Genomic DNA, 56436 nt, shown 5'->3' with positions numbered 1-56436 from the left:
GGGCGAGATGACCGCGCCGAGTCGCCGACTGCGCTGCGCCTGTTTCAGACTATCACGCTGAGTCCGGCGTTTTCACCGGAAATGCACTCTGAGCAGATAGCGCTACTTGGTTTTGCCTGTGATGAAGGCGTTAAACGTAATCAGGGGCGTACGGGAGCCGCCGGAGCGCCAGATGCGCTACGTAAAGCGCTGGCGAATTTAGCCAGTCACGACGGGCATCAGCGGCTGGTGGATCTGGGGAATATTGTGGCGCAGGCCCCCGATCTTGAGGGGGCGCAGCAAGCGCTACGCAAGGCGGTACAGCGCTGTCAGCAGGCGAAAATGCGTACCCTGGTACTGGGGGGAGGACACGAAACCGCGTTTGCCCATGGCGCTGGCGTGCTGGATGCGTTCCCGCAGGCAAAAGTGGGCATCATCAATCTCGACGCGCATCTCGATTTGCGTCATGCCGAACAGGCCACATCTGGTACGCCGTTTCGCCAGCTGGCGCACCTTTGCGATGAACAGCAACGCGGATTTCACTATGCCTGTATCGGCGTCAGTCGGGCGGCAAATACCCAGGCGCTGTGGGATGAAGCGCAGCGGCTTGGTGTCACCGTGGTGGAAGATTTGCACTGTGATTCGGCACAGGCCCAACTGGCGCAGTTTGCCTCTGGCGCGGATGTCATCTATCTGACTATCGACCTTGACGTACTGCCGGTTTGGGAAATGCCCGCGGTGTCAGCGCCCGCCGCGCTGGGCGTACCGTTGGCGACGCTGTTGGGGCTGATTGAACCCCTTTGTCGTAGCGGTAAACTGCAGGCGGTAGATATGGTTGAATTTAATCCACGCTTTGACGATGATGGCAGAGCGGCACGCGTTGCGGCGCGATTAGGCTGGCAAATCGCGCACTGGTGGCGCTGACATGCCTGAGGGCGTTACGCTTATCAGGTTCGGGTAATGTCTGTAAACTATACCCATTCACATTTCAGCTTAAGGAAGGCACACGCATGCTCCCATCCCGTTCTGCTCCAGCTCCTTTTTACGAAAAGGTAAAGCAGGAGATCAGCGAAAAGATTGCCAGCGGTATCTGGCAAGCTCACGATCGTATCCCGTCTGAGGCAGAGCTGGTGGCACAGTATGGTTTTAGCCGCATGACCATCAATCGGGCGCTGCGTGAGTTAACGGATGAGGGGTTGCTGGTGCGTTTGCAGGGGGTGGGGACGTTTGTCGCCGAGCCAAAAGGCCAGTCTGCGCTGTTTGAAATTCGCAGTATTGCGGATGAAATCAACGCGCGTCAGCATCAGCACCGCTGTGAGGTTCTGACGCTGGAAAGAACCCAGGCAAATGCGCAGCAGGCTTTAGTGTTAAACGTTAAAGAAGGCACCCCCATTTTTCACTCCATCATGGTGCACTACGAGAACGATTTGCCGGTACAAATTGAAGATCGCTGTGTGAATGCGGAGATTGTGCCGGAGTATCTGGCGCAGGATTACAGCCAGACCACGCCTCACGCTTACCTGTCGCTGATCGCCCCCTTAACGGAAGGTGAGCACATTGTCGAAGCGGTACGCGCCAGTGCGGAAGAGTGCGCGCTGCTGAAAATCAAAGAACACGATCCCTGCTTGCTGATCCGCCGCAAAACCTGGTCCGCATCATCCATTGTCTCTCATGCCCGTTTGCTGTTTCCGGGTTCCCGCTATCGCCTGCAAGGACGGTTTATGTCCTGATGTCGGGATACCAAAACCGTGATTGCTGACGCAATATAATAAAAATGTATCTTAATTGTTAAAATCACCCTTGCGGCAACTTGTATAGACAAGTATATGTTACTTATCTATCCGACGTTCGCGAGGAGTTTTCTGTCATGTCCCATAGCAAATATCGTCAGCAGGATATTCGTGCCCCGCGTGGCACTACCTTAACGGCCAAATGCTGGCTGACCGAAGCGCCGCTGCGCATGTTAATGAACAACCTGGATCCCGACGTGGCGGAAAATCCGCATGAGCTGGTGGTATACGGCGGGATTGGTCGCGCTGCACGTGACTGGGCGTGTTACGACGCCATCGTCAATGCGCTGACGCAACTGGAGAGCGATGAGACCCTGCTGGTCCAGTCGGGTAAACCGGTCGGTGTGTTCAAAACCCATGACAATGCCCCGCGCGTACTGATTGCTAACTCCAACCTGGTTCCGCACTGGGCAACCTGGGAACACTTTAACGAGCTGGATGCCAAAGGGCTGGCGATGTACGGTCAGATGACCGCCGGGAGTTGGATCTACATCGGCAGCCAGGGCATCGTGCAGGGGACGTATGAAACCTTCGTTGAGGCCGGACGTCAGCATTATCAGGGTAACCTGAGCGGACGCTGGGTGTTAACCGCCGGGCTGGGCGGCATGGGCGGGGCGCAGCCGTTAGCCGCGACGCTGGCGGGCGCATGCTCGCTGAATATTGAATGTCAGCAAAGCCGCATTGATTTCCGTCTGCGTACCCGTTACGTGGACGAGCAGGCGACATCGCTGGACGATGCGCTGGCGCGTATCGATAAGTACATCCGCGAAGGGAAAGCGGTTTCCATTGCGCTGTGCGCGAATGCCGCCGACGTTGTGCCGGAGCTGGTGAAGCGTGGTGTGCGCCCGGATATGGTGACCGACCAGACCAGCGCCCACGATCCGCTGCATGGTTATCTGCCGTCCGGCTGGAGCTGGGAAGAGTATCAGGCGAAAGCGGTGTCCGATCCGCAGGGCACGGTGCAGGCGGCGAAACGCTCAATGGCAACGCATGTCGAAGCGATGCTGGCGTTTAGCAAAATGGGCGTACCGACGTTTGATTACGGCAATAACATTCGCCAGATGGCCAAAGAGATGGGCGTGGAAAACGCCTTTGATTTCCCCGGTTTTGTGCCAGCGTATATTCGACCGCTGTTCTGCCGTGGCATTGGCCCGTTCCGCTGGGTGGCGCTTTCCGGCGATCCGCAGGATATTTATAAAACCGATGCCAAAGTGAAAGAGATCGTGGCTGACGATAAACACCTGCATCACTGGCTGGATATGGCGCGTGAGCGGATTAACTTCCAGGGCTTACCGGCGCGTATCTGCTGGGTCGGCCTGGAATGGCGGCAGAAGCTGGGGCTGGCGTTTAATGAAATGGTGCGCAGCGGCGAAGTGTCCGCGCCAATTGTTATTGGTCGTGACCATCTGGACTCCGGCTCCGTTGCCAGCCCGAACCGCGAAACCGAAGCCATGCGCGACGGGTCTGACGCCGTATCCGACTGGCCGCTGCTGAATGCGCTGCTGAACACCGCCAGCGGCGCGACGTGGGTGTCATTGCACCACGGCGGCGGAGTGGGAATGGGTTTCTCCCAGCATGCCGGGATGGTCATTGTTTGTGATGGCACCGATGAAGCCGCTGCGCGTATTGCCCGGGTATTGCATAACGATCCGGCTACCGGTGTAATGCGCCACGCTGACGCCGGATATGATATTGCGGTGGAATGCGCCGTTGAAGAAGGGCTGAATTTGCCGATGGTCGCTGCGACGCAGGGGAAACGCTGAGATGAATACCATGACATTAACGCCGGGCCAACTGACTTTTGCACAACTTCGTGACATCTGGCAGCAGCCGGTCCAGCTAAGCCTTGATGCCAACGCGATTGACGCCATTAATGCAAGCGTCGCCTGCGTCAATAACATTGTTGCTGAAGGCCGTACGGCATACGGCATTAATACCGGTTTTGGCCTACTGGCGCAGACCCGTATCGCCACAGAAGATTTGCAGAATTTACAGCGCTCGTTGGTGCTTTCTCATGCGGCTGGCGTCGGCGAGGCGCTGGACGACGCGATGGTGCGTCTGATTATGGTGCTGAAAATCAACAGCCTGGCGCGCGGTTTTTCCGGTATTCGCCTGAGCGTGATTGAAGCGCTGATTGCGCTGGTGAATGCCGGGGTGTATCCGCTGATCCCGGCGAAAGGTTCAGTGGGGGCATCGGGTGACCTGGCGCCGTTGGCGCATATGTCTCTGACGCTGCTGGGTGAAGGGAAGGCGCGCTGGCAGGGGGAATGGCTCCCGGCGACCGAAGCGCTGAAAAAGGCCGGGCTGGAGCCTATAACGCTGGAGGCGAAAGAAGGGCTGGCGTTGCTTAACGGGACTCAGGCTTCGACGGCTTTTGCGCTGCGTGGGCTAATTGAAGCTCAGGAACTGTTTGCGTCGGCGACGGTGTGCGGGGCGCTGACCACCGAAGCCGTGCTAGGCTCCCGTCGTCCGTTTGATGCGCGGATTCATGCCGCGCGAGGACAACGCGGACAGATTGACGCCGCGGCGCTGTACCGCCATGTGTTGACGGATTCCAGCGCGCTTTCGCAGTCGCATCATAACTGTGAAAAAGTACAGGATCCGTATTCTCTGCGCTGTCAGCCGCAGGTGATGGGGGCATGTCTGACGCAAATGCGCCAGGTGATGGATGTTCTGCTGGTGGAAGCTAACGCGGTTTCCGACAACCCGCTGGTGTTTGCCGAAGAAGGCGATGTGATTTCCGGCGGCAACTTCCATGCTGAACCCGTGGCGATGGCGGCGGATAACCTGGCGCTGGCGATTGCGGAAATCGGGGCATTATCGGAGCGACGCATTGCGTTAATGATGGATAAACACATGTCGCAACTGCCGCCTTTCCTGGTGAAAAATGGCGGAGTTAACTCCGGCTTTATGATTGCGCAAGTCACGGCTGCCGCGCTGGCGAGCGAGAACAAAGCGCTGGCGCATCCGCACAGTGTAGACAGCTTACCGACCTCCGCCAACCAGGAGGATCATGTGTCTATGGCGCCGGCGGCGGGTCGCAGGCTGTGGGAGATGGCGGCGAATACGCGCGGCGTGATTGCCGTCGAGTGGCTGGCGGCGTGTCAGGGAATCGATCTACGTGAAGGGTTAACCTCAAGTCCATTGCTGGAGCAGGCGCGCCAGGCGCTACGCGAGCAGGTTGCCCACTATACGCAGGATCGCTTTTTCGCCCCGGAAATTGAGTCCGCGACCGAACTGTTAGCGCAAGGAACGTTGTTGAAATTGCTGCCCGAATTTCTGTAGAAAATTGCCTGATGGCGACGCTAACGCGTCTTATCAGGCCTACGATCTGCTTTGTAGGCCGGATGAGGCGAAGCCGATATCCGGCCCAACAGAGATTAACTAAACATTGCGGTAATCGAGGCGCTGGCGAGCGAGTGGAAGTGAACATTAAATCCAACCATCGCGCCGCTGGCGTCCTCATCGACATCAATACGCTCTACATCCAGCGCGTGAACCGTAAAGATATAGCGATGAGTTTCCCCCTTCGGCGGCGCTGCGCCGCCATAACCGGCTTTACCAAAATCCGTACGGGTCTGAATCACCCCGTCCGGCAGTGCAACCAGCCCGGAGCCGAAGCCTTGCGTGAGAACGCGGGTATCCGCAGGCAGATTAACGACTACCCAGTGCCACCAGCCGGAGCCGGTGGGCGCATCAGGATCGTAACAGGTCACGACAAAGCTCTTAGTCCCGGCGGGCACATCATCCCATGCCAGATGCGGGGAAATATTATCCCCGTCATATCCCATGCCGTTAAAGACGTGACGATGCCCAAGCTTCTCCCCATCGCGCAGATCGTTACTGATTAGTTTCATACTGACTCCTCTCGTTAGCCAAAAAGTGTAGCCAGAAACCGTAGAGCTTACCGCTGTTTAATCGCTAAAAAATGTTGCATGGCGCACAGCCTCATTGACGGCTTGCGTAAGGCGGCGCAACTGCTCGGGCTGGATAATGTACGGCGGCATCAGATAGATCAGCTTACCAAACGGTCGTACCCACACGCCCTGTTCGACAAAGAACTTCTGTAGTGCCGCCATATTTACCGGCTGGGTGGTTTCTATCACGCCGATTGCGCCGAGCACGCGCACGTCGGCGACCCGGCTGGAGTCTGCCGCCGGGGCGAGTTCTGCACGCAACTGCGCTTCAATGGCTGCGACCTGCGAGCGCCACTCGCCGGTGTTAAGTAGCGACAGGCTGGCGGAGGCGACGGCACAAGCCAGCGGATTGCCCATAAAGGTCGGACCGTGCATGAAGCAGCCCGCTTCGCCGTTGCTGATGGTTTCTGCGACCAGACGGGTGGTCAGGGTCGCGGAAAGGGTCATCGTTCCGCCGGTTAATGCTTTGCCGAGGCACAAAATATCCGGCGTAATATCGGCGTGTTCACAGGCAAACAGCTTGCCGGTGCGGCCAAATCCGGTGGCAATCTCATCGGCAATCAGCAGGATGCCTTCCCGGTCGCACATCTTACGGATACGCTTTAACCACTCAGGATGGTACATGCGCATACCGCCAGCGCCTTGCACAATTGGCTCGAGGATCACCGCCGCAATTTCGTGACGATGCGCGGCCATCAGGCGGGCAAAAGGCACCATGTCCAGTTCGTCCCACTCGCCGCCCATGCGGCTTTGCGGCGCAGGCGCAAACAGGTTTTCCGGCAGATACCCTTTCCACAGACTGTGCATTGAGTTGTCGGGATCGCAGACCGACATCGCGCCGAAGGTATCGCCGTGATAGCCGTTACGAAATGTCAGGAAACGCTGACGAGATTCCCCTTTGGCCTGCCAGTATTGCAGCGCCATTTTCATCGCCACTTCCACCGCGACCGAACCTGAATCCGCGAGAAAAACGCACTCTAGCGCTTCTGGCGTCATGTCCACCAGTTGGCGACACAGCGTAATGGCCGGGGCATGGGTAATGCCGCCAAACATCACGTGCGACATGGCGTCAATCTGCGTTTTCATTGCGGCGTTCAACTGCGGATGATTGTAACCGTGGATCGCCGCCCACCAGGATGACATCCCGTCAATGAGCCGCTCGCCGCTGGCTAAAATCAGTTCACAACCTTCGGCCCGCGCCACCGGATACACCGGCAATGGGGAGGTCATGGAAGTGTAAGGGTGCCAGATATGGCGTTGGTCAAACGCAAGATCATCCGTTGTCATAATCGACTTGTAAACCAAATTAAAAAGATTTAGGTTTACGAGTCTACACCAAACTGACAACGAAACGTATACCAATATGGCTCATTCTTCCCGCTGGACAATGTCGCAAGTCACCGAATTATTTGAAAAACCACTGCTTGATCTCCTGTTTGAAGCGCAACAGATTCATCGTCAGCACTTCGATCCGCGGCAGGTACAGGTCAGTACGCTGTTGTCGATTAAGACTGGCGCCTGCCCGGAAGACTGCAAATACTGCCCGCAAAGTTCTCGCTATAAAACGGGTCTGGAAACTGAACGCTTGATGGAAGTGGAACAGGTACTGGACTCGGCGCGTAAGGCGAAGCAGGCCGGTTCAACGCGGTTTTGCATGGGGGCGGCGTGGAAGAACCCGCACGAGCGCGATATGCCTTACCTGGAACAGATGGTTCAGGGCGTGAAAGCATTGGGGCTGGAAGCCTGCATGACGCTGGGAACGCTCAACGAAACCCAGGCTCAGCGCCTGGCCAACGCGGGACTGGATTACTACAACCATAACCTCGACACCTCGCCGGAGTTTTACGGCAATATCATCACTACCCGGTCTTATCAGGAACGTCTGGATACGCTGGATAAAGTGCGTGAAGCCGGGATTAAAGTCTGCTCAGGCGGTATTGTCGGATTAGGCGAAACGGTCACCGATCGCGCCGGTCTGCTGCTGCAATTAGCCAATCTGCCGACACCGCCGGAAAGCGTGCCGATCAACATGCTGGTGAAGGTGAAGGGCACGCCGCTTGCCGATAACGACGACGTCGACGCGTTTGATTTCATCCGTACCATCGCCGTGGCGCGCATCATGATGCCAACCTCTTACGTGCGTCTTTCCGCCGGGCGCGAGCAGATGAACGAGCAAACCCAGGCGATGTGCTTTATGGCCGGCGCTAACTCGATTTTCTACGGCTGCAAACTGCTGACCACGCCGAACCCGAACGAAGATAAAGATTTGCTGTTATTCCGCAAGCTGGGTCTCAACCCGCAGCAAACGGCGGTGCTGGCGGGGGATAACGAACAGCAACAACGTCTCGAGCAGGCGCTGCGTACCCCGGATACCGATGATTACTACAACGCGGCAACCGTATGACCTGGCAGCAAAAAATTGGCGATGCGCTCACGGCGCGTCGTTGCGCTGATGCGTGGCGGCAGCGCTATGCGGTGACCCAGGGCGCCGGTCGCTGGCTGCAGGCCGACGGCCGCCAGTATCTGAATTTCTCCAGCAACGACTACCTTGGCCTGAGCCACCATCCGCAGATTATCTGCGCCTGGCAGCAGGGAGCTGAACGTTTTGGCGTCGGCAGCGGCGGCTCGGGTCATGTCAGCGGGTATTCCGTGGCTCACCAGGCGCTGGAAGAAGAGCTGGCGCAGTGGCTGGGCTATTCGCGGGCGCTGTTATTTATCTCCGGTTTTGCCGCTAATCAGGCGGTGATAGCCGCATTGATGGAAAAAGACGATCGTATTGTCGCCGACAGGCTTAGCCATGCCTCGCTGTTGGAGGCCGCCAGCCTTAGCCCGGCTGTTCTACGTCGCTTTACCCATAACGATCCGCATCATCTGGAGCGTCTGCTGACTGCCCCCTGTCCGGGGCAGCAGCTCGTGGTCACTGAAGGCGTATTCAGCATGGATGGCGACAGCGCGCCGCTCGCTGAAATCCACGCGGTGGCGGAACGACACGGTGCGTGGCTACTGGTGGATGATGCGCACGGCGTTGGCGTAACCGGTGCAGAAGGACGCGGTTCCTGCTGGCGACAGCAGGTCAAACCCGAACTGTTAGTGGTGACGTTTGGCAAAGGATTTGGCGTCAGCGGCGCGGCAATCCTGTGTTCTGACAGCGTGGCCGACTATCTGTTGCAGTTTGCCCGTCATCTGATCTACAGCACCAGTATGCCTCCGGCGCAGGCTCAGGCTCTGCGCGCCGCGCTGGCGGTGATCCGCAGCCGCGAAGGTGATGAACGCCGGGAAAAGTTAGCGATGCTGATCCAGCGTTTTCGCGCCGGGGTGAATACGCCGGGTTTAACGCTGGCGAATTCAACCAGTGCTATTCAGCCGCTGATTGTTGGCGATAACCATAAAGCTTTGCAACTGGCGGACACACTACGGCAACAGGGATGTTGGGTGACGGCAATTCGCCCGCCGACGGTGCCCGCCGGTACGGCCAGATTACGGCTGACGCTGACCCAGGCGCATGAGGTGCAGGATATCGATCGTCTACTGGAGGTGTTGCATGGCGCAGGTCAATAAACGGGCGATTGCCGCCGCGTTTGGCCGCGCGGCCACCCACTATGAGCAACACGCAGAGCTACAGCGTCAAAGTGCCGATGCGTTACTGGCGTTACTGGATGGCGGCACGTTCTCGCAGGTATTGGATGCGGGCTGTGGGCCTGGACGTATGAGTCGCTACTGGCGTGAGCAGGGGAGCGAGGTTTGCGCGCTGGATCTGTCGTCGCAAATGCTGACTGAAGCGCAGCGTCACGATGTCGCCCACCATTATCTGCTGGCAGATATCGAGGCCATCCCGCAGGCAAGCGCGAGCTTTGACCTGGCCTGGAGTAATCTGGCCGTACAGTGGTGTGACAACCTGCGCGGCGCGTTAAGTGAGCTTTACCGGGTGGTGCGTCCTGGCGGGACGGTGGCGTTTAGTACCCTGGCGCAGGGGTCGATGCCGGAACTTCGTCAGGCCTGGCAGGCGGTTGACGATCGGGAGCACGCCAACCGTTTTTTGCCCGTGGCGCAACTGGAAAACGCCCTGTATGGCTGGGATGTTGAATACCAGTCTCATGCCGTCACGCTGTGGTTTGATGATGCGCTGAGCGCCATGCGTTCGCTAAAAGGCATTGGCGCGACGCATTTGCATGATGGGCGCGAGCAACGTGTGCTGACGCGCGCTCAGCTGCGCCAGCTACAGTTAGCCTGGCCCTGTCAGCAGGGGAAATATCCGCTGACCTACCATCTTTTTTTAGGAGTAATTCAACGTGGCTAAAACGTATTTTGTCACCGGGACAGATACCGAAGTCGGTAAAACTGTCGCCAGCTGCGCGCTGCTCCAGGCGGCGGGACAACTGGGGTTGCGCGCCGTTGGCTATAAGCCCGTGGCGTCGGGCAGCGAAATGACGGCTGATGGCCTGCGAAACAGCGATGCGTTGGCATTACAACGCAATAGCGTTGTGGCGGCCGACTATGCGGCGATTAATCCCTACTGCTTCGCTGAACCTACATCGCCGCATATCATCAGCGCCGACGAAGGTCGCCCCATTCTGGCTTCCGTGATGTCTGCAGGGTTACGCACGCTTGAAGCGCAGGCTGACTGGGTACTGGTGGAGGGGGCTGGTGGATGGTTTACGCCGCTTTCGCCAACGCTGAGTTTTTCCGACTGGGTCAAAACAGAACAGTTGCCGGTGATTCTGGTGGTTGGCGTTAAGCTCGGCTGCATCAATCACGCTATTCTGACCGCCCAGGCGGTGCAGCAGGCCGGACTGACGCTTGCCGGATGGGTAGCCAATGATGTGACGCCGCCCGGCAAACGTCATGCTGAATACATGGCGACGCTAAAGCGCGTGATCCCGGCACCTGGGCTGGGGGAAATTCCCTGGCTGGCAGAAGATCCTGAGCAGACATCGACCGGACGTTATCTCGATCTCAGCATTTTGTCTTTGACGGCATCAGATGGTTGAATCGAGACGGGAAATAACGCTGGTCGCTATTGCAGTACGCGGACAAGAAAATGGTGAAAATGCGAGCAAGATCTCGGCTCTCCCTGGCCGCCTCGTTAGCTGATAAATATCAAAAAATAGCGATAATTTTTTTTTAGCCCAGCGGAAAAGAGAGTCAGGGTGTTTTTGCCAGGCTACAGTCCACACGGGCTGGAAGCAGTTATCCACTATTCCTGTGGATAACCTTGTGTATTAGGGTTAGAAAACACAATGTAAGCGAGAGAAGACGCGGCCTGCGACTAAATTGATGCGAAAGACGGCTTGAGATAATAATCTTTAAATTACAGATAGTTAGATAAAAGCAATGGCTGTCGCAGAAGTGTCATGTGTTGCCATAAAACTTTCATCGGCTGGCTTGACAAATGTTAAAAAAGGCATTGGTTTGGGGATAACACATTTTTGCTGGTGTTTTATCTTGTCTGGGGGCAAATTTTGGCCTGCAGTCACGGCTATTTTGCGGGTGTAACAGAAATATTCTGGCGCGTTACTGTTTTTTCATCCAGTATATTTTACTGGCAAAATATACGACTGCGAGTAAAATTACACACCTGCCCGCCCATTGCTTCAGGTAGCTGCTCATGAGTAAACCGTTCAAACTAAATTCCGCTTTTAAACCCTCTGGCGATCAGCCTGAGGCGATACGTCGCCTGGAAGAAGGTCTGGAGGACGGTCTGGCGCATCAGACGCTGCTGGGGGTGACGGGTTCGGGGAAAACATTCACCATCGCGAATGTGATTGCGGACCTACAGCGTCCTACCATGGTGCTGGCGCCTAACAAGACGCTTGCCGCGCAGCTATATGGCGAGATGAAAGAGTTCTTTCCGGAAAACGCGGTGGAATATTTTGTCTCCTACTACGACTATTATCAGCCGGAAGCTTACGTACCGAGTTCTGATACCTTCATCGAGAAGGATGCCTCGGTCAACGAACACATTGAGCAGATGCGTCTGTCGGCGACCAAAGCGCTACTGGAACGTCGGGATGTCGTTGTGGTGGCGTCGGTTTCCGCCATTTATGGTTTGGGCGACCCGGACCTGTATCTGAAAATGATGCTGCATCTGACGGTGGGGATGATCATTGACCAGCGCGCGATCCTGCGTCGTCTGGCGGAGCTGCAATATACCCGTAACGATCAGGCATTCCAGCGCGGGACCTTCCGCGTGCGCGGTGAAGTTATCGACATTTTCCCGGCTGAATCCGACGACATTGCGCTGCGCGTGGAACTGTTCGATGAGGAAGTCGAGCGTTTGTCGCTGTTTGACCCGCTTACCGGGCAGGTTGAATCGACCATTTCCCGCTATACCATCTACCCGAAAACGCACTACGTCACGCCGCGCGAACGTATCGTGCAGGCGATGGAAGAAATTAAAGTCGAGCTGGCAGACCGCCGTAAAAATCTGCTGGCGAATAACAAGTTGCTGGAAGAGCAGCGCTTAAGCCAGCGTACACAGTTCGATCTGGAAATGATGAACGAGCTGGGTTATTGCTCGGGGATTGAAAACTATTCCCGCTATCTGTCCGGACGCGGTCCAGGCGAGCCGCCGCCGACGTTGTTTGATTACCTGCCGGCTGATGGTCTGCTGGTAGTGGATGAATCCCACGTCACTATCCCGCAAATTGGCGGTATGTACCGTGGCGACCGGGCGCGTAAAGAGACCCTGGTCGAATACGGATTCCGTTTGCCCTCGGCGCTGGATAACCGTCCGCTTAAATTTGAAGAGTTCGAGGCACTGGCTCCGCAGACCATCTACGTCTCGGCGACGCCGGGGAACTATGAGCTGGAGAAATCCGGTGATGACGTGGTTGATCAGGTAGTACGACCGACCGGCCTGCTGGATCCGGTGATAGAAGTGCGTCCGGTGGCGACGCAGGTTGACGATCTGCTGTCGGAGATCCGCACGCGTGCGGCGATTAACGAACGTGTGCTGGTCACCACGCTTACCAAACGCATGGCGGAAGACCTCACCGAATACCTCGAAGAGCACGGCGAGCGGGTACGCTATCTGCACTCAGACATCGATACCGTGGAACGTATGGAAATCATTCGTGACCTGCGCCTGGGCGAGTTTGACGTGCTGGTGGGTATCAACCTGTTACGTGAGGGGCTGGACATGCCTGAGGTCTCGCTGGTGGCAATTCTGGACGCAGACAAAGAAGGGTTCCTGCGCTCTGAACGCTCACTTATCCAGACCATCGGTCGCGCGGCGCGTAACATCAACGGCAAGGCTATACTCTACGGCGATAAAATTACCGCCTCGATGGCCAGGGCGATTGGTGAAACTGAACGTCGTCGCGAGAAGCAGCAGCGCTATAACGAAGAGCACGGTATTACGCCGCAGGGGCTGAACAAGAAAGTGGTCGATATTCTGGCGCTGGGTCAGAATATTGCGAAGACCAAGGCGAAGGGCAAAGGGAAGTCACGTGCGGGTGCGAAGTCTGACGTTGTTGAACTGGATATGACGCCAAAAGCCCTGCAGCAAAAGATTCACGAGTTGGAAGGGCAGATGATGCAGCATGCGCAGAATCTCGAATTTGAAGAGGCTGCGACGATCCGCGACCAGTTGCATCAGCTGCGCGAGTTATTTATTGCGGCATCGTAATCCTGTGCCGGATGCGGGGTACCCCCCCTTATCCGGCTTACGGGGTGCTTGCGTTTGTCGGCCTGACAAGCGCAGCGCATCAGGCAAATCCACTCAGCCTAATGCCTGGACCGCTTTCTCCAGCGCGCTGTGCAGCAGCTGACGGTCATGACGGTACGGAATATCGCTGGCTTCCAGCACTTCCTGAATCACAATGCGGTCGGTAACGGCGGAAACATCTACTTTCGGGCCGACAACCACCGCGTCAATCACTTTCTTGCCAACGTACTGTTCGATGATTGCCAGCTTATCGTTAAGCGTCAGGCTGGCTGCTGGCAGGCTTAATTCGCGACCCAGGTTGCCAATGTAGACCATCCTGGCGGGTGTACGCCGTAATGCCTGCGCCAGTTCGTCGAGCAGCAGGATCGGCATCAGGCTGGTATAAAAACTGCCTGGTCCTATCAGAATCAAATCTGCTTCGGCGATTGCCTCAACCGCTTCTCGCGTGGTAGGGACTTTTGGCGACAGCATCAGTTCCTGAGGTGGGATAGTGAGCTGATCGATATTCACTTCGCCATAGACTTCATGCCCTTGATCATCAATAGCCATCAGATCCACCGGCAGCTCAGACATCGGAATTAAATGCGCATCGACTTTGAGCAGGTTGCGAATTAAATTTATGGCTTCGAGAGGCCGCACGCTGAGGTGATCGAGCGCCTTTAACATTAAATTTCCGAGGTTATGTCCGGAAAGCTCGCCATTACCGCCAAAACGGTATTCAAACATAGCGGATGCAACGCTGGGTTGGGTAATTAACTGGTTCAGGCAGTTACGCATGTCACCCCAGGCGATGCCGCCTTCAGAACGACGAATACGCCCCGTGGAGCCGCCATTATCGGTGGTGGTGACGATACCCGTCAGTCGTGAGCCTAAAGGGGAAAGTGAGGAGAGAACGCGTCCTAATCCATGCCCTCCGCCGAGAGCGACAACGCGATCTAAATCTGCCAGCGTGCGAGTGCGCATAGAGTTTCCTGATATCAATTGATCGGCGCTACAGTACCGTAAATAGCGTGTTTTCAGCAATTATCCAGTTGGCATTTGCCGAAATTAATTTTCGGCGATCTACTCCTTTCTGACGACATGCACCTGACAGCAAGATGATGTATATCAATGCAAAACTGTGGTTTTTGCTTATTCTGTAGCGAAATTGCACGATCATGTCGTTATATACGTATTTATACAGCGTAAGTGTGCTTGGCATTATCGCCATTTACACGCTAGTATCGGCATAACCACTACGTACTCAAAGTATGATGAGTATAAACACTCTAGCCTCTGCACCTGGGTCAAATGATACGGTGCTTTGGCCGTGGCAATGCTCGAACGAGATTGTCACCAGGGCGCAGGAAGAAATGACTGCGTCTCCCGTATTTGGAAAGGTGTACATGGGCTCTCAACTTACCGATGCTTTCGCGCGTAAGTTTTACTACTTACGTTTGTCGATTACCGATGTGTGTAACTTTCGTTGCACCTACTGCCTGCCGGATGGCTATAAGCCCGGCGGGGTCACCAATAACGGCTTTTTGACCGTTGATGAAATTCGCCGCGTCACCCGTGCGTTCGCCAGTCTGGGGACGGAAAAAGTGCGCCTGACAGGGGGCGAACCATCATTACGTCGCGATTTTACCGACATTATTGCCGCTGTGCGTGAAAACGACGCTATCCGTCAGATTGCGGTAACGACCAATGGTTATCGTCTGGCGCGCGATGCCGCCGCCTGGCGCGATGCCGGGTTGACGGCACTCAACGTCAGCGTCGACAGTCTCGATGCCCGTCAGTTTCACGCCATTACCGGGCAGGACAAATTTCAGCAGGTGATGGCGGGCATTGACGCCGCCTTTGCAGCCGGTTTTGAAAAAGTCAAAGTCAACACTGTGTTGATGCGCGATGTAAACCATCATCAACTGGACACCTTCCTGGCGTGGATCCAACCTCGCCCTATTCAACTGCGTTTTATTGAACTGATGGAAACGGGGGAGGGCAGTTCACTTTTCCGTAAGCATCATATCTCAGGGCAAGTACTGCGCGATGAGCTTCTGCGTCGAGGATGGATCCACCAGCAACGCCTGCGCAGCGACGGTCCGGCTCAGGTTTTCTGCCATCCTGATTATGCTGGCGAAATTGGTCTGATCATGCCTTATGAGAAAGACTTTTGCGCCACCTGTAATCGTCTGCGCGTTTCCTCTGTCGGCAAGCTTCATCTGTGTTTATTTGGTGAAGGCGGCGTAAGCCTGCGTGACTTGCTGGAAGATGACGCTCAGCAATCCGCGCTGGAAGAACGCATTTCTACCGCGCTGCTGGAGAAAAAGCAGACCCATTTCCTGCATCAGAACAATACCGGTATTACGCAAAACTTATCTTACATTGGCGGCTGATCGCTAAAAGGAGTTTCCATGAGTCAGGTAAGCGCTGAATTTATCCCGACACGCATTGCTATTCTTACTGTTTCCAACCGTCGCGGCGAAGAGGATGACACCTCCGGTCACTACCTGCGTGACTCGGCGCAGGAAGCGGGCCATCAGATTGTTGACAAGGCGATTGTCAAAGAGAACCGTTATGCCATCCGTGCCCAGGTTTCCGCCTGGATTGCCAGTGACGATGTGCAGGTTGTGCTTATTACCGGCGGCACCGGACTGACCGAAGGTGACCAGGCGCCGGAAGCGTTGCAACCACTGTTCGACAGAGAAGTTGAAGGTTTTGGCGAAGTATTCCGTATGCTCTCGTTTGAAGAGATCGGCACCGCGACGCTGCAATCCCGGGCAATTGCCGGGGTTGCGAATAAAACGCTGATTTTCGCCATGCCGGGGTCGACCAAAGCGTGCCGTACCGCCTGGGAAAATATCATTGCACCTCAGCTTGATGCCCGTACGCGTCCGTGTAATTTCCACCCACATTTGAAGAAATAAGTATGTCGCAACTGACTCATATTAACGCCGCTGGCGAAGCCCACATGGTGGATGTCTCTGGCAAAGCAGAAACGGTACGCGAGGCGCGTGCTGAAGCATTCGTGACGATGCGCAGCGAAACGCTGGCGATGATTATCGATGGTAGCCACCATAAAGGCGACGTTTTCGCCACGGCGCGCATTGCCGGTATTCAGGCGGCCAAACGAACCTGGGATCTTATCCCGCTGTGTCATCCGCTGATGCTGAGTAAGGTCGAAGTCAACCTGCATGCCGAACCGGAACACCATCGTGTACGCATTGAGACGCTGTGTCGCCTGAGCGGGAAAACCGGTGTGGAAATGGAAGCGTTAACGGCGGCCTCCGTGGCGGCGTTGACCATCTACGACATGTGCAAAGCGGTGCAAAAGGACATGGTGATTGGTCCGGTGCGCCTGCTGGCAAAAAGCGGCGGCAAGTCGGGAGATTTTAAGGTGGATGTGCATGATTAAGGTTCTTTTCTTTGCCCAGGTCCGTGAACTGGTCAACACGGATGCTTTAGAGGTCACCGCTGAATTTCCAACGGTCGAAGCGCTGCGCCAGCATCTGGCGGCGCAAGGCGATCGTTGGGCGCTGGCGCTGGAGGACGGCAAGCTGCTGGCGGCGGTGAACCAGACGCTGGTCAGTTTTGACCATCCCCTTAATGCAGGTGATGAAGTGGCTTTCTTCCCACCGGTAACCGGAGGTTAAGATGGCTGAGACGCGAATTGTTGTTGGGCATGCGCCGTTCAGCGTTGGGGAAGAGTATCCCTGGCTTGCCGAGCGTGATGAAGACGGCGCCGTAGTGACCTTCACCGGTAAAGTGCGTAACCACAACCTCGGCGACAGTGTGCAGGCATTAACGCTGGAACACTATCCCGGCATGACCGAAAAAGCGCTGGCGGAGATTGTCGACGAGGCGCGTACGCGCTGGCCGCTGGGACGGGTGACGGTGATTCATCGCATCGGCGCGCTGTGGCCCGGCGATGAAATCGTTTTTGTTGGCGTGACCAGCGCGCATCGTAGTAGCGCGTTTGATGCCGGGCAGTTCATTATGGATTATCTGAAAACTCGCGCACCGTTCTGGAAGCGCGAGGCCACGCCGGAAGGTGAACGTTGGGTGGATGCCCGTGACAGCGATAAGCTAGCAGCAAAACGCTGGTAGAGTACAATTGTTATAGGCTCATACTGATTCAGGAGATTGTCATGGACCGATTCCCACGATCCGATTCTATTGTGCAGGCGCGTTCCGGCCTGCAAACGTATATGGCGCAGGTTTATGGCTGGATGACCTGCGGGTTGTTGCTGACGGCGTTTATCGCCTGGTATGCGGCAAATACGCCCGCGGTGATGATGTTTGTCTTCTCCAGTAAAATCACCTTCTTTGGCCTGATTATCGCCCAACTGGCGCTGGTGTTCGTTTTGTCCGGCATGGTGCAAAAGCTGAGCGCCGGTGTGGCAACCACGCTGTTTATGCTCTATTCGGCGTTAACCGGGTTAACGCTGTCGAGCATCTTCATCGTCTATACCTACTCGTCTATCGCCAGTACCTTTGTGGTCACCGGCGGGATGTTTGGCATCATGAGCCTGTACGGTTATACCACTAAGCGCGATCTCAGCGGTTTCGGCAATATGCTGTTTATGGCGCTAATCGGTATTGTGCTGGCTTCGCTGGTTAACTTCTGGCTGAAGAGCGAAGCGTTGATGTGGGCGGTAACCTACATTGGGGTGATTGTGTTTGTCGGTCTGACTGCCTATGACACGCAGAAGCTGAAAAACATCGGTGAGCAGATCGATCTGCGTGACAGTTCTAATCTGCGCAAATACGCGATTCTTGGCGCACTAACGCTGTATCTGGACTTTATCAACCTGTTCCTGATGCTGCTGCGTATCTTCGGCAATCGTCGTTAATTGTCTGTTGCCGGATGGCGCTGCGCTTATCCGGCCTACAGTTGTATCGAAAGTAGGCCGGATAAGGCGTTAAGCCGCATCCGGCAAATCATTTCGCCATTGCCTTCTCGTTTTTCGCCCGCAGCTTTTTCGCCCGACTTTCCAGCAACAGGTAGCAAATAAGCGCCAGCAGCAACGGAATAAAATAATAGAGGACGCGATACGCAAGCAGGGCGGCGATAATCTTGCCTTGAGAAGTATCTTCTCCCGCCAGCAACGCCATAAAAACCGCCTCCAGCACACCGATCCCCGCCGGAATATGTACGATAACCCCGGCAATACTGCTCACCAGTAGCACGCCCAGCACGAAGAAATAGTTGATATCCTGACCCAGCAACAGCCAGATAATGGCTCCCATCACCATCCAGTTGGTACTGGATATCACCATTTGCGCGATGGCAAATTTCCAGGAAGGCAGCACCAGCTTTTGGCCCCTGATGGTGATGTGGCGATGTTTCGCGAAGGCGCAAAACCACAGATAAACGACAATAATCAGTAGCAGCGCAATGCCTAAAATGCGCAGCGTACCTTCATCGATATACCAATGCGCGGGCAGCTCGACCACGCCAAAGGTAAAAATAAAGCCGCCCAGCAGAATATAGCCCAGCCAGTTGGTGGTAATACTCAGTGAAAAAATCCGCGTAATAGTGCTCCCCGGCAAGCCGAGGCGCGAGTAGAGCCGATAACGCATCCCAATACCGCCCACCCAGGTGCTTAACGTCAGGTTGAAGGCGTAACAGATAAACGACACCAGCATGACCTGGCGTTTTGCCAACTTGTGCCCACAGTAATGTCGGCCGAGCAGGTCATAGCAGCCGTAGAGTAAATAACTGACGATTACCAGCCCCACGGCGCTGAGCAGGGCAGTCCGATTGTAATCCCGGATTACCGTCCAGACCTCTTCCCAATTGACCTTGCTGGCATAAATGACCAGCAACACGATGACGGCAATGAAAAATAGCCATGTGAGTATTTTTTTCGCTAACCGCCAGCGCGGATGTGCTTTGGCCATCAGGATTTTCCTCCGACATCCTCAGTTTGAATGCGATCCTGCGTTTCCATGGCAGGCTGTGCGGGCGGTTCTACCTCGGTCAGATGTGGTGTATGTGCGGGAAGCCAGCCGACCAGCGCCGGGAAATGGCGTAAAAAGTGGAACGCCAGCACGCTTTTGGTCAGGTTCCACCAGGTGCGTTTGGGCAGCATGGATTCATCAACCCGCTTGCAGTCCTGCGCAATAATCGGGTTCAGGTTATCGCGCAGAGTCTGGTTAAACGCACGGTCATGAATAATGAGATTCGCTTCCAGATTCAGCGACAGGCTGAGCGGGTCAAGATTGCTGGAACCTACCGTCGCCCAATGATCGTCCATCAGCGCTACCTTGCCATGCAGAGGTTTACGGCGATATTCATAGACATGGACGCCGCCTTTTACCAGATAGTTGTACAGCAGACGGGCACCCACTTTCACAATCGGCATATCCGGTTCACCCTGCACAATGAGTTTTACCCGAACGCCGCGTCGGGCCGCTTTACGCAGGGCATGCAGAAAGCGATAACCGGGAAAGAAGTAGGCATTGGCAATGATCACTTCCCGTCTGGCCTGGGTAAGCATTTTCAAATAATGGCGTTCAATATCATCACGATGTTCTTCGTTGTCGCGCCAGACAAATAGTACCTGCGCTTCGCCAGGCCGATGATTTTCGACTGCGCGATGATGACGTCGCCACCAGCGACGTACGGCGCTCTGGCCCGGCAGATTTTCCAGTACGAATGTCAGGATGTCGGCCACGATGGGGCCTTCAACGCGTACGGCGTAATCCTGCTTGGCCTCAGGGCCGTAATCCGACATATGTTCAGCGGAATAATTGATGCCGCCGACGAAAGCAACGCGGTCATCAATGACCACAATTTTGCGATGCATACGGCGAAAGAGATTGGTGCGCATGCCGAACAGACGCGGGCGCGGATCGTAATAGCGGAAAACAATGCCGGCTGCGGTTAGCTCATTAACGAAACTGTCGCTGAGGTCCGGCGAGCCATAGCCATCCAGCAGCACTTCCGCTTTAACACCGCGACGTGCTGCACTCAGCAGCGCGGCATGCAGCTGTTTTCCGACCGCATCTTCAAACCAGATGAAGGTCTCGAGGATAATTTTTTGCTGCGCCTGTTCAATGGCGTCAAACACGGCGGGGTAGTACTGATCGCCGTTTTCCAGCAGTTGAATTTGATTGCCTTCACGCCAGCCAAATTTCATAAATGAATCTCCGCACTCAGAGGGGCATGATCGGACAAATGTCGCCAGTGACGCAGCGCCAGCGTCGTTGGGGTACTGGCATTCGCGTTTTTCACATAGATCCTGTCGAGACGCAGCAGGGGAAACTGCACCGGAAACGTCCGCGCCGGGCGACCGTGGGCGCGGGTAAAGATCTCGTCAAGATCGGCATTGGCTTTCAACGGATGATTAGCTTTTTGTCGCCAATCGTTGAAATCACCGGCGACCACGACGGGCTCACCCTCAGGTAAGGCATTCACCCACTCTGCCAGCATAGCGAGTTGGGCCTGACGGTGGGCTTCACGCAAACCGAGATGGACACACATCACGTGAACCGGGTGGGAGAGCATCGGCGGCACGATGCGGCAGTACAGAACCCCGCGTTTTTCACTCGCGCCGACCGACACATCGCGATTTTCATAATGTTCAATAGGATAGCGCGACAGCACCGCGTTACCGTGATGCCCCTGCGGATACACGGCGTTACGTCCATAAGCGAAGTCGCTCCACATGGTATCCGCCAGAAATTCGTAGTGCGTGGTGTCCGGCCAGTTTTCCACATGCAGAGGATGCACCTCGTGCGCGCCCATGACCTCTTGCAGGCACACAATATCCGCACCGACCGTTCTGACGGCATCTCGCAGCTCAGGCAAAATAAAACGCCGATTGAAGGCGGTAAATCCTTTATGAGTATTAATGGTGAGCACATTGAATGAAAACCGTTCTGTTTGTCTGGCCATGATTCTCCCGTTGGCGTCACTTTCCTGATTAAAATAGTGTAGTCGTCGTCACAAAAAGATGCGGTGTTGCGGAATTTTCCGTAAAGTCCGGTACTCTGAACAATTAGTCGAAAATCCTTCAGGAGAAAAGCCATGAGGTGGCAACAACGTGTTCGTGTCGCAACGGGTCTAAGTTGCTGGCAGATTGTGTTGCATTTACTGGTAGTGGCATTGCTGGTAATGGGCTGGATGAGCGGCACGCTGGTGCACGTCGGCCTGGGATTATGCGTCGTTTACGGCGTAACGGTTTTATTAATGCTGGCCTTACAACGTCACCATGAACAGCGCTGGCGCGACGTGGCGGATGTGCTGGAAGAACTCACTACGACGTGGTATTTCGGTGCCGCGATGATTGTACTGTGGCTGCTGTCGCGCGTGCTGCAAAACAACGTCTTGCTGGCTCTGGCGGGGCTGGTGATCCTTGCCGGACCCGCCGTGGTGTCGCTGCTGGCGAAAGACAAAAAGCTACATCACCTTGCGTCGAAACATCGCATACGCCGCTGAGCCGGTTGTGGCCGCGATCACCAACAGCGGCCACAAACTTCCCCAGACAATCTTCAGACTCGCATCCTTCAGGTAAATCTGTTTCGTGATGTCCGTAAAATGGCGGATCGGGTTTATCCACGTCAGATTCTGTAACCATACCGGCATATTTTCGACCGGCGAGACGTAGCCTGAGAGCAATATCGCCGGCATCATAAAGACAAATACGCCGATAAACGCCTGCTGCTGGGTGGCGCACAGCGATGAAATCAGCAGACCAAAACCGACCAGCGACAGCCCATAAATCACCATCGTGAAATAGAACAGCCCCAGTGAACCGGCAAACGGAATGTGATAAGCCCAGATGCCGATCGCCAGCACAATGGTGGCCTGAAAAGTGGCCACAATCAGCGCGGGCACTGCCTTGCCGATGAAAATCTGCCAGGTGGTGAGCGGGGAGACCAGCAGTTGATCGAGCGTGCCCTGTTCGCGCTCGCGGGCCACCGACAGCGAGGTGACGATCATCACGCCGATGGTGGTGATCATGGCGATCAGCGACGGAACCACGAACCATTTGTAGTCCAGATTCGGGTTATACCAGTTACGCACCACCAGTTCGCTGTTGTTCGGTTTTGGCTTACCGTCCATCAGCTCCTGCTGGTACTCCTTCACGATCTGCTGCAGGTAATTGGCGGCAATTTGCGCGCTGTTCGAGTTACGTCCATCGAGGATAATTTGCATGGGCGCTTGCTGGAAGGTATCCAGATTCCGCGAAAAATTGGCCGGGAAGCGCACCAGCAGCAGCGCTTTTTGCGTGTCGATGGTGGGCTGGATCTCCTGTGGGCTTTTCAGTAACAGGACATGCGTAAAGGCGCTGGCGCGGGCGAAGCGCTGGGTAAGCTCCACCGAGTGTTTGCCATTGTCTTCGTTATAGATAGCGATAGTGGCGTTGGTCACTTCCAGCGTCGCGGCGAACGGGAACAGAATGACCTGAATCAGCACCGGTAAAATCAGAATGGCTCGCGTCTGCGGCTCGCGTAATAGCGATTGCAGCTCTTTACGAATTAATGTCCATAAGCGATGAAACATGCCCGTCCCCTTAATCCAGCCGACGTTTGGTTTTAAGCCACGTCAGGCCAATAAACATTACCGCCGAAGCGATTAAAAACAGCACGTTGATAATCAGCACCACCGGAATGTTGCCCGCCAAAAAAAGGCTTTGCAGGGTGCTGACGAAATAGCGCGCCGGAATAATGTAAGTCACCGCGCGGATAATCGCCGGCATGCTGTCTATCTGGAAGATAAACCCCGACAACATAATCGAGGGCAGGAAAGCGGCGTTCAGCGCAACCTGCGCGGCGTTAAATTGATTACGGGTGATGGTGGAGATAAGCAGGCCCATGCCGAGCGTACTGAGCAGGAACAGGCTGGTGATAAAAAACAGGATTAACAACGAGCCGCGATAGGGCACGCCAAGAATAAACACCGACACCAGCATACACAGCAGCATCGCCAGCATGCCTAAAAAGTAATAGGGGATCAGTTTGCACAGCAGCAGCTCGACGCGGGTAACTTCGGTAGACAACAGCGCTTCCATGGTGCCGCGCTCCCATTCACGCGCCACCACTAACGAGGTGAGGATCGCGCCAATCACCGTCATGATGATGGTTACCGCCCCGGGAATTATAAAGTGCTGGCTGATAGCCGCCGGGTTAAACCAGTAGCGGGTCTGCACATCGATTAACGGCTTAAATGATTCCCCGCGATCCTCAGCCCGCTGTTGCTGCCAAATCTGCCAGATGCCTTCGACATAACCCTGCACAAAGTTGGCGGTATTCGGTTCGCTGCCGTCAGTGATCACCTGAATAGGGGCTGTGTCGCCAGGTCGCGCCATTTGTTGGGCAAAATCTACCGGGATCACCACCAGCCCGCGAATGCGTCCGGCCTGCATTTTCTCAATCAATTCCTGACGGTTATCGCTGATGGTGGCGTCAATGTACGGCGAACCGGTCATGGTGTGGGTGAAATCCAGCGCCTCTTCGCTCTGCTGTTCGAGCAAAATTCCCACTCGCAGCTTGCTGGAGTCGAGGTTGATCCCGTAGCCGAAGATAAACAGCAGCAACAACGGGATCACCACCGCAATCAGCCAACTGCTGGGATCGCGGACGATCTGGCGCGTCTCTTTTACGCACAGCGCGCGTACGCGTCGCCATGAGAGCGCGGAGTTACTCATGCGTATGCTCCTTATCCCAGTCATTGATGAGCGTAATAAACGCCTGCTCCATGGTGGGGTCCGGCGTGTCGTTATCGGCAGCCTTTGCTTTCAGGTCGTCCGGCGTGCCGCTGGCGATCAGTTTGCCGCGATACACCAGTCCGATGCGATCGCAATATTCCGCCTCATCCATAAAGTGGGTCGTCACCATTACCGTGACGCCTTTTTCCACCATGCTGTTGATATGCAACCAGAATTCTCGACGAGTAAGGGGATCAACCCCGGAAGTGGGTTCATCGAGAAACAGGATATCTGGCTCATGCATCAGCGAGCAGGCCAGCGCCAGACGTTGTTTAAAGCCCAGCGGTAGCTCGTCGGTAGCGTGGGAGGCGATGCTTTTCAGGCCAAATGCCTCACTCATGCGATCGATCTTCTCTTTCTGCGTCCGACCGCGCAGGCCGTAGACGCCGGAGAAAAAACGCAGATTCTGTTCAACCGTCAGGTTGCCGTACAGGGAGAATTTCTGCGCCATATAGCCCAGATGCTGACGCGCTTTGCCGGAGCTAACCTTGAGATCCATATCCAGCACCAGCGCTTTGCCGGAGGTAGGAACCAGCAGACCGCACATCATTTTAAAGGTGGTGGATTTCCCGGCGCCGTTGGGGCCTAACAGGCCAAAAATCTCGCCGCGCTGCACGGCAAAGTCTACATGGTCGGTAGCGGCAAAATCGCCAAACTTTTTGGTCAACGCTTTGGCTTCGATCACCGTTTCGCCAGGCGTGCCTTCCACGGTATGCAGGATGGCGCCCAGCGGTGACTCTGATGTTCCGGCCCCGCCGAGTAAATCGATAAAAGCATCCTCGAAACGGGGAGCGGTTTCGTTGATGATTATCTCCGGCATACCGTTCGCGTCTTGAATCTGCTGGGCCGTAGCCTCTTTTTTCAGGATCAAACGGACGGATTTCCCCTGAATCATCCCGTCGCTGACCTGCGGCAGTTTTAACACGCGTTGCAACAGTCGGCGGTTATTTTCCTGCGGGCTGCTCATTAAAAAGCTGCGTCCGGCCATCGTCTGCGTAAGCTGGGTCGGATCGCCCTGATACAGCAATTCGCCTTCATTCATCAGCAGCACATCACGACACTGTTCGGCTTCATCCAGATAGGAGGTACTCCAGAGGATCAGCATCCCGTCGCCCGCCAGTTCATGGACCATTTGCCACAACTCGCGGCGGGATATCGGGTCGACGCCCACGCCGGGCTCATCCAGCAGCAACACTTTAGGCTCGCCCACCAGCGTACAGGCAAGCCCGAGCTTCTGTTTCATGCCTCCGGAAAGCTTGCCTGCCAGTCGTCCGGTAAACGGACCCAGCGAGGTAAATTCCAGTAACCGGGCAAAGGTTTTTTCTCGCACGTCGCCGGTGACGCTGCGCAAATCGGCATAGAGATTGAGGTTCTCCATGACCGTCAAATCTTCGTACAGGCCAAATTTCTGCGGCATATAACCCAGCACGGCGTGCAGGGCGCTGTCGTCTTTGATGGGATCAAAGCCAATTACCGCAGCACTTCCGGCGTCGGGTTTTAACAAACCCGCCAGCATCCGCATCAGCGTGGTTTTGCCCGCGCCGTCCGGCCCGACAAGCCCGGTCACGTAGCCGGCATGAACGGTACAGTCGAGCGGGGCGACGGCCGGTTTTTCCATTCCGGCAAAGTTTTTCGTCAACCCATTCAGCGTAATGACGGCGTCAGTCATGCCGTGCCTCATCACCAAACTTTATTGTTACCGGCATCCCCTGGCGCAGCGCATTGTCTGCGTCGGTCACCACAATGCGCAGACGATAAACCAGGTCGGTGCGCAGGTCAGGGGTCTCGACCGTTTTCGGGGTAAACTCGGCGGTAGGCGACACGAAGCCAATTTTACCGTGATAAGGCTTGTCCGGGCGGCCATCGGTGTAGAGCAGGATTTCGCGTCCTGGCTGCGCCTGGCTTAGATTTCGTTCGTCAACGTAGGCGCGAATCCAGACCGGACGCGTGAGTGATAGCGTCAGTACCGTGCCGCCTTCGTTCAGCATGCTACCCGGTTCAACCGCCCGGGTGAGAATCGTGCCGTCAGACGGAGAGGTTAACGTGGTGTCATGCAAATTCAGTTCAGCCTGCGCCAGCTCAGCTTGTGCTTGTTCGAGCGTGGCTTTCGCCTGCTCAATATCCTGCACACGATTACCGCTGCGATACTGGGCGAGTTTATCCTGCGCGGATTTCAGTGAGGCCAGCGCCTGGTCACGTGATGAACGGGCGTTTTCCAGATCGTTAGCGGAAATGGTGCGGCTTTTCCACAGTCCTACCTGTCGATTGTAGAAATTCTGCGCATAATCATAGGCGGCCTGCGCCTGTTTGACCGCCGCTGCGGTTTGCGCAATCTCTTCTTCACGATAACCGGCCAGCATCAGATCGTACTGTGCCTGGGCGGCGGCAACATTCGCTTTTGCCTGCATTAGCGCGTTTTCATACGGCGCGTGGTCCAGTTCTCCCAGCACCTGACCGGCGGTAATGGCGTCGCCTTCGTCAACCGCCAGCGAGGCCAGCCTGCCGCCGACGCGAAAACTCAGATTGACGCTACGGATATCGACGTTGCCGTAGAGCGTCAGACCGTTATCTTGCCGACTTTGATACCACCACGTTCCACCAGCAATCACGGCAACGAGGGCCGCGATAACCAGCCCGAGAACGACAGGTTTTTTCATGACTCCAGACTCCTTTGCGTTAAACCTTGCAGAATAAGATCGATGTGACAGGTAACGGTGTGCTCAATCAGCGCGGTTTTATCCTCATCAAATTGTGACCAGCCCGTACGCAACAGAATAGTTTCTTTCCCCAGACGAAAGGCCAGCACCTCGCCGAGTATGGCGTGGGTGTGCAGAATCATTTGGGTGTCGTTGGCATCGCGACCAGTATAGGCAGCAATCAGGCGCGTCAGGTGGGTATGCAGCGGATTGATAACCTGGTCGTGTACCAGTTGATAAGCCGCGGTGGGTGAAAGCTGTTCGCGTGAGATAAACTTGCTCAGGTTAACGGTGTCGTCCTGGGTTAACAGCATGATCATATTTTTACAGGCGCGCAGGATAAGTTCGCGCATCGCGCCACGATCGGGCTCCGGCTGAGTAAACAGACGCTCGGCTTCTTCCGCATGCGGGCGAAACTGTGAACCAATAAAATCGGCAATCCACTGGGCGCAGGCGAGGTATAAATCCTCTTTTGAGCCAAAATAGTAGGTGATGGCCGCAATGTTTTGTCCGGCCTGCGCGGCGATATCGCGCGTTGTGGCGTGCAGACCATACTCGCCAAACTGCGCCAGCGCGGCGGCAATGAGCTGGTTTTTCGCCTGTTCGCCTTTGGTTGTCATGGTGGGTGTATTCATTGCGCGGCTCTGATCTTAATCAATCGATTGATTAAGATTATGACTGATGTGCAACCTTGTCCAGTCCGCGAGGTTAATTTCTGTTGAAGGGATAATTTATGCGGTACATCACAAAAACTGCTACACTCCGCCCCTTCATGACATTGTGGTTTTTGTCATCTCTATTGTGTGTATCTCCCTGAAAACGACACCGGTAACGGTCAGGGCGGTTCGGAGTTGTTATGTCTTTTGATTCCCTTGGTTTGAACCCTGAGATTTTACGTGCCGTTGCCGAGCAGGGTTACCGTGAACCTACCCCTATTCAGCAGCAGGCGATCCCCGCCGTGCTGGAAGGCCGCGATCTGATGGCCAGCGCCCAGACCGGTACGGGGAAAACAGCAGGCTTTACCCTGCCGTTGTTGCAGCATCTTGTGACTCATCAGCCGCATGGTAAAAGCCGTCGTCCGGTTCGTGCGCTGATCCTCACGCCGACTCGCGAGCTGGCGGCCCAGATTGGCGAAAACGTACGTGATTACAGTAAGTATCTCAATATTCGCTCGCTGGTGGTTTTCGGCGGTGTCAGCATTAACCCACAGATGATGAAGCTGCGTGGCGGCGTAGATGTGCTGATTGCCACCCCGGGTCGTTTGCTCGATCTGGAACACCAGAATGCGGTGAAACTGGATCAGGTAGAGATCCTGGTGCTGGATGAAGCTGACCGCATGCTGGATATGGGCTTTATTCATGACATTCGTCGCGTTCTGGCGAAACTGCCGGCAAAACGCCAGAACCTGCTGTTCTCGGCAACGTTCTCTGACGATATTAAATCGCTGGCCGAAAAGCTGCTGCATAACCCGCTGGAAATCGAAGTGGCGCGTCGTAATACCGCGTCTGAGCAGGTGACTCAGCATGTGCATTTCGTGGATAAAAAACGCAAACGTGAACTGTTGTCGCAGATGATTGGTCAGGGCAACTGGCAGCAGGTGCTGGTGTTTACCCGTACCAAACACGGTGCAAACCATCTGGCGGAACAACTGAATAAAGACGGCATTCGCAGCGCGGCGATCCACGGTAACAAATCTCAGGGGGCGCGTACGCGTGCGCTGGCCGATTTTAAATCCGGTGATATTCGCGTGCTGGTGGCGACCGATATTGCCGCGCGCGGGCTGGATATTGAAGAGCTGCCGCACGTGGTGAACTACGAGTTGCCAAACGTCCCGGAAGATTACGTGCACCGTATTGGTCGTACCGGCCGCGCGGCCGCCACCGGCGAAGCGTTGTCTCTGGTGTGCGTCGATGAACACAAACTGTTGCGTGATATCGAGAAGCTGCTGAAAAAAGAGATCCCACGTATTGCAACGCCAGGCTACGAGCCAGACCCGTCTATCAAAGCTGAGCCGATTCAGAACGGTCGCCAGCAGCGTGGCGGCGGTCGCGGCCAGGGCGGAGCAGGACGTGGCCAGCAGCCGCGTCGTCAGGATGGCGGCGCGCCGAAAGGGAAACCGCGTAGCGGCGAAGGCAAACCGGCAGGCGATAAGCCTCGTCCACCGCGCCGTCCGCGCAGACCGTCTTCAGCGCAGTAATTGCGAGCCCGGCCGAAAGGTCGGGCTTTTCTTTTTGCGACACGTTTCAGAAAGTGCCACAATAGTGGCTGTTTATACAGTATTTCAGGTTTTCTCATGGCACTTACGGCTGCGCTGAAAGCGCAAATTGCCGCCTGGTACAAGGCGCTTCAGGAACAGATCCCCGACTTTATCCCCCGCGCACCGCAGCGGCAGATGATTGCTGACGTTGCGAAAACGCTCTCCGGGGAAGAAGGGCGGCATCTGGCGATTGAAGCGCCGACAGGGGTGGGGAAAACCCTGTCCTATTTAATTCCGGGAATCGCCATTGCCCGGGAAGAACAAAAAACGCTGGTGGTGAGTACCGCCAACGTCGCCTTGCAGGATCAGATCTACAGCAAAGATCTGCCGTTACTGCGCAAAATTATTCCTGACCTGCGTTTCACCGCCGCGTTCGGTCGTGGGCGCTATGTCTGCCCACGTAACTTAGCGGCGCTTGCCAGTACCGAACCTAATCAGCAGGATCTGCTGGCTTTTCTCGACGATGACCTGACGCCAAATAACCAGGAAGAGCAAAAGCGCTGCGCCAGGCTGAAAGGCGACCTCGACACCTATAAATGGGACGGGCTGCGCGATCACACGGATATCGCTATTGATGACGGACTCTGGCAACGCCTGAGCACCGATAAGGCCAGCTGTCTGAATCGTAATTGTCACTATTATCGTGAATGTCCTTTTTTTGTCGCCCGCCGTGAGATTCAGGAAGCCGAAGTGGTGGTTGCCAACCATGCGCTGGTGATGGCCGCCATGGAAAGTGAAGCTGTTTTGCCGGAGCCGAAAAACCTGCTGCTGGTGCTTGATGAAGGACACCACTTGCCGGACGTTGCGCGCGATGCGCTGGAGATGAGTGCGGAAATCAGCGCCCCCTGGTATCGACTGCAGTTGGATCTGTTTTGTAAGTTAGTGGCTACCTGCCTTGAGCAGTTTCGCCCCAAAACCACGCCGCCGTTGGCAAATGCCGAGCGTCTGAACGGCCACTGCGAAGAACTGTATGAACTGATTTCTTCACTTAACAATATTCTTAATCTGTATATGCCTGCCACCCAGGAAGCAGAACACCGTTTTGCGATGGGTGAACTGCCAGCGGAAGTAATGGAGATATGTCAGCGCCTGGCGAAGCTCACAGAAATGCTGCGCGGTCTGGCTGAACTGTTCCTCAACGATCTCAGCGAAAAAACCGGCACTCACGATATTGTGCGTCTGCATCGGGTTATTTTGCAGATGAACCGGGCGCTGGGTATGTTCGAAGCGCAAAGCAAGCTGTGGCGGCTGGCCTCGCTGGCGCAGTCGTCAGGCGCTCCGGTGAGTAAATGGGCGACGCGTGAAGTGCGTGACGGGCAGATCCACGTCTGGTTCCACTGCGTGGGGATCCGCGTGAGCGATCAACTGGAAAGACTGCTGTGGCGCAGCGTACCACATATTATCGTTACCTCCGCCACGCTGCGCTCGCTCAACAGCTTTTCGCGTCTACAGGAGATGAGCGGCCTCAAAGAAAAGGCCGGTGACCGCTTCGTCGCGCTGGATTCTCCGTTTAATCATGTTGAGCAAGGCAAAATTGTTATTCCTCAGATGCGCTACGAACCGTTGATAGAGAACGAAGAGCAGCATATTGCGGAAATGGCTGCCTATTTCCGCGAACAGCTGGAAAGCAAAAAGCATCAGGGCATGCTGGTGCTGTTTGCCAGCGGTCGGGCGATGCAGCGTTTTCTTGAGCACGTCGCCGATCTACGTCTGCTGTTGCTGGTCCAGGGCGATCAGCCGCGCTATCGTCTGGTGGAGCTACACCGCAAACGGGTACAAAACGGTGAGCGTAGCGTGCTGGTGGGTCTGCAATCTTTTGCCGAAGGTCTGGATTTGAAAGGCGACCTGCTGACGCAGGTGCATATTCATAAAATCGCCTTTCCGCCAATCGACAGCCCGGTAGTGATCACCGAGGGTGAGTGGCTGAAAAGCCTGAATCGTTATCCTTTCGAAGTACAGAGTTTACCGGCCGCATCGTTTAATTTAATCCAGCAGGTCGGGCGACTCATCCGTAGCCACGGCTGCTGGGGGGAAGTGGTTATTTATGACAAGCGTTTATTGACCAAAAACTACGGCAAGCGTTTACTGAATGCGTTACCCATATTTCCGATAGAGCAACCTGCTGTGCCAGACGTTATAGTAAAACCAAAAGAAAAAGCGAAACCCACGCGCCGCCGCAGGCGTTAACGATGTGAGCAACAGCAAGGAGTTATCGATGGATTACCGCAAAATCATCAAAGAGATTGGGCGAGGGAAAAATCACGCGCGTGACCTGGATAAGGATACTGCTCGCGGACTGTATACCCATATGCTGAACGGCGATGTACCGGAGCTTGAGATGGGCGGCGTACTGATTGCGCTACGTATTAAAGGCGAGGGGGAAGCGGAGATGCTGGGCTTTTACGAAGCGATGCAGAACCATACTATTCGCTTGACGCCGCCGGTTGCTAAACCCATGCCCATTGTTATTCCCAGCTATAATGGCGCACGCAAGCAGGCGAATCTGACTCCGTTGCTGGCAATTTTACTGCACAAGCTGGGCTTCCCGGTAGTGGTGCACGGCGTCAGTGAAGATCCAACCCGCGTGCTGACAGAAACCATTTTCGAACTGATGGGCATTACGCCAACGCGGCATGCGGGGCAGGCACAGGCAAAACTCGATGGTCATGAGCCGGTGTTTATCCCGGTGAGCGCGCTGTGTCCTCCGCTGGAGAAACAGCTGGCGATGCGCTGGAGAATGGGCGTGCGTAACAGCGCGCATACGCTGGCTAAACTCGCCACGCCGTTTGCTGAAGATGCCGCGCTGCGTCTTGCCAGCGTGTCGCATCCGGAATATGTATCGCGCGTGGCGAAATTCTTTAGCGACATCGGTGGCCGTGGCCTGTTGATGCACGGTACAGAAGGCGAGGTGTATGCCAACCCGCAGCGCTGTCCGCAGATAAGCCTGATCGATTCATCCGCTGTGCGAGTGTTGCAGGAGCGTCAGAGTGAGATGCCCGACGAGCCGGTACCGCTGCCAGTGGCAAAAGATCCGGAAACTACCGCGCGCTGGATTGAACGTTGTCTGGCCGGTAGCGAGCCTGTTCCGGCCTCGTTGAAAATTCAGATGGCCTGCTGTCTGGTCGCAACCGGCGAATCTTCCTCGCTGGCTGAAGGCCTTGCTCGCGTCGGGCAAAGCTTCTAATTTTCTTGTTCCCCCCGACAGGTCATTTACCAGGCCTGTCGGTTCATCCTTTGCATCAACGTGAAATTTCTGCACGTTTATTGATCTCCTGACTGCTGTGGCGCAGCATAGTTTGTTGAAAAATAAGAAACACAACAAACACGCGACACAACAGGAGATAACAATGAACAGTGGACATCGCTTCCATGTGCCAACGCTGCACGCCTTTATTCAGGCCGTTTTTCACCAGATGGGGAGTAACGAGCAGGAAGCGCGGCTGGTGGCCGATCATCTGATTGCCTCTAACCTCGCCGGGCACGACTCCCACGGCATCGGCATGATCCCAAGCTATATTCGCTCCTTCTCGCAGGGACATCTGCAGATCAACCGTCATGCCAAAGTGGTTAAAGATGCGGGGGCGGTGATTACGCTTGATGGCGATTGCGCATTTGGTCAGGTGGCGGCGCACGAGGCAATGACGCTTGGGATTGAAAAAGCGCGCCAGTACGGTATCGCCGCCGTGGCGTTACACAATTCGCACCATATCGGACGTATTGGTTACTGGGCGGAACAATGTGCGGCGGCAGGTTTTGTCTCGGTACACTTTGTGAATGTGGTGGGCATCCCGATGGTCGCGCCGTTCCACGGCCGCGATAGCCGTTTTGGCACCAACCCTTTCTGCGTCGTTTTTCCGCGTAAAGATACTTTCCCGTTGTTGTTGGACTATGCAACCAGCGCCATCGCTTTTGGCAAAACCCGCGTGGCATGGCATAAGGGGGAACCGGTGGCTCCGGGATGTCTTATTGATGCCGAAGGAGCGCCGACAACCGATCCTGCTGTGATGCAGGTCTCTCCGCTGGGGTCGTTGCTGACCTTCGCTCAACACAAGGGTTATGCGTTGGCGGCGATGTGCGAAATTATGGGCGGCGCGCTTTCTGGTGGTAAAACCACACATGAGGAGAGCCTGCAGACCAGTGCGGACGCCATCATTAACTGTATGACCACCCTTATTATTAATCCGGAACTGTTCGGCGCGCCGGATTGCGATAACCAGGTCGCGGCATTTACTGAGTGGGTAAAAGCGTCCCCACATGCCGATGACGCCCCGATCCTGTTGCCTGGTGAGTGGGAGGTGAATACTCGTGATGAAAGGCTGGAACAAGGTATTCCGCTGGATGCCGGAAGCTGGCAGGCAATCTGCGAGGCGGCGTTGCAAATAGGGATGCCCGACACCGTGTTACAGGAATTCCGTGAACGGCTGAAACACCAGGCAAAAAAAAGCCCGTCCAGTGGCGGACGGGCAAACAAAGGGTAACAAACAGGGTCAATGAGGGTTGGAGCATTGGGTCGTACAGGTAATCTTTCGGTTATTTATAGATAACCGCGGTGCCGCTCATTTTGTCGTTGCCGACAGCGGAGGTGATGTTGTAGCCCGTTGCGCCGGCAGCGGCGGCTTTCTCAGCCAGTTTTGCTTCCAGACCATCCAGCGTGGTGGCGCCATCAGCAGATACCACACCAATTTTATTCATGCTTTGTGCCTGAGTGGAGGAAACTGGCTCGGCAGCGAAAACGCCAAATGACAGGGTAGAAAGGGCGATGGCGGCAACGGCAAATTTAATATTTTTCATGATTAATCTCTCGCAGGTTTGTTCTGTTAGTCAGTGTTCTGGTAAGAAGACGTTGTTTCGTCGATGTGAGAAGTATCACGTTTTTTTATGCGAGAGAAAATCGAATAGAATTGACGGCGTCAATCAAAAAAATTGAATGACAAATAACATATTGAATATTAATAAATTCGAAAGAGGGGTTTACAGTTCTTGTCACTGCGCTTTACAGTGAAAGCGACAACGGCACATTTTGCTACACAGCATGCGAAAAAGCGTGCTCGTAAAGGAAATTATCTGCGCTGAAACGTTTGGTAAAGATAAGTCAACGTAACTGGCTGTCTTTCGAACCTCTGCGATTATATCCTGAAAATGCTGAGTTATGTGAATCTTTATCCTGCTGACAGGCTATGCATAAGCGTACGCCTGGCACTGCCTCACGTCTGGCCTGCGGGATAGGATTACCGCACTCTTCGCATTCATACAGACTTTCCCCGGTCGGTAATTCACCACGGGCACGGGCAACAGCATCTTCAATAGTATTGTTGATCTGCTCGTTAACTGCGTCGTCATTTGCCCATCCGGATGCCATATGTACCTCCTGTTATTGTCTACAGAATTAGTATAGCGAATATGATGGCTGAGAAACGACCCCACATCAGCGGTATCAGATTTCAGACCATTCGCGCAGGAAACTGCATTCGGGATGAATGCAGTTGGGCTGAAGTGGAGGGGTTACTTATAGATAGTGGCGCTACCGTACATCTGGTTTTTACCGCCCGCAGAGTTAACGACAAAGCCTTTTGCGCCTAGTTCTTTTGCTTTCTCTGCCAGCTTGTCTTCGAGATCGCTCAGGTTAGTGGCGCCGGTAGCGAATACTGTACCTGAGGCCTGGAGCTGACCGGTTGCTGGGCTGGTGTTGGGCTGTGCGGCAAAGGACGCGAACGTCATACCGGTTAGTACGGTAGCGGCAAGTAATGTGAGGCATTTCTTCATGGTGATATCCTCTGAGAAACAACAGGTGGTGCCTGATAAGTTTAGGCCGCCAGCGGAAGACATTAACCGCAAAAAACTGGTGATAACATGTCTGTTTTTTGAACAATCGGTAAGGCAACGTACAGGCATAAAAAATCAAATATCCTTGTTGTGTGTGTTTACCGCGTGGCGTTATGCGGGTATCTTACGCCGCTGTTAAAAGGAGAATGCTATGTCCCCCCAGAAACCGGGATTACACCCGCGTAACCGCCACAATGGCCGTTATGATCTTGCGACTTTATGCCAGGTTACACCCGAGTTGACGCAATTTCTCACCCTCACGCCCGGCGGCGAGCAGAGCGTTAACTTCGCCAATCCGCAGGCAGTGAAGGCGCTCAATAAAGCACTGCTGGCGCATTTTTATGCGGTGAAAAACTGGGATATTCCAGACGGTTTTCTGTGTCCGCCAGTTCCTGGTCGTGCGGACTACATTCACCATCTGGCCGACCTGTTAGGTGAAACGACAGGAACTATTCCGGTAAATGCGAGCGTGCTGGATGTAGGGGTTGGGGCAAACTGCATTTATCCGCTGATTGGCGTGCATGAATACGGCTGGCGATTCACCGGTAGCGAAACCAGTAGCGAAGCGTTTAACAGCGCTCAGGCGATTGTTAACGCCAATCCGGGGTTGACTCGCGCAATTCGTTTGCGCCGGCAAAAAGATGCAGCGTCAATCTTCAACGGTATCATTCATAAAAATGAGCAGTATGAAGCCACAGTATGTAACCCGCCATTCCATGATTCTGCGGCCTCAGCCCGCGCCGGAAGCGAACGTAAGCGTCGTAATCTGGGTCAGGACAAAGATGATGCGCTGAACTTTGGCGGACAGCAGCAGGAGCTGTGGTGTGAAGGCGGCGAAGTGGCGTTCATCAAGAAAATGATCGCCGAAAGCCAGGCCTTTGGCCGTCAGGTGATGTGGTTTACCACGCTGGTTTCGCGCGGTGAGAATTTACCTCCGCTGTATCACGCATTAACGGATGCGGGCGCGGTGAAAGTGGTTAAGAAAGAGATGGCCCAGGGGCAAAAGCAGAGCCGCTTTATTGCCTGGACCTTTATGGATAACGATCAGCGTCGTCGTTTTATGGCGCGTAAACGCTAGAGCGTTGGCTCCCCTGGCGGCAGTTGTTCGCTTGCCGCCGACGGAGGGCCATTCACCGGTGCAGGCAAGACCTGATACGTCTGTACCGGGGCGCGTACGTTGGCCAGATCGAAGTGTTTTTTCACCTGGCTGTCGAGCGCGAAACGTACCGTCCACTGTTTCAGCGGCAGGGTCGTAAATGAGACCCGTAGCGTGAAAGCCGTATTGGTTAACCCCACGATCCCGGCAAACGACGGCTCGCCGATAATAAGCCCGCGAATATCGTCCTTTTCCATCAGCTCAGCGACAGCGTCTTTCAACGCCTGATTGGCTTTATCCGCATCTTCATGACGGTCGACATCGTAATTGGCGACGACTGAGCCAATGCCACGCACAAAGTTGGCGAAGGTGGTTATCGATGACCAGGGAATGATATGGTACGCCCCGGTATCCTGACGCACCCCCACAGAACGAATGGACATCCTTTCAACCGTACCGGTGAGTGGACCGATAGTGACTAAATCCCCGGTGTTCATACCATTTTCGAACTGAATGAAGATCCCGGTGATAATGTCTTTTACCAGCGTTTGCGAGCCGAAAGAGATCGCCAGCCCCAGCGCCCCGGCCCCGGCCAGCAAGGGGGCGATATTGACGCCAATTTCGGACAGCACAATCATGATAGTAATAGTGCTGATAATCACCGCCAGCGCATTGCGGAACAGCGTTAACAGCGTGCGGGTACGGGCACTGGGCAATGGGCGACCGTGAATATCGGAAGCCAGACGATTTTCAATCAGGCTGGCAAGGATCGTCCAGCCAATGGCTGAGAAGAAAAGAATCAGCGCGATACGAATCAGGATATCCACCGTTTTCTCTCCGGCGCCGTAATGCAGCCAGTTCCAGAAGTCGAACAATCCCCAGGCATTGAGCAGCAGCATCACCGCGACGCACACCGTCAGGATCCGGGCCACGCTTAACGCCGTCGACAGCCAGCCATTCAGCCGTTTTTGTAATTCCGGGTAGCTGCGCTGGGTATGTGGCGACAGGGTAATCGTTTTGGCTATCCAACGCGAAAGCATGCCGGAAACAAAGGCGGCAATGCCGATAATCACCAGGCTGCGTAACGTTGCGCCCATCATAAATTTCAGACTGTTGCCAGGGTCAAACAGCGAAAAGAAAAACAGCACAATGAAGTAAGCGCTGGCCAGCCAATGCCATACCAGCGCGAAGGCGCGGATGAACAGGCTGAAAAAGGCTAGCGATCTTTCCGCCAGATTGAGCAAATGCTGCGTGATCTCTTTCTTATTTCTGAAAATCAGATACAGCGCCCATAGCGTGATACACAGCATGATGATGACGTTTGCCATCGCACCGACCTGCACGTTAACCTGATTTGAGATAATAGGAACGGCAACAATCAGTCCGTAACCAATCAGGCTGCTTAATGAACTCAAACGGCGATTCCAGTAGCGCGCGCCGTCATCCTGAATGTTAAACGGGCGTAGCTCCGCTACGGTCGGGCAAAATATCAGACGTAAAATCGCCTTGAAGAACTCAATCAACGCAAAGGCATTGAGGAACAGACTTTGCTGGAAAGCGATGGTGCGGCTCCCGGCGTTCATTCGATCGCTCAGAATCTGCCCTATAAATAACGTCAGCGCCAGCAGTAATAAATCGATAATAAATGCGCCGACGATCATTGCCGGAAGCTGTAGCCAGTTGCTGCGTTCACGGTTTTTCCGTCGCGCCCATTGCCCCATTTTGCGATACAGCGGCAGCGCGCACAGGCGGATCAGCCAGTAAAACCCAAACACTGACGCTGCCAGCATTAAAAAATGGGTCAGGGCATTGGTGAAGGTTTGCGGGTTAAAGGTTTTATGCGGGGCGTCGGTGATGTTGCGGTAAAGCTGGGCAAAGCGGTCGGAAAGAACTTCACTATAGTGACGACTGACATCTGTCACGTTTTCCAACACCGTTTTTTCTTCAGTTAGCGTGGGGGGGACAATCACCGGCACGGGTTCGGGAGGAGGCGTTGCCGCGACTTTGCGCAATTGACCAATCAACTCCTGGCGCGATGCTTCATTGTCCAGTACGTCAGCCAGCGCGGCGTAAGCGGCTTTCTTTTGCTCAACATCAGGCTCTTTTGCAGGGGTGGCTTGCGGGTCGGCTGAAGTCGAGGTTGTGACGCCGGGTATCGTCACCGCGTGAGACGGTATGCTCAGCAGACAAAAGAAGACCAACAGGATCCAGCGCATGACTCCTCCCATGAGAAAATAAATTCAAAAGGATAAGTATAGATGCCAGAGCGTAAGAGAATGGAAATGAGAGGATTCTGGTGAAAACCTCCCTTCGGGCGAAGGGAGGTCAATGCATCAGGAGACGTGCTGCAAGAACTCCTGTAAACGCTGGCTAGGGGGATTTTCAATCAGGGCTTGCGGATTACCGTCTTCGGCAATACGTCCCTTATCAATGAAAATCAGACGTGAGGCCACTTTTTCGGCAAAGCCGATTTCGTGGGTCACAATCACCATGGTCATTCCTTCTTCCGCCAGATCCTGCATGACTTTCAGAACTTCGTGACGCAGTTCAGGGTCAAGCGCCGAGGTTGGCTCATCAAACAGCATCATTTTCGGCTTCACTGCCAGTGCACGGGCGATAGCCACACGCTGTTGTTGACCGCCGGACAGTTCAGAAGGGTAGTGATGCGCGCGCTCGGCCAGGCCGACCTTCGCCAGCAATTCTTTCGCCAACATCTCTGCCTGTTCTTTATTCGCCCCGCGTACGCGCTGCGGTCCAAACATGACGTTTTCCAGCGCCGTCAGGTGGGGGAACAGGTAGAACTGCTGAAACACCATCCCGGCTTCCTGGCGAATTAACCGCTCATCGACCTTGGGATCGTTGACTTTCAGACCGTCGACGATCAGATCGCCAGAGGTTATCTCTTCCAGCTTGTTAATGCAGCGCAGCAGAGTAGATTTACCGGAACCGGACGGCCCGATGATGACCACGACTTCGCCCTGCTTAATGTTCAGATCAATATTGTGCAGCACCTGGGTAGGACCAAAGTGCTTAGAAACATTTTTAAATTCAATCACAGGATTTTCATCCTTCTTTCCAGACGACGCAGAATGAAGCTCAGCACCAGTGTAATGATCAGATAGAACACCGCAACGGCGCTCCAGATTTCCAGTGCGCGGAAGTTACCGGCAATGATTTCCTGGCCCTGGCGGGTCAGTTCAGCGACGCCAATGACGATAAACAGCGAGGTATCTTTAATGCTGATGATCCACTGGTTGCCCAGCGGCGGCAGCATACGACGCAGCGCAAGAGGCAAAATAACGTGACGGATAGTCTCTGTACGTGAAAGTCCAAGCGCCAGTCCGGCTTCACTGAATCCTTTATGGATTGAGAGCACCGCACCGCGGGTGATTTCCGCAATATAGGCACCGGAGTTGATCATAATGGTGACAACGGCGGCGCTAAAGGGGTCAATACGTAAATCGTTAAACGCCATTGGTAGAGCAAAGTAGATAAACATCACTTGCACAACGATTGGTGTACCGCGAATGACTTCGATAAACACCAGCGCTACGTGGTTGGCTATCCAACCGCCGAAAGTACGCGCAAACCCTGCTGCAAGCCCGATTACCAGGCCGCCAGCCAGACCGAGGATCGAGATCCATAAGGTCATTTTGGCGCCTTCAATCAAAAGCGGGATGGCGGGCCAGATGGCACTCCAGTCAAACTGCATATGTCGTTCCTGTTACCGTGGTGTAAATATTCAAATGCCCGTTTTGCCAGATACGCTGTGCTTATCCGGTTACAGGTCTCAAAAATCCTGGGAAAGACCCGGTATGCATCGCGCCACCGGGCATCACTGCCAGTTATTATTTAGGTTCAGTACCGAACCATTTTTTGTAGATCTCGTTATAAGTGCCGTTCTCTTTCAGCGTTTTCAGCGCGCCGTTCACTTTCTCACGCAGGTCATTGCTGCCTTTCGGGAAGGCGATACCGTACTGCTGAGCTTCCAGCGAGTCACCTACGGCTTTGAACTGGCCGTTACCCGCGGTTTTGATGAAATAAAGAATATTTGGCGTGTCATGCAGCACGGCGTCTGCGCGGTTGGTGCCCAGTTCCATATAGGCGTTATCGATATTTGGGAACTGACGCAGGTCTTTGGTTTTGATGTTAGCTTTTGCGTAATCAACGGAACCGGTGCCGCTCTTCACAGCAACGACTTTACCGTCCAGGTCTTTCACGCTTTTAACGTCGTTATTATTCGCTTTGACCATCACTAACAGACCGCTTTTGTAGTAGCCGTCAGAGAAGTCGATCGCTTTTTTACGCTCGTCGGTGATGGTGATACCCGCCAGTGCCAGGTCGACGTTTTTGGTTTGCAGAGCAGGGATGATGCCGCTGAAATCCATTGGTTTCAGTTCATAATCCAGCTTCAATTCTTTGGCGACGGCAGCCCACAGATCCACATCAAATCCAACGTATTTGTCACCCTGTTTGAATTCAAATGGAACAAACGCGGTGTCAGTTGCGACAACCAGTTTCTTATCTGCGGCATGGGAGGACACCGCAAAAGCCAGGGTAAGTGCAGCCAGTGAAACTTTTAATACAGACTTCATAGGATTTCCTTTTATATCCACGGGGCGATCCCCTGCGAGAACATATGGCTTAATGAAAAAATCGTGCCACTTTTGCAACTCATTGTTTTAAAAAGAAGGTATTTCTTTTCTCTGCACAATAAGTAGGGCAAAGTGGATAATCTGCACTATTTTGGGGCACTCATTTGGTGCGTACCTGACACGGTGCAAACGGTATGACTATTTAGCGTAAAAATTGTTGATAAAACAATCTTTCGTTAACGATTGTGTGAGGTGATTATTACAATTAATTTACTTTGGGGTGACGAATGATCAATGTTATGCACCATAGATGTGCAAAACCCCCGCCGGAGCGAGGGTTTTATAGGTAATTCTTATGACTACAGTTATTCAATGTTGGCTTCGATAAACCACAGGAATTTGTCGAGATCGCGTGACGCAGCGGTGAAGATATCCGCTGTATCTTCGTCTTTTGCTTCGCTAATGGCTTTACGTACGCTGTTGGCGACCACTGCATAACGATCGGCCAGCTCTTTTAAGTGGTCCTGTACGCTATGGATATCCAGCGGATAGCTTTTCAGCGGCGTTTTGCTGTTAATGACCTGGGTTGTACCCAATGCCACACCGCCTAACTGTACGGCGCGCTCAGCCATGGTATCGAGATGATCGGTCAGGGCAGTACGGAAGCCATCCAGCATTTCATGGACAGCAATAAAGTTCGCGCCGCGCATGTTCCAGTGAGCCTGTTTAGTGATCAACGACAGGTCGATGAACTGGATCACTTGCTGATTCAGCAGTTCTACCGTTGCTTTCTTTTCGCTGTCTGTCACATCGTTGCGAGTATAAACGAGGGCGGATGCTTTTGTTTTTACCAGTTTTGCGGTACTCATATTTTCATATCCTCTTGATATTTATGTCCCAACTCTTCAACGGAAATAAGTATAGCGCTAATTTTGGATTTATTTTTCCGGTGTTACCTATTACTTTAATAGCGAAGAGAGGAGCGGATAATAAAAATCTATTAAAATCATTAGCATAACTGGTTTGATTGTCGCGCAATGTTATTTTTATGTTAATGTGGAAATTAAAAGAAATAGGCGAATAAGAAAAATCTATTTATTAGAAAAATTATCACGAAGATTTACAATTGGATATTCTGCATGATTATGCAAACCATGCAGAATATTAAGGGGTTAATTCACGTCAACTTGCTTAATTTGCGGTTCTTTGCGAATAGTGAGTGTAGAACCCATTGATGCGGCAATAATAGCCCCCAGGGCCAGCGTCTGGATAAGCGTTAGCGTTTCACCGAGGAAGATCATTCCCGAAACCGCAGCCAGCGCAGGCTCCATGCTCATTAACGTACCAAAAGTCCGCGTTGGCAATCGCGTTAGTGCGATCATCTCTAATGAGTAGGGGAGCGCGGTGGAGAGTACGGCCACGGCCAGTCCCAACGGCAGTATTGACCAGTGCCACAGGGCATCGCCGGTCTGAATCGCGCCAATGGGAACAAAAATCAGCGCAGCGATTAATGAACCAACCGCTACGGTTGCCGGACCGTGTTCCGCGCCGGCACGCTGCCCGGTGAGAATATAAACGGCCCAACAGGCGCCAGCTCCCAGCGCCAGCGCTGCGCCGGTTAAATCCACATGAGAAACGTCCTGGCCAAGCGGTAACAGGAACCAAAGCCCAAGAACGGCCAGCGCAACCCAAATAAAATCTACAGGGCGTCGGGATGAAAACAGCGCCACTGCAAGCGGGCCGGTAAACTCCAGCGCCACGGCAATTCCCAGCGGGACAGTCTGAATAGACAGATAAAAGAGGTAGTTCATCCCGCCAAGAGACAGACCATAAAACAGCAGCGGCAGGCGCTGTTCTTTGGCAAAACGTAAACGCCAGGGTTTAAAGAAGGCGATAAGGATGAGCGTGCCCAGCGCGAGGCGCAGCGCGGTAACGCCAGGCGCACCGACGAGAGGGAACAGCGATTTTGCCAGTGATGCTCCGCTTTGAATGGAGGACATAGCAATAAGCAAAACTAAAATAGGTAACCAAACTGGCGCTTTTCGTAACGACCCCGGCATCCTTTCTCCTGACAAATGATGGTACATCTCTTCATCTGCGCGGCGTTGCGACGCGGATGGCAAAATGTATAGAAAAGTAAAACAGCGAGTGTAATGGAAATACACTCAACTGGTTGAGTATTGGTTGAAAAAAAAATTCTTCAGATCCGTACAATGGTACGAAATTGGTGGATTAATAATCTGCATGATTAGGAATTATCTGGATGAATGTGTCGTATTGTGCGCGCAATAATGGCTCATTAGATTAAAAAAGTGGTGTAAATTGAAAGGTATAGCTGGCTTGTGAAATGTTTTGTTACATGAAAGAGCCCGTTAGACACCGCGAATCGCAAAGAGTTTCCCATCAATTTTTGTTATATTTAAAACTTAGGATTTACTTGAAGCACATTTGAGGTGGTTATGAAAAAAATTGCATGTCTTTCAGCACTGGCCGCTGTTCTGGCTTTCTCCGCAGGTACTGCTGTAGCTGCTACTTCTACCGTTACTGGTGGTTACGCTCAGAGTGATGCTCAGGGCGCAGCGAACAAAATGAACGGTTTCAACCTGAAGTATCGCTACGAGCAGGACAACAACCCGCTGGGTGTAATCGGTTCCTTCACTTACACTGAAAAAGACCGTACCGATGCTTCTGGCGACTACAACAAAACCCAGTACTACGGCATCACTGCGGGTCCGGCTTACCGTCTGAACGACTGGGCAAGCATCTACGGTGTAGTGGGTGTTGGTTACGGTAAATTCCAGAACGCAGCATCTCCGGCTGACAACCACACCACCAGCGACTACGGTTTCTCTTACGGTGCTGGTCTGCAGTTCAACCCGATCGAAAACGTTGCTCTGGACTTCTCCTATGAGCAGAGCCGTATTCGTAGCGTTGACGTTGGCACCTGGATCGCTGGCGTGGGTTACCGCTTCTAATCACTTCGGTGATATAAAAAATCCGCCTTTTGAGGCGGATTTTTTTTGCGTGTAATTTAGAGATTAACGAGATTTGGTCTCAAAGATATCGGTACCCAGATGGTTGTAATCCACCTTCTGCAGTTTGAAGTTGGTGATATACACCGGTCCGGCTTTCTTCTCTGAGATAAAACGGTAGCTGTTGGTAATTTCCTTCGCGCTGATCCCCGTCCATTGAGAGAAAAAGCTGAGGAAATCATTGGCAGAGCGACGGGCTTTGATCACCCGATGCGCTTTATCATCGCTCGACAGCACCATAAAAGGCACCTGGAAATTCTGCTGGAACCGATCGTCATGCGCCAGGTACTGCACCTCTTTTCCCCGCTCTTTAAAGGCGAGGCCATGATCGGAGAAATAGACCATCGAGAAGCTATTGCCGCTGTTACGTAATTGCTCGTAAAGCTGGCGCAGCAGGTCATCCGTCTGCGTCATGGTGTACAGATAGCAAGATGTCTCTTTTGACTGAACGAAGGTCTCGTATTTTCCTTGCGTACGGTCGCAGGCCTGCGGATGTGAACCCATTAAATGCAGCACGATGAGCTGCGGCTGAGTGCGCTCGGTTGCCAGCACCTGGGCGGTCATCTTTAACAGTTCTTCGTCACGGGTATTTTTATCTGCTTCGAAATCACCATTTTTGAGGAAGTGCACTTCATCAGCCCGCTTTGCGATACTGGCGATAGCCGTATCGTATTCACCAATCTGCCCCTGATTGGAAAACCACCATGTCTGGAATCCCGCGCGGTTAGCCAGAGTGACAAAGTTATCCTGGAACTGCGGCTTATTATCAACGACCCGATTAAGCGTTAAGCCAAGCGATTTTTGCGTTGAACCGCTTGCGGCAATGTAATCTGCGAACAGATAGCCGTTAACGGAACTGGCAAACGGGGTGTTATCCCAGTGACCGCCAAACGCGCCTAATGCATCGCGGCGGGCGCTTTCACCAATGACCACGACATAGGTGTGATACTTTGGCTTCACGGCGGTTACTGTCCAGCTGTCTTTCACACTCGACAGCTTCGCCATGCGCTCCTGTTCATCGAGCACTTCGTTATTATTGACGATCACGTCTTTGGCGAAGCGGAAAACCGGATAACCGGTGTCCTTAAGCTTGAACACGCCGCCCCAGGCCAGGTTTTGTACCGGGGTAACAAAAAACGCGACGACGCTAAACAACAAACACAGACTGTCGTACTTATTCCAACTGCGCTTCTGCGCTTCTTTTTTACGGCGTACGGCGATAACGCCGAGGGCAAAAATAAATACCCCAACCAGATAATTGTACCAGGGGAAGATGGTCAGGATCTCGGTGGACTCTTCCATATTGGTTGAATGCAGCGCCAGCAACGTATTGAAGTTAGGCGAACCGTAAGCCTGACCAAACGGAAAGTACATTGCCGCAATAAGTGAGCAAATGCCGATCAGCACTTTCTGCGCGCGCGGCGCGCTGCGCCACAGCAGTATTAATATACAGGTGAAAGCAACGCTGTAGAGCAAGCTAAGCGGGTAGCCCAACGCCAGGTTGATCAGCATAGACTGTAAGAAATAGAGGCCAGTCCACGGACTAATGGCCCGGCTACGAGCAATGATTGAATCTTTGAGGGTTAAATTCATACGCCACTAATGCAAAAACGCCATGTGCTTACCCTGGCGTTAAGGGTCATTGCCTGCCTGAGAGAGCGAGAAGAGGGATAGGGTCCGCATCCGCGAGCCGCAATATACGCAGGGCTGCGAAAAGATAGAGTGTGCATGAGAGAAGGTCAACTACTACAAGGAAATTGTTTTGCGAGAGAGGTGGCAAAACTGACAAAAAGCAGGGTTATTGGGACGAAAAACACTACTGTACCCAGCTGACAGCAGGGAAAGGAAGCGGCGTACCGCGACGCCGCATTATTTTTCTGAAGGTTTATCCTGCTCTGGTTTGCTGTTGATCATGTCACACAGCATAGAGATAAGCATCAACCGTACTTTAAAGGGAGAATGGCTAAACACGCGTATACACCTCTTAAATTCATTCATATAAACCTCCTGACTTCACGATCCCATCAGTCCTTGAGGGATGTCTTTATTATATAAAGATATAGCACAGGCTATATTATATAGCTATTGCTAAAACGTTAATTTTTTGTGCCCACGCAACTCTGGTTTACAATGAGCGCTCTCTAATCAGATGCCGTTAACGCGTCACAGTAACGAGGAAGCAGAATGAGTCGTCGCGCAGGTACGCCAACAACAAAAAAAGTGACGCAATTGGTGAATGTCGAAGAACACGTTGAAGGATTTCGTCAGGTCCGGGAGGCGCATCGCCGCGAGCTGATTGATGACTACGTAGAGCTGATTTCCGATCTCATTATTGAGGTAGGTGAAGCGCGCCAGGTGGACATGGCTGCCCGACTCGGGGTTTCCCAGCCGACGGTTGCCAAAATGTTGAAGCGCCTTGCTTCCGTCGGGTTGATTGAAATGATCCCCTGGCGCGGTGTGTTTTTAACCGCAGAAGGCGAACGTCTGGCCCAGGAGAGCCGGGAGCGTCATCAGATTGTGGAAAATTTCCTGTTGATGTTAGGTATCAGCCCGGAAATTGCCCGCCGTGACGCAGAGGGAATGGAGCACCACGTCAGTAAGGAAACGCTGGAGGCTTTTAGCCGTTTTACGCAACAGCAAGGATCTGGCTCTGAATGAGTTTTCCTTTACTACGCGCCTTGCAGCGCGATCGTTTTTTCCAGCTGTTAATCATCGTCGGGGTTGTACTGAGCGTGTTCACGCCATTTACGCCCCGTTCCTGGCCTGGAGCGATTGACTGGCACACCATTATTACGCTTAGCGGCCTGATGTTACTGACCAAAGGCGTTGAATTAAGCGGTTACTTCGATGTGTTAGGGCGCAAGATGACCCGCCGCTTTCACACTGAACGCCAATTGGCGATATTTATGGTGCTGGCGGCGGCGCTGCTGTCGACGTTTCTGACCAACGATGTTGCGTTGTTTATTGTTGTCCCGCTGACCATCACCCTGAAAAAATTGTGCGCCATTCCGGTGAATCGCCTGATTATCTTTGAGGCGCTGGCGGTAAACGCCGGATCGTTGCTGACGCCAATCGGCAATCCGCAAAATATCCTGATGTGGGGGCGCTCCGGGTTGTCATTTACCGCGTTTACGTGGCAAATGGCGCCGCTCGCGGGTGCCATGATGCTGACGCTGGTGGTGCTGTGCTGGTTCAGTTTCCCGAACAAAGCATTGCACTATCATACCGGGACGCGCGCGCCGGCCTGGCAACCACGCCTGGTGTGGAGCTGTCTCGCGCTGTATATCATCTTTCTGACGGCGCTGGAGTTAAAACAAGAGCTGTGGGGTCTGGCGATTGTGGCGGCGGGGTTCATGGTTCTGGCGCGTCGCGTCATCCTCAGCGTGGACTGGACGCTGCTGCTGGTATTTATGGCGATGTTTATCGATGTGTATTTGCTGACGCAGCTACCGGCATTGCAGGGGATAACCCACCAGATTGGCACGCTCTCAGCGCCGGGTCTCTGGTTGACGGCCATTGGCCTGTCGCAGTTTATCAGTAATGTTCCCAGTACGATTTTGTTGCTGAACTACGTTCCGCCGACGCTGCTGTTGGCCTGGGCGGTTAATGTGGGTGGGTTTGGTCTGCTGCCGGGATCGCTGGCGAATCTTATCGCTTTACGCATGGCAAACGATCGACGGATCTGGTGGCGTTTTCATTGGTATTCGTTGCCGATGCTGATATGGGCGGCGCTGGTAGGGTATGTTTTGCTGCAGATGATGTAATTGATATGGTGTGCCGGATGGCGGCTGGCGCCTGATCCGGCCTACTGCGTTGGTAGGCCCGATAAGCGTAGCGCCATCGGGCATGTATAGCAGATTAGTTCAGACGAACCGGCATACCAGAACGGTTCTGTACCGCCTGCTCAACGACGGACTGATCGACATCAGACTGACCGGTGACGCTGGTAATGCTCTTGTTCAGCGTAATCGGTACGATTTCCCCGCCTTCAAACTGTGCTTCCGTGGTGGACAGCGGGTTGTGTACCTCGATGTAGCGGCTGCCGTCTGGTTCGGTAGTGGCTTTCACCGGCTCATCGATAAACTGTACGCGAGTGCCGACCGGCACATTTTCAAACAGGAATTTGATGTCGTCGTTACGCAGACGGACACAACCGTGGCTGACACGTAAACCAACGCCGAAGTTAGCATTGGTGCCGTGAATAGCATACAGACGGCCGATATACAGTGCGTACAGTCCCATCGGGTTATCCGGGCCTGCCGGAACCACGGCTGGCAGCGGTTCGCCCGCAGCGCGGTATTCCGCATGCATTTTCGCCGTTGGCGTCCAGGTTGGGCCCGCTTTCTTACGTTCTACTTTGGTGGTCCAGTTGATCGGCGTGTCTTTGCCTAACTGGCCGATACCGATCGGCAGAACGATAACGGTGTTGGTGCCTTTCGGGTAGTAGTACAGACGCATTTCAGCGCTGTTGATAACAATACCTTCATGCACGGTATCCGGCAGGATCAACTGCTGAGGAATGTTCAGTACGGTGCCGCCCTTCGGCAGGAAAGTATCCACGCCAGGGTTCGCTTCCAGCATGTTAGACAGACCCATCTGATATTCTGCCGCAAAATACTCCAGCGGTTGGGTATTGCCTTCAGGAATGGTGATGACCTGGTTTTGGCCAATCAAACGGCTACCATCGGTAGGCAGCGGGTACGTGACGGCTGAGGCAGTGTTGCAAAAACCAACTACCGCAAGTGCCGCCGCGAAAAGCGTTGTCAATTTCATATTCATCTTCATGTATGCGAGATTCAGTGCCAGGCAGGCGAGTGGGTTGAGATTTATGTAGTGTTGGGCACGCATTATATGTGCAATCTGAGCAACAAGGAATTCGGATGTGTACTAAATCACATTTTTTTCCTTTTGCTTTCACTTTCCCCCTTCAGCATGAAGGGGCGATCTTATCGTAGACTTATGGCATAATAAGCGGTTTGTCACATATTTCTTTCTCTTTCAGGATACGCCAGTGTTAGTTTCCAGCAACGTCACAATATAGTTTCAAAGCGACAAAATCAAGACATCAAAAGGGAGCGCGATGCTCCCATTAGTTACATCTTGCGTCTGTTGCTGTCTTGAACAATAGCCGCGATGTTCTGTTGCTGACGTTTTAATTGTTCAGCAAACCAACGCTGATCAGTAACATTCCCTGAAACGTGAATACTTGCGTCGATTTTTGTTTCGCCTCCTGTTTTCTGATTATCTAAGAAGTCTTTCAAGTCGCCGTTTGTTCTTTCATCAACGACACGTTCGCCACCATCAAGCAGCCATGTCCCTTCTCTTGGAACATTAGAAATACCATCGTGAGCCATACCAGTAAGATTCACTGATTTCATCTGCATGACTTGTCCGATAACTCTTGCATAACTTGAAGCAGCCAGAGCGTAACCTAAAGGACCAGGATATTTTGCCATTGAAGCAGTTGCTGATTCATAAGCGTTTAACATACCGCTTGCGATTGCTGTTCCTTTTTCAACTGCAAACATTGCTTGAGCAGCTTTAGAGTTTTCACCAGAAATACCGGCTATAACTGCACCCATACCAGAAGCAAAACCGTTATACATCTGAAGTTTTGTCTGAATCTCAGTGAAAGTAATTGCTTTCGATTTAACCGCATAAGCTTGGTCAAGACGCTGTTTCTGTTTGAGATAATCTTCATAAGAAATCAATTGTCCGTCATATAGCTTTTGGTTCTGTTCTTGCATCTTCTGAAATTGTTCTTCCAACATTTTCTGTTGAATAGCCATTTTTTCTTCATCAGTTGCAAAACCGATAGCATCAAGATTTTTAAGATTAGACATATTACCATCGCCAGCAGTCGCTTTAATTGCTTCAAGACGTTGCTGATGGTCTTGCTGTAATGCTTCAATCTGTGTGTTGTATTCTTGCTGACTGATTAACGACTGTGCTTTCTTCGCTTCAAGTTGTTCAAGCTGTTGCTGATATACAACTTCAAGACTTGTCGTGATTGCTCCAATTTCTTCAGGACTCGTCATAAGAGTCTGTTTAAATTCTGCGTTAGATGTTTTAAACAGCATGTTTCGACGTTGCTTAGCCTGTTCAGCGGAGATAATTCCTTTTTTCTCAAGTTCTGATATAGTTTTAATAGCCTGTTGAACTTGACTAACCTGATTTGAAATCGTGCGACCTTCTTGACTCAGAATTGCAGCATCAAGACTGGAAAGACTCTGTAACGCAGCCTCCCTGTCTTGCATCATCTTATCGTAGGCAGCTTTAGATTCTCTTGCGGCTTGCTCCTGTAAGCGTAGCTTTTCTTTCCCAGCGCGTTCTTGCTCTCTTGCGATTCTGTCAGCTTCGCGTTTAGCTTTATCAGCTTCTTTTTTCGCTTCCTCAGCGGCTTTCTCATTACGCTGTTTCTGTAACTTCGCTCGTGTTATTTCGTCTTGCTTACGTTTTTCATAAGCTTTATCGCCTTGAGCTTTGGTCTGTTTCAGAAAACGTTCTGTCGTATCAAGATAATCTTTTTGCTGTTTACGTTGACCTGCGCCAGAAGTAGGATTAGCGTCTGCATAAGCATCAACAATCGTGTCAGCCGCCCAATCTGCTAACATCTTATCAGGACGTAAGCTATCAATCTCAGTAAAGAAATCGAGGATATTACTAGCTGTCCAATCTTTATTCGCAATATCATAAAGATTATTCATTTTCGAAACGAGAGGACCCATAACGTTAACAGTTAAATTATCCAAGTTCACCGAAAGCGTTTTCATCTTTTCATCGAATTCTTGGTATTCCCTTGCTGTTTCGTTTGTAATACTAGCTGATTGGTTATTGATAGCGTTTAATGCTTCTTGAGTTGAGCCGTATTTTTCAAGAACAGTAATCAAGTGAGAACCGTCAGACGCCATAGACTCCATTCCGTTAACGATTTCGGCTTGACTTGCACCAGCTTTTTTCAAGTCATAATAAGTCTGAACAAGTGCTTTAATACCGCCTTCGGCGTCGTTAATATATTGAGTGTATCGCTCAAGACCAATACCCCATTTTTCAAGGTCATCACTAATACCGCCTGCGCCTTCTCTGAATGAATCACCGAGATGGTCAAGAGTATCTTTGTTAAGATCCCCGAATCGGTCAATTTCCATTCCTGTAGTGCGAAATTCTTTTTGAAGCTGTTGCAGATATTCAACTGAAAGTCCAGTTGACGTAGAGATCTGATTAAGTTCTCTTGTTTTTTCTAAAGCGGTATTAAGAGCGGCGACACCTACACCTGCTGCCATTCCTGCGATCCCCAGAGCTTGCATACCTGAGGACATTCCTGCAATACCTGATATTCCACTGTTGAGATTATTCAACGGTCCTGTCATATTACTAAAAAGTCCATTAGCAACCGAATCAAGTTCGTTCAGTTGCTCCATAGACTTATCAATAGATTTTGAAAGGCCTTTGTTATCTCCGTTAATCTCAACGTCATAACGTGATTTAGCCATTATTCACCTTTTTTGTTTTTCTCAGTTTAACTTTATCTAACAGAGCTGGGTCGAACATCGATTCAATAGCTTTCTTACGTTTAATCTCCTGTTGTTCTTTCTCTTTTTCGATTTCTTCTTGAGACTTAAACACAGAATCTTTAATAAGCTGATGGTCTTTCATGTTCAACTTTTTCCTGTACTCTTTGGTCAGATTCGGGTTATTTGCTTCGATAGTGTGAATCAATCGAGCTTGATAGAAATCGTTATAGACAGGACTTTGTGGTTCAATAAACGAGTCGAAAAACCATAATTCGTAATACATCATTACGGACATCTGTTGAATTTCTTCGTTTGATAATCCGCGACGTAACATTGTTCGATACTGAAATGATTTTGCCCAGTTCTGCCTTAGTTCTTTTCCAGAACGTCTGAATCCTTAGTCAGAATACTAGCGTTTGAAACAGCGCTTGCGAGTTGCGAACGAACAGTTGTATAAAGTTTCTGAACTTGAGCGATTTCTTTAAAAACGCTTGTTCCGTCTTCGTGCTGAATGCAATTTAGAATCATTCGGTCATTACGTTCTTCTGTGTTTTCATTTTTGAAATAGAATTCACCAAACTCGGATACAGTCATCGGACGTGCATAGAATTTATAACCGTTGATTTCAACAGCTTCGCGTTTTGGTGATAGTGATGCTAACATTTCATCGAAATTCATTTTTGTTTCCCTTTGTTGAGTTTTCTTTTATTTATGAAAAAGGGAGCGCGAGGCTCCCTTTTGTTATTTCCATTGAAAGAAATATCCGTACATTCTGAAACCTTTGTGGATATATTCAATCATTCCTAAGTTCTTCGCTTCGGTCTCAAAAAATGGACCTTGCAGTCGAACTGTCTGTCCTAATTTGAAATGACAATTAGGTTTTTTCTTCTGTGTTGAAACAATAAAAACGTTCTTATCGTTGAACAGATATTTTTTAATTCGCTTATCTTTGATGTGTTCGCAACCGTAAGGAACAGTCATTGACTCGGGATTAATCTCGTTAACGTAGATGTCGGCAAGTTCGTCTAATCTGTAAGTATCAAAATCGTGAATGTTCATTTGTTCTCCTTTTGACTTTATTTAGTACCCGCAACACGCTTAACGGTTTTGAATATATCGTCAGAGATTTGATTCCATGAACCCAGAGTTTTTCTTCTGTGTTGATTTTTCTTGAATACAGCAATTAAACGACGGTCTTGCTTTTTAACGTTAGTTTTAATGAGGATCGTTCGAGTTACGCCATCTTTTTTTTGCTTGACAGCTTCAAGATTATTTCTTGATTTCAAGTTAGGAATGTTACCGAATTTGTTCTTTGAACCTCTTACACCAGTTGGAACAAACTTATTAATTCCTTTGTTATCATCAATCAACGGAGCAAGATAATCAGCCTGCTTGTCTTTGATGAATATTCTATTTCGTGACCCGTTCTGATCGTATCTGAAACTGAAACCTACTGCGTTCTTAGTGAAATTAACTGGTCCATCGACTCGTCTGTTGATTTTTCTTTGCAACTCAACAGAAGCGAGTTTAGACGCTTTGGTTACTTTCTTACTGAACACGTCAGATTCTTTGATTCGCCATTTTTCAAGGTCTTTCATAACATCTTTTGCTTTTGCCATTAGTTCACTCCTGACATCAGAAGCGTCCCAAATGTTTTTATCTGTTCTTCGCTGATAAGAATCATTTTAGGTGCTTTAATATCGAAAGCTTGCAGAACAGGAACAGCAACAGTGTTATAAGTTATAGTAACGAGAAATAGAACAATAAGATAATCTTTAGCGTGTTTTGCCAATGCTTGGAGATATTTCATTTTCATATTTCACCTTTATTTGGTTTGAGTAGACTTTTTCAAGCTCCTTTTTCGTTTTAAGGTTTGAACCTGTAATAGCTTTCATCTCAGAAAGATTTTTTCGAGAGAACGCCTTCTTTAAATCAGGAATAAGTTGTGGATGCGTAGGATTGTCTGAGTAGTCTTTTTCAAGATACTGAACAAGATTCTTCAAAAACTCGATGTAGTCAATTTTCCCATCGAGACCCGAACGTTTAAACTGATGTTTTATTCTGCCCTCTAGGACGTTTGCTTGAGCGATTAATAATCCTCTGCATCTGCCTGCGTTAGAGCCTGTTAATATATGGTCATGGTCAAGATGGGCTTTATTAACTTCATGAATCTTTATGCCAGTTAAAGCACAAAGACCTTTTTGCTTTTGAAAGAGTTCTTGCTTATAAATCGGAATCTCTTTTCTTTTCATTTTCCTCTTAGAACTGCTAGGTCGATATCTAGCTTTGCTGTTCTTCCTTCTAAATTCTTCAAATCAGATTTGACCTCTCGAAATTCATCCTGTTGTCGTGTTATATCGCTTATAAGCGAAGCATCTTTTGCGTCATTAACGGCTATGCTTTTTTCGATGTCTGAGAAACGTTTCTCAAGGTCAATTCGTTTTTCATTGTTTGATTTAATTTCGGCATAAACCCAAGCCAAGAAACCTCCTAGAGCACCCAAGATGGAAATGATCAGTGCTATATCGACCATCTTGAATCTCCTTTTTAAAAGACCTCCTTGTCTTTATTTAGAACGTTATTGTTGTTTACTGATAAAGTAAACTGCTCTTGCTGCGGTCGCATGATTCAAGTCAGCACCGTAACTCAAATCAACAGCTTGTCCCGCATAGATAATGCCTGTACCACCGTTTGAACCACTCATTGCACTGGTAACTGTTCTTACGATTTCTTGACCGTTCGACATATTAATCCATGCAGTTCCGTAGCCCCAAGCACCACCGGAATAAGTTCTGCCTGAAATCGAAAGGTTTGGAATAGAAATTACTCTGTTCCAGTTAACAGCAGGAATATGAACTGTTGTCCACGGATCTATATGACCCATTTTGATAACGTCACCTTCAATTCTGTCAGCGTATACAGTTCCTGTGAAATAACCTGAACCGCCTCTGATTTCACCTGCGAAATAACCAGAATCTGCTTGAATGTTACCTCTGATATTAACGTTTTGGAAAGAAGCCCAACCGTCTTTTCTGATTGTCCAACCTTGAGTACCACCGGAAGGGAACCAGTTATCAGAAGATATTTCATAAGCAATCTGTGCTGAACCGATCTGAGCATTACCAATTTTCGCAGTAGTAATCGCACCGTTTTCAATCTTCGCGTTGTTAATAGCACCGTTTTGAATCTTAGCGTTGTTAATAGAAGCATCTGCAATCTGTGCTGAACCGATAGAAGCATTACGAATCATTGCAGAATCCATATAAACTCTGTTATCAGCGACCATAAACGGAGCAACAGCACCCGCAGGAGTATTGTTATTCGTTATAGCGATTTTATCAGCGTTAAAAACAATACTAGACTGTTTTGAACCGTCAGGATTCTTATTAGCCAGCATACTGATACCAGCAACAACACCGTCGGCATTAGTCTGAACTGCCCATTTGCTATTAATCGTTCCTGTTAAGTCGTCAACGCTTGCTTTTGATTCTTGACTAACTGTTGCAATAGCTGTGTTTGTTTCAGCTTTCAATTGATTAATTGAACTTGCGGTTGCTTGTCTATCATCAGCTTGAGTTTTTTCAACTTTCGTAATAGCCGAGTTAAGTTTTCCATCAAAGTTAGATTCTTGAATACTGATAGCCTGATTGATAGCGCCATTAGTTTCATTAGTAATCTGAGTATGAAGTTCGGTGTTTTTCGTCGTGATAGTCTGATTTAATTCAGTAGTAACTTTTTGCTCGGATGCTGTAACTTTCGTATCAGTGTATTTGTTAGCGAGGTCTAATGCTTCATCGATAGCACCATCAACACGTTTATCCAAATCAAGCAAATCGTTTAACTGTTCTTTCATATCGTCAGTCCACGGAATATCCCATTTCATATCGATAAACTTCGATTCTGACCAAGTAATCTGGTCTTGTCCGAATACGTCATACCAAGCTGAACGAACATAGAATTGACCATCTTCTAATGGAAAATTATCTAAGAACGGACTTGAACTTGAATAAACGTGAACAATTTCATTAAAACTCTGGTCTTTCGCAATATGAACGATTGTGCCTTTGAAGTCAGGAACTTCAGGCTTATTATCGCGTGGGTCATTCCAAGAGCACATCAGCATTCCAGGACCATTCGAAGCTGTGAAACCTTGAATAGCAGGAGCTTGATTGTTCTTAACAGTAATAACAGCAGGATCTGACTTCATACCAGCGTGACCGTATGCAGTAACAGAAACTTTCAATTCACGACTCAGACCATTACCCAAGTTCATATTAAAGTCATATACAAAACCTAAGTCTTTAGTCTTGTAAATTACAGGACGCTGACCTTCAATTTTGATTTCGTAATATTGAAAAACTTCACCGAATGTCTGTAACGTGTCGTCAACATAGAATTTCTGTGCGCTCTGGTCGTCCCAGGCGAATTCAAATTGAGTCTTGTTAGTGGTGTATTGATTTTCAACTGCGTTCACTAGGTGCAGTCCTGTAACGACTGGTAAGTTATACATAACCTCAGGGTTAACGTTATTGACATAAACCCAATCTGAACGATACACAACACCAGAAGCACAAACACGAATATCAAATTTCTGATTAGGGTCAAGACTCATAATCAAGAAATAATCGCCTGATGTGAAACCTGCTTGAATCCAAGAGTTCTTACCAGCAAGACTATACTGAATATAATAACCTGCGCGATTATAATCAGGTTCAGACGTCCATTGAACTTTCAGAGTTCTTCCTAAAGCTGTTTCAGCAACTGCTTTAACTGTCAGATTCTTAGGAGCAATCAGAACAGATTTATTAGGAATGTTGCTTCCTGTGTTATCAGGGTCTTTCGCGTAGTCAAGATTGGTATAAACTTCTTCGATATATTCAGAAGCAGTAATAGTAACGATACCAGCAGCACCTTTATTCATCGAACGATCGATATTAGTAATACGCCATAATGAATTCACAAGTTCCAGTTCAGAGAAATTAACTCTGATAACATCCCAGACCTGTGCGGTATAAGCATCGGCAGTTGAAAAACTAATAACTTGCTTTAACAGAGATTTGTTACGTTCGATTGAAGCAATTTTATCCAACTGAGATTTTGATTTCACGAATCTATAACTGATATCTTTAGCGATAATACGTTTATCTTTCGCGATTGTTCCATCATTTGTTACGTCAGACGGATAACGCAGAACTTGGTCAGAATAGTCAATCGACGGATCTTGATATTTCACGTTCAGAGTATTGTAATAATTCTCAGAACCGCCATCGTTTAAGCTAACAGTACCAGCGTTAATATTATCTTCGTTGAAGTCATATTGAACAACATCAGGTCCATCGATTCTGCATGTTACTTTACCGAAAGTCTCTGTGAT

General features: G+C 51.8%; 55 protein-coding genes and 1 riboswitch (2 of these 56 cut by a window edge). Of the genes, 24 read left to right on the top strand and 31 right to left on the bottom strand.

Features of this window, described 5'->3' with window-relative positions; translation table 11 throughout:
- From hutG to hutH, 4 genes are all read left to right on the top strand, one after another.
- A protein-coding gene (gene hutG / locus ICA20_RS16625) for a formimidoylglutamase (RefSeq protein ID WP_038639014.1) crosses the window boundary here: on the top strand, positions 1 to 903 show its 3' portion. 39 nt of this gene lie to the left of the window's left edge; 903 of the gene's 942 nt are visible here — the last part of the coding sequence; its start codon lies beyond the left edge, outside the window; its stop codon occupies positions 901 to 903.
- Positions 904 to 989: 86 nt separating this feature from the next.
- A complete protein-coding gene (locus ICA20_RS16620) occupies positions 990 to 1709 on the top strand; it encodes a histidine utilization repressor (RefSeq protein ID WP_038639017.1) in 720 nt (239 codons plus the stop codon).
- 137 nt (positions 1710 to 1846) lie between these two features.
- On the top strand, positions 1847 to 3532 hold the full coding sequence (gene hutU / locus ICA20_RS16615; protein WP_038639022.1) for a urocanate hydratase: 1686 nt from the start codon (positions 1847 to 1849) through the stop codon (positions 3530 to 3532).
- 1 nt (position 3533) lies between these two features.
- Positions 3534 to 5054: a histidine ammonia-lyase gene (gene hutH / locus ICA20_RS16610; protein ID WP_038639024.1), complete on the top strand. Its 1521-nt coding sequence runs from the start codon at positions 3534 to 3536 to the stop codon at positions 5052 to 5054.
- 95 nt (positions 5055 to 5149) lie between these two features.
- On the opposite strand, the gene ICA20_RS16605 is transcribed toward hutH, so the two are convergent.
- Both ICA20_RS16605 and bioA read right to left on the bottom strand, forming a co-directional pair.
- Positions 5150 to 5626, bottom strand: a complete 477-nt coding sequence (locus ICA20_RS16605) for a kinase inhibitor (protein WP_038639028.1) — start codon at positions 5624 to 5626, stop codon at positions 5150 to 5152.
- A gap of 57 nt (positions 5627 to 5683) precedes the next feature.
- A complete protein-coding gene (gene bioA / locus ICA20_RS16600) occupies positions 5684 to 6973 on the bottom strand; it encodes an adenosylmethionine--8-amino-7-oxononanoate transaminase (protein ID WP_038639031.1) in 1290 nt (429 codons plus the stop codon).
- Between the two features lie 76 nt (positions 6974 to 7049).
- On the opposite strand from bioA, the gene bioB reads away from it, so the two are divergent.
- The 5 genes from bioB to uvrB all read left to right on the top strand — a co-directional run bounded on the left by bioB (position 7050) and on the right by uvrB (position 13313).
- The gene (gene bioB / locus ICA20_RS16595) at positions 7050 to 8090 is read left to right on the top strand and encodes a biotin synthase BioB (protein WP_038639034.1); all 1041 of its coding nucleotides are present in this window, start codon (positions 7050 to 7052) and stop codon (positions 8088 to 8090) included.
- Positions 8087 to 9244 carry an 8-amino-7-oxononanoate synthase gene (gene bioF / locus ICA20_RS16590; protein WP_038639037.1) on the top strand — a complete coding sequence of 386 codons (1158 nt, stop codon included), beginning with the start codon at positions 8087 to 8089 and terminating at the stop codon, positions 9242 to 9244. The genes bioB and bioF overlap by 4 nt, the downstream gene beginning before the upstream one ends.
- On the top strand, positions 9228 to 9983 hold the full coding sequence (bioC, locus tag ICA20_RS16585) for a malonyl-ACP O-methyltransferase BioC (RefSeq protein ID WP_038639040.1): 756 nt from the start codon (positions 9228 to 9230) through the stop codon (positions 9981 to 9983). The genes bioF and bioC overlap by 17 nt, the downstream gene beginning before the upstream one ends.
- Positions 9976 to 10674: a dethiobiotin synthase gene (gene bioD / locus ICA20_RS16580; protein ID WP_038639043.1), complete on the top strand. Its 699-nt coding sequence runs from the start codon at positions 9976 to 9978 to the stop codon at positions 10672 to 10674. Before bioC ends, bioD begins: the two co-directional genes overlap by 8 nt.
- A 617-nt stretch (positions 10675 to 11291) precedes the next feature.
- The gene (gene uvrB / locus ICA20_RS16575) at positions 11292 to 13313 is read left to right on the top strand and encodes an excinuclease ABC subunit UvrB (RefSeq protein ID WP_038639047.1); all 2022 of its coding nucleotides are present in this window, start codon (positions 11292 to 11294) and stop codon (positions 13311 to 13313) included.
- 93 nt (positions 13314 to 13406) lie between these two features.
- Here the strand turns inward: uvrB and yvcK are convergent, their stop codons facing one another.
- Entirely contained in the window at positions 13407 to 14315 is a 909-nt protein-coding gene (gene yvcK, locus ICA20_RS16570) for a uridine diphosphate-N-acetylglucosamine-binding protein YvcK (RefSeq protein WP_038639050.1), read from the bottom strand.
- A 289-nt stretch (positions 14316 to 14604) separates the two neighbouring features.
- A riboswitch (molybdenum cofactor riboswitch) is annotated at positions 14605 to 14750 on the top strand.
- On the opposite strand from yvcK, the gene moaA reads away from it, so the two are divergent.
- The 6 genes from moaA (at position 14738) to ICA20_RS16540 (ending at position 18184) form a co-directional block, all read left to right on the top strand.
- Positions 14738 to 15727 (top strand): GTP 3',8-cyclase MoaA, encoded by a 990-nt coding sequence (moaA, locus tag ICA20_RS16565; protein WP_038639053.1) that lies wholly within the window; start codon positions 14738 to 14740, stop codon positions 15725 to 15727. Its footprint overlaps the riboswitch before it by 13 nt.
- A gap of 18 nt (positions 15728 to 15745) precedes the next feature.
- Positions 15746 to 16258 (top strand): molybdenum cofactor biosynthesis protein B, encoded by a 513-nt coding sequence (gene moaB, locus ICA20_RS16560; RefSeq protein ID WP_003035187.1) that lies wholly within the window; start codon positions 15746 to 15748, stop codon positions 16256 to 16258.
- Positions 16259 to 16260: 2 nt separating this feature from the next.
- Positions 16261 to 16746 carry a cyclic pyranopterin monophosphate synthase MoaC gene (gene moaC / locus ICA20_RS16555; RefSeq protein WP_038639057.1) on the top strand — a complete coding sequence of 162 codons (486 nt, stop codon included), beginning with the start codon at positions 16261 to 16263 and terminating at the stop codon, positions 16744 to 16746.
- Complete coding sequence (moaD, locus tag ICA20_RS16550) at positions 16739 to 16984, top strand: molybdopterin synthase sulfur carrier subunit (protein ID WP_038639062.1); 246 nt, start codon at positions 16739 to 16741, stop codon at positions 16982 to 16984. The genes moaC and moaD overlap by 8 nt, the downstream gene beginning before the upstream one ends.
- Position 16985: 1 nt before the next feature.
- Entirely contained in the window at positions 16986 to 17438 is a 453-nt protein-coding gene (moaE, locus tag ICA20_RS16545; protein ID WP_038639065.1) for a molybdopterin synthase catalytic subunit MoaE, read from the top strand.
- A 41-nt stretch (positions 17439 to 17479) separates the two neighbouring features.
- Entirely contained in the window at positions 17480 to 18184 is a 705-nt protein-coding gene (locus ICA20_RS16540; protein ID WP_038639068.1) for a Bax inhibitor-1/YccA family protein, read from the top strand.
- A gap of 88 nt (positions 18185 to 18272) precedes the next feature.
- On the opposite strand, the gene ICA20_RS16535 is transcribed toward ICA20_RS16540, so the two are convergent.
- From ICA20_RS16535 to ICA20_RS16525, 3 genes are read right to left on the bottom strand one after another with little or no spacing between them, the layout of a single operon-like run.
- On the bottom strand, positions 18273 to 19235 hold the full coding sequence (locus ICA20_RS16535) for a YbhN family protein (protein WP_038639070.1): 963 nt from the start codon (positions 19233 to 19235) through the stop codon (positions 18273 to 18275).
- On the bottom strand, positions 19235 to 20476 hold the full coding sequence (gene clsB, locus ICA20_RS16530; protein WP_038639075.1) for a cardiolipin synthase ClsB: 1242 nt from the start codon (positions 20474 to 20476) through the stop codon (positions 19235 to 19237). Before clsB ends, ICA20_RS16535 begins: the two co-directional genes overlap by 1 nt.
- Positions 20473 to 21234 (bottom strand): endonuclease/exonuclease/phosphatase family protein, encoded by a 762-nt coding sequence (locus ICA20_RS16525; protein WP_038639077.1) that lies wholly within the window; start codon positions 21232 to 21234, stop codon positions 20473 to 20475. The genes clsB and ICA20_RS16525 overlap by 4 nt, the downstream gene beginning before the upstream one ends.
- A gap of 132 nt (positions 21235 to 21366) precedes the next feature.
- On the opposite strand from ICA20_RS16525, the gene ICA20_RS16520 reads away from it, so the two are divergent.
- A complete protein-coding gene (locus ICA20_RS16520; RefSeq protein ID WP_006685384.1) occupies positions 21367 to 21777 on the top strand; it encodes a YbhQ family protein in 411 nt (136 codons plus the stop codon).
- On the opposite strand, the gene ICA20_RS16515 is transcribed toward ICA20_RS16520, so the two are convergent.
- From ICA20_RS16515 to cecR, 5 genes are read right to left on the bottom strand one after another with little or no spacing between them, the layout of a single operon-like run.
- Positions 21739 to 22845: an ABC transporter permease gene (locus ICA20_RS16515; protein WP_003831543.1), complete on the bottom strand. Its 1107-nt coding sequence runs from the start codon at positions 22843 to 22845 to the stop codon at positions 21739 to 21741. The two genes, ICA20_RS16520 and ICA20_RS16515, sit on opposite strands and share 39 nt — an antisense overlap.
- A gap of 10 nt (positions 22846 to 22855) precedes the next feature.
- Complete coding sequence (locus tag ICA20_RS16510) at positions 22856 to 23989, bottom strand: ABC transporter permease (protein WP_038639081.1); 1134 nt, start codon at positions 23987 to 23989, stop codon at positions 22856 to 22858.
- Entirely contained in the window at positions 23982 to 25718 is a 1737-nt protein-coding gene (locus tag ICA20_RS16505) for an ATP-binding cassette domain-containing protein (RefSeq protein WP_038639084.1), read from the bottom strand. The genes ICA20_RS16510 and ICA20_RS16505 overlap by 8 nt, the downstream gene beginning before the upstream one ends.
- A complete protein-coding gene (gene hlyD, locus ICA20_RS16500; protein ID WP_038639088.1) occupies positions 25711 to 26706 on the bottom strand; it encodes a secretion protein HlyD in 996 nt (331 codons plus the stop codon). Before hlyD ends, ICA20_RS16505 begins: the two co-directional genes overlap by 8 nt.
- A complete protein-coding gene (gene cecR / locus ICA20_RS16495; protein WP_121528794.1) occupies positions 26703 to 27380 on the bottom strand; it encodes a transcriptional regulator CecR in 678 nt (225 codons plus the stop codon). Before cecR ends, hlyD begins: the two co-directional genes overlap by 4 nt.
- A 221-nt stretch (positions 27381 to 27601) precedes the next feature.
- Here cecR and rhlE point away from each other — a divergent pair, with 221 nt between their 5' ends.
- The 4 genes from rhlE to ICA20_RS16475 all read left to right on the top strand — a co-directional run bounded on the left by rhlE (position 27602) and on the right by ICA20_RS16475 (position 33480).
- Positions 27602 to 28942 (top strand): ATP-dependent RNA helicase RhlE, encoded by a 1341-nt coding sequence (gene rhlE, locus ICA20_RS16490; RefSeq protein WP_038639094.1) that lies wholly within the window; start codon positions 27602 to 27604, stop codon positions 28940 to 28942.
- A gap of 96 nt (positions 28943 to 29038) precedes the next feature.
- Positions 29039 to 31189: an ATP-dependent DNA helicase DinG gene (gene dinG, locus ICA20_RS16485; protein ID WP_038639097.1), complete on the top strand. Its 2151-nt coding sequence runs from the start codon at positions 29039 to 29041 to the stop codon at positions 31187 to 31189.
- Between the two features lie 28 nt (positions 31190 to 31217).
- Positions 31218 to 32186 carry a DNA-binding protein YbiB gene (ybiB, locus tag ICA20_RS16480; RefSeq protein WP_038639100.1) on the top strand — a complete coding sequence of 323 codons (969 nt, stop codon included), beginning with the start codon at positions 31218 to 31220 and terminating at the stop codon, positions 32184 to 32186.
- A 163-nt stretch (positions 32187 to 32349) separates the two neighbouring features.
- Positions 32350 to 33480 carry a malate/lactate/ureidoglycolate dehydrogenase gene (locus tag ICA20_RS16475; protein ID WP_051594512.1) on the top strand — a complete coding sequence of 377 codons (1131 nt, stop codon included), beginning with the start codon at positions 32350 to 32352 and terminating at the stop codon, positions 33478 to 33480.
- 52 nt (positions 33481 to 33532) lie between these two features.
- Here ICA20_RS16475 and ybiJ read toward each other — a convergent pair whose 3' ends face one another.
- The 3 genes from ybiJ to mcbA form a co-directional block, all read right to left on the bottom strand.
- Entirely contained in the window at positions 33533 to 33793 is a 261-nt protein-coding gene (gene ybiJ / locus ICA20_RS16470) for a DUF1471 family protein YbiJ (RefSeq protein ID WP_006685371.1), read from the bottom strand.
- Positions 33794 to 34094: 301 nt separating this feature from the next.
- Entirely contained in the window at positions 34095 to 34361 is a 267-nt protein-coding gene (locus tag ICA20_RS16465) for a DksA/TraR family C4-type zinc finger protein (RefSeq protein ID WP_003831562.1), read from the bottom strand.
- 143 nt (positions 34362 to 34504) lie between these two features.
- On the bottom strand, positions 34505 to 34765 hold the full coding sequence (mcbA, locus tag ICA20_RS16460; protein ID WP_038639101.1) for a DUF1471 family periplasmic protein McbA: 261 nt from the start codon (positions 34763 to 34765) through the stop codon (positions 34505 to 34507).
- 211 nt (positions 34766 to 34976) lie between these two features.
- On the opposite strand from mcbA, the gene rlmF reads away from it, so the two are divergent.
- Positions 34977 to 35903 (top strand): 23S rRNA (adenine(1618)-N(6))-methyltransferase RlmF, encoded by a 927-nt coding sequence (gene rlmF, locus ICA20_RS16455; RefSeq protein WP_038639107.1) that lies wholly within the window; start codon positions 34977 to 34979, stop codon positions 35901 to 35903.
- Here rlmF and ybiO read toward each other — a convergent pair.
- From ybiO to rhtA, 6 genes are all read right to left on the bottom strand, one after another.
- The gene (gene ybiO, locus ICA20_RS16450) at positions 35900 to 38137 is read right to left on the bottom strand and encodes a mechanosensitive channel protein (protein ID WP_038639109.1); all 2238 of its coding nucleotides are present in this window, start codon (positions 38135 to 38137) and stop codon (positions 35900 to 35902) included. The genes rlmF and ybiO overlap by 4 nt on opposite strands.
- A 117-nt stretch (positions 38138 to 38254) precedes the next feature.
- Complete coding sequence (gene glnQ / locus ICA20_RS16445) at positions 38255 to 38977, bottom strand: glutamine ABC transporter ATP-binding protein GlnQ (protein WP_038639112.1); 723 nt, start codon at positions 38975 to 38977, stop codon at positions 38255 to 38257.
- Positions 38974 to 39633, bottom strand: coding sequence for a glutamine ABC transporter permease GlnP (gene glnP, locus ICA20_RS16440; protein WP_006685364.1), 660 nt, complete (start codon positions 39631 to 39633; stop codon positions 38974 to 38976). The genes glnQ and glnP overlap by 4 nt, the downstream gene beginning before the upstream one ends.
- A 136-nt stretch (positions 39634 to 39769) precedes the next feature.
- Complete coding sequence (glnH, locus tag ICA20_RS16435; protein ID WP_038639115.1) at positions 39770 to 40516, bottom strand: glutamine ABC transporter substrate-binding protein GlnH; 747 nt, start codon at positions 40514 to 40516, stop codon at positions 39770 to 39772.
- Positions 40517 to 40881: 365 nt separating this feature from the next.
- Entirely contained in the window at positions 40882 to 41385 is a 504-nt protein-coding gene (gene dps / locus ICA20_RS16430) for a DNA starvation/stationary phase protection protein Dps (RefSeq protein ID WP_038639118.1), read from the bottom strand.
- Positions 41386 to 41688: 303 nt separating this feature from the next.
- Positions 41689 to 42576 carry a threonine/homoserine exporter RhtA gene (gene rhtA / locus ICA20_RS16425; protein ID WP_038639121.1) on the bottom strand — a complete coding sequence of 296 codons (888 nt, stop codon included), beginning with the start codon at positions 42574 to 42576 and terminating at the stop codon, positions 41689 to 41691.
- Positions 42577 to 42975: 399 nt separating this feature from the next.
- Between rhtA and ompX the strand changes: the two genes are divergently transcribed.
- The gene (gene ompX / locus ICA20_RS16420; RefSeq protein ID WP_003035257.1) at positions 42976 to 43491 is read left to right on the top strand and encodes an outer membrane protein OmpX; all 516 of its coding nucleotides are present in this window, start codon (positions 42976 to 42978) and stop codon (positions 43489 to 43491) included.
- 63 nt (positions 43492 to 43554) lie between these two features.
- On the opposite strand, the gene ICA20_RS16415 is transcribed toward ompX, so the two are convergent.
- Positions 43555 to 45141, bottom strand: a complete 1587-nt coding sequence (locus ICA20_RS16415; protein WP_038639124.1) for a phosphoethanolamine transferase — start codon at positions 45139 to 45141, stop codon at positions 43555 to 43557.
- 276 nt (positions 45142 to 45417) lie between these two features.
- Positions 45418 to 45546: a manganase accumulation protein MntS gene (gene mntS / locus ICA20_RS16410; RefSeq protein WP_003831584.1), complete on the bottom strand. Its 129-nt coding sequence runs from the start codon at positions 45544 to 45546 to the stop codon at positions 45418 to 45420.
- Between the two features lie 186 nt (positions 45547 to 45732).
- Between mntS and mntR the strand changes: the two genes are divergently transcribed.
- Both mntR and ICA20_RS16400 read left to right on the top strand, forming a co-directional pair.
- Positions 45733 to 46206, top strand: a complete 474-nt coding sequence (gene mntR / locus ICA20_RS16405; protein ID WP_038639127.1) for a manganese-binding transcriptional regulator MntR — start codon at positions 45733 to 45735, stop codon at positions 46204 to 46206.
- Positions 46203 to 47312, top strand: coding sequence for an anion transporter (locus tag ICA20_RS16400; RefSeq protein WP_038639130.1), 1110 nt, complete (start codon positions 46203 to 46205; stop codon positions 47310 to 47312). The genes mntR and ICA20_RS16400 overlap by 4 nt, the downstream gene beginning before the upstream one ends.
- Positions 47313 to 47406: 94 nt before the next feature.
- On the opposite strand, the gene ldtB is transcribed toward ICA20_RS16400, so the two are convergent.
- The 9 genes from ldtB to ICA20_RS16355 all read right to left on the bottom strand — a co-directional run.
- Positions 47407 to 48327 carry a L,D-transpeptidase gene (gene ldtB / locus ICA20_RS16395; RefSeq protein ID WP_038643088.1) on the bottom strand — a complete coding sequence of 307 codons (921 nt, stop codon included), beginning with the start codon at positions 48325 to 48327 and terminating at the stop codon, positions 47407 to 47409.
- 314 nt (positions 48328 to 48641) lie between these two features.
- Complete coding sequence (locus tag ICA20_RS16390; RefSeq protein WP_125316731.1) at positions 48642 to 51041, bottom strand: hypothetical protein; 2400 nt, start codon at positions 51039 to 51041, stop codon at positions 48642 to 48644.
- Positions 51034 to 51396 (bottom strand): hypothetical protein, encoded by a 363-nt coding sequence (locus tag ICA20_RS16385; protein WP_053264355.1) that lies wholly within the window; start codon positions 51394 to 51396, stop codon positions 51034 to 51036. Before ICA20_RS16385 ends, ICA20_RS16390 begins: the two co-directional genes overlap by 8 nt.
- Before the next feature lie 35 nt (positions 51397 to 51431).
- Entirely contained in the window at positions 51432 to 51740 is a 309-nt protein-coding gene (locus tag ICA20_RS16380; protein WP_125316729.1) for a cytochrome, read from the bottom strand.
- Positions 51741 to 51803: 63 nt separating this feature from the next.
- Positions 51804 to 52121, bottom strand: a complete 318-nt coding sequence (locus ICA20_RS16375; RefSeq protein WP_001020753.1) for a hypothetical protein — start codon at positions 52119 to 52121, stop codon at positions 51804 to 51806.
- A 17-nt stretch (positions 52122 to 52138) separates the two neighbouring features.
- Entirely contained in the window at positions 52139 to 52681 is a 543-nt protein-coding gene (locus ICA20_RS16370) for a hypothetical protein (protein WP_001029588.1), read from the bottom strand.
- Between the two features lie 156 nt (positions 52682 to 52837).
- Complete coding sequence (locus tag ICA20_RS16365; RefSeq protein WP_000823057.1) at positions 52838 to 53314, bottom strand: endonuclease domain-containing protein; 477 nt, start codon at positions 53312 to 53314, stop codon at positions 52838 to 52840.
- Positions 53311 to 53595, bottom strand: coding sequence for a hypothetical protein (locus ICA20_RS16360; RefSeq protein WP_000227550.1), 285 nt, complete (start codon positions 53593 to 53595; stop codon positions 53311 to 53313). The genes ICA20_RS16365 and ICA20_RS16360 overlap by 4 nt, the downstream gene beginning before the upstream one ends.
- A gap of 45 nt (positions 53596 to 53640) precedes the next feature.
- Positions 53641 to 56436: the 3' portion of a DUF1983 domain-containing protein gene (locus ICA20_RS16355; RefSeq protein WP_149282230.1), read on the bottom strand. It continues 894 nt past the right edge of the window; only the last 2796 of its 3690 coding nucleotides appear in the window; the start codon falls outside the window, past its right edge; its stop codon occupies positions 53641 to 53643.

Origin of the sequence: Citrobacter sp. C5_2 (genome assembly GCF_014596845.2) — a bacterium.
Classification (GTDB): Bacteria; Pseudomonadota; Gammaproteobacteria; order Enterobacterales; family Enterobacteriaceae; genus Citrobacter; species Citrobacter werkmanii.
Note: the sequence above shows the minus strand (reverse complement) of the source record. Positions and strands in the feature narration are given on the sequence as shown.

What these genes read in the sequence shown, in the direction of transcription:
- ICA20_RS16620 (WP_038639017.1), top strand. Translation starts at nt 990, where the DNA reads ATGCTCCCATCCCGTTCTGCTCCAGCTCCTTTTTACGAAAAGGTAAAG.
- hutU (WP_038639022.1), top strand. Translation starts at nt 1,847, where the DNA reads ATGTCCCATAGCAAATATCGTCAGCAGGATATTCGTGCCCCGCGTGGC.
- hutH (WP_038639024.1), top strand. Translation starts at nt 3,534, where the DNA reads ATGAATACCATGACATTAACGCCGGGCCAACTGACTTTTGCACAACTT.
- ICA20_RS16605 (WP_038639028.1), bottom strand. Translation starts at nt 5,626, where the DNA reads ATGAAACTAATCAGTAACGATCTGCGCGATGGGGAGAAGCTTGGGCAT.
- bioA (WP_038639031.1), bottom strand. Translation starts at nt 6,973, where the DNA reads ATGACAACGGATGATCTTGCGTTTGACCAACGCCATATCTGGCACCCT.
- bioB (WP_038639034.1), top strand. Translation starts at nt 7,050, where the DNA reads ATGGCTCATTCTTCCCGCTGGACAATGTCGCAAGTCACCGAATTATTT.
- bioF (WP_038639037.1), top strand. Translation starts at nt 8,087, where the DNA reads ATGACCTGGCAGCAAAAAATTGGCGATGCGCTCACGGCGCGTCGTTGC.
- bioC (WP_038639040.1), top strand. Translation starts at nt 9,228, where the DNA reads ATGGCGCAGGTCAATAAACGGGCGATTGCCGCCGCGTTTGGCCGCGCG.
- uvrB (WP_038639047.1), top strand. Translation starts at nt 11,292, where the DNA reads ATGAGTAAACCGTTCAAACTAAATTCCGCTTTTAAACCCTCTGGCGAT.
- yvcK (WP_038639050.1), bottom strand. Translation starts at nt 14,315, where the DNA reads ATGCGCACTCGCACGCTGGCAGATTTAGATCGCGTTGTCGCTCTCGGC.
- moaA (WP_038639053.1), top strand. Translation starts at nt 14,738, where the DNA reads ATGGGCTCTCAACTTACCGATGCTTTCGCGCGTAAGTTTTACTACTTA.
- moaB (WP_003035187.1), top strand. Translation starts at nt 15,746, where the DNA reads ATGAGTCAGGTAAGCGCTGAATTTATCCCGACACGCATTGCTATTCTT.
- moaC (WP_038639057.1), top strand. Translation starts at nt 16,261, where the DNA reads ATGTCGCAACTGACTCATATTAACGCCGCTGGCGAAGCCCACATGGTG.
- moaD (WP_038639062.1), top strand. Translation starts at nt 16,739, where the DNA reads ATGATTAAGGTTCTTTTCTTTGCCCAGGTCCGTGAACTGGTCAACACG.
- moaE (WP_038639065.1), top strand. Translation starts at nt 16,986, where the DNA reads ATGGCTGAGACGCGAATTGTTGTTGGGCATGCGCCGTTCAGCGTTGGG.
- ICA20_RS16540 (WP_038639068.1), top strand. Translation starts at nt 17,480, where the DNA reads ATGGACCGATTCCCACGATCCGATTCTATTGTGCAGGCGCGTTCCGGC.
- ICA20_RS16535 (WP_038639070.1), bottom strand. Translation starts at nt 19,235, where the DNA reads ATGGCCAAAGCACATCCGCGCTGGCGGTTAGCGAAAAAAATACTCACA.
- clsB (WP_038639075.1), bottom strand. Translation starts at nt 20,476, where the DNA reads ATGAAATTTGGCTGGCGTGAAGGCAATCAAATTCAACTGCTGGAAAAC.
- ICA20_RS16525 (WP_038639077.1), bottom strand. Translation starts at nt 21,234, where the DNA reads ATGGCCAGACAAACAGAACGGTTTTCATTCAATGTGCTCACCATTAAT.
- ICA20_RS16520 (WP_006685384.1), top strand. Translation starts at nt 21,367, where the DNA reads ATGAGGTGGCAACAACGTGTTCGTGTCGCAACGGGTCTAAGTTGCTGG.
- ICA20_RS16515 (WP_003831543.1), bottom strand. Translation starts at nt 22,845, where the DNA reads ATGTTTCATCGCTTATGGACATTAATTCGTAAAGAGCTGCAATCGCTA.
- ICA20_RS16510 (WP_038639081.1), bottom strand. Translation starts at nt 23,989, where the DNA reads ATGAGTAACTCCGCGCTCTCATGGCGACGCGTACGCGCGCTGTGCGTA.
- ICA20_RS16505 (WP_038639084.1), bottom strand. Translation starts at nt 25,718, where the DNA reads ATGACTGACGCCGTCATTACGCTGAATGGGTTGACGAAAAACTTTGCC.
- hlyD (WP_038639088.1), bottom strand. Translation starts at nt 26,706, where the DNA reads ATGAAAAAACCTGTCGTTCTCGGGCTGGTTATCGCGGCCCTCGTTGCC.
- cecR (WP_121528794.1), bottom strand. Translation starts at nt 27,380, where the DNA reads ATGAATACACCCACCATGACAACCAAAGGCGAACAGGCGAAAAACCAG.
- rhlE (WP_038639094.1), top strand. Translation starts at nt 27,602, where the DNA reads ATGTCTTTTGATTCCCTTGGTTTGAACCCTGAGATTTTACGTGCCGTT.
- dinG (WP_038639097.1), top strand. Translation starts at nt 29,039, where the DNA reads ATGGCACTTACGGCTGCGCTGAAAGCGCAAATTGCCGCCTGGTACAAG.
- ybiB (WP_038639100.1), top strand. Translation starts at nt 31,218, where the DNA reads ATGGATTACCGCAAAATCATCAAAGAGATTGGGCGAGGGAAAAATCAC.
- ICA20_RS16475 (WP_051594512.1), top strand. Translation starts at nt 32,350, where the DNA reads ATGAACAGTGGACATCGCTTCCATGTGCCAACGCTGCACGCCTTTATT.
- ybiJ (WP_006685371.1), bottom strand. Translation starts at nt 33,793, where the DNA reads ATGAAAAATATTAAATTTGCCGTTGCCGCCATCGCCCTTTCTACCCTG.
- ICA20_RS16465 (WP_003831562.1), bottom strand. Translation starts at nt 34,361, where the DNA reads ATGGCATCCGGATGGGCAAATGACGACGCAGTTAACGAGCAGATCAAC.
- mcbA (WP_038639101.1), bottom strand. Translation starts at nt 34,765, where the DNA reads ATGAAGAAATGCCTCACATTACTTGCCGCTACCGTACTAACCGGTATG.
- rlmF (WP_038639107.1), top strand. Translation starts at nt 34,977, where the DNA reads ATGTCCCCCCAGAAACCGGGATTACACCCGCGTAACCGCCACAATGGC.
- ybiO (WP_038639109.1), bottom strand. Translation starts at nt 38,137, where the DNA reads ATGCGCTGGATCCTGTTGGTCTTCTTTTGTCTGCTGAGCATACCGTCT.
- glnP (WP_006685364.1), bottom strand. Translation starts at nt 39,633, where the DNA reads ATGCAGTTTGACTGGAGTGCCATCTGGCCCGCCATCCCGCTTTTGATT.
- glnH (WP_038639115.1), bottom strand. Translation starts at nt 40,516, where the DNA reads ATGAAGTCTGTATTAAAAGTTTCACTGGCTGCACTTACCCTGGCTTTT.
- dps (WP_038639118.1), bottom strand. Translation starts at nt 41,385, where the DNA reads ATGAGTACCGCAAAACTGGTAAAAACAAAAGCATCCGCCCTCGTTTAT.
- rhtA (WP_038639121.1), bottom strand. Translation starts at nt 42,576, where the DNA reads ATGCCGGGGTCGTTACGAAAAGCGCCAGTTTGGTTACCTATTTTAGTT.
- ompX (WP_003035257.1), top strand. Translation starts at nt 42,976, where the DNA reads ATGAAAAAAATTGCATGTCTTTCAGCACTGGCCGCTGTTCTGGCTTTC.
- ICA20_RS16415 (WP_038639124.1), bottom strand. Translation starts at nt 45,141, where the DNA reads ATGAATTTAACCCTCAAAGATTCAATCATTGCTCGTAGCCGGGCCATT.
- mntS (WP_003831584.1), bottom strand. Translation starts at nt 45,546, where the DNA reads ATGAATGAATTTAAGAGGTGTATACGCGTGTTTAGCCATTCTCCCTTT.
- mntR (WP_038639127.1), top strand. Translation starts at nt 45,733, where the DNA reads ATGAGTCGTCGCGCAGGTACGCCAACAACAAAAAAAGTGACGCAATTG.
- ICA20_RS16400 (WP_038639130.1), top strand. Translation starts at nt 46,203, where the DNA reads ATGAGTTTTCCTTTACTACGCGCCTTGCAGCGCGATCGTTTTTTCCAG.
- ldtB (WP_038643088.1), bottom strand. Translation starts at nt 48,327, where the DNA reads ATGAATATGAAATTGACAACGCTTTTCGCGGCGGCACTTGCGGTAGTT.
- ICA20_RS16390 (WP_125316731.1), bottom strand. Translation starts at nt 51,041, where the DNA reads ATGGCTAAATCACGTTATGACGTTGAGATTAACGGAGATAACAAAGGC.
- ICA20_RS16385 (WP_053264355.1), bottom strand. Translation starts at nt 51,396, where the DNA reads ATGTTACGTCGCGGATTATCAAACGAAGAAATTCAACAGATGTCCGTA.
- ICA20_RS16380 (WP_125316729.1), bottom strand. Translation starts at nt 51,740, where the DNA reads ATGAATTTCGATGAAATGTTAGCATCACTATCACCAAAACGCGAAGCT.
- ICA20_RS16375 (WP_001020753.1), bottom strand. Translation starts at nt 52,121, where the DNA reads ATGAACATTCACGATTTTGATACTTACAGATTAGACGAACTTGCCGAC.
- ICA20_RS16370 (WP_001029588.1), bottom strand. Translation starts at nt 52,681, where the DNA reads ATGGCAAAAGCAAAAGATGTTATGAAAGACCTTGAAAAATGGCGAATC.
- ICA20_RS16365 (WP_000823057.1), bottom strand. Translation starts at nt 53,314, where the DNA reads ATGAAAAGAAAAGAGATTCCGATTTATAAGCAAGAACTCTTTCAAAAG.
- ICA20_RS16360 (WP_000227550.1), bottom strand. Translation starts at nt 53,595, where the DNA reads ATGGTCGATATAGCACTGATCATTTCCATCTTGGGTGCTCTAGGAGGT.